This is a genomic window from Mesorhizobium sp. C399B (assembly GCF_030323185.1).
Taxonomy (GTDB): domain Bacteria; phylum Pseudomonadota; class Alphaproteobacteria; order Rhizobiales; family Rhizobiaceae; genus Mesorhizobium.
In genome coordinates this window covers 3,588,695-3,646,365 of record NZ_CP100472.1, presented here as the reverse complement: position 1 = coordinate 3,646,365, position 57,671 = coordinate 3,588,695, and the positions used below count along the sequence as shown (strand labels likewise).

The window sequence follows — 57,671 nt, the reverse complement described above, 5'->3', positions numbered from 1 at the left end:
ACATGGTCAAAACGTCAATTCAAGACGTGGCGCCGAGGCGCCGGCTGATGTCAGCCGACGAAAGCGCGCTCGACGACGAAGGTCGAGGGATGGCTGAGCGAGCCCTCATGGAAGCCGAGGCTTTCGGCCATTTCCTTGACGTCCTTCAGCATATGCATCGAGCCGCAGATCATGATGCGGTCCGTCTCCGGATTGAGCTTCTCGATGCCGAGGTCGGCGTAGAACTTGCCCGAGCCGATCAGCGCCGTGATGCGGCCCATGCGCGCCGATTCTTCGCGGGTCGTCGAATTGTAGAGGGTGACGCGGCCGCCGGTCAGTTCGCCGATCAGGGGATCGTTCTCGAGCGCGGCCACCAGTTCCTGGCCATAGGTCAGTTCGGCATTGTCGCGGCAGGTGTGGGTCAGGATGACCTGATCGAATTTTTCGTAGGTATCGGGGTCGCGCAGAAGGCTGGCGAAGGGCGCAATGCCGGTGCCGGTCGAGATCATGAACAGGCGCTTTGCCGGGGTCAGCGCGTCGACAACCAGCGTGCCGGTCGACTTCTGGCGCATGATGACGGTGTCGCCGACCTGGATCTTCTGCAGTTCGGAGGTCAGCGGACCATCCGGCACCTTGATCGAGAAGAATTCCAGCTCCTCGTCCCAGGCCGGGCTGGCGACCGAATAGGCGCGGTACACCGGCTTTTCGGCATTGGGCAGACCGATCATGACGAACTCGCCGGAGCGGAAGCGCAACGACTGCGGGCGGGTGATGCGGAACGAGAACAGGCGGTCGGTGTAATGCTTCACCGAGACGACGGTTTCGGCATAGACATTGGCCGGAATCGGGAACTGCAGCGGACGGGCGCCGGCGGTGTTGAGTGCGGATGTGGTGTTCATCGATCCAACTCTGTCTTGCCCAAGCCACTACGCGGGCGCCAAACCGTTTCCTGCGCGCCCAGACCCTTCAGGTCCCGGCGTGCCGTTCACACACTCCAAAGCAGTGAGCTCTTGTGTCCCAAATTTATTAGTATACAAACGATATTTGTGTCAAGATACCACGCTAAAACAGCTTTCCAAACTGCGGCATATTCGTAGTTCCGCCATTTCGGATTTCGACAATGAAAGAGAATTTTTCGGTGCAACAACCGGATTCCCTGGGTCACGTCGTTGCCGGCATCGATGTCGGCGGAACCTTCACCGACCTCATTTTGATCGACGGCAAAGATGGCGGAAAGGTGCATATCGCCAAGACGCCCACCACCGTCGACAACCAGGCTTTCGGCGTGGTTTCAGCGCTCGGCGCCACCGGCTTTGCCATAGACGGCATCGACCTCATCGTGCATGGCACGACCACCACCACCAATGCGGTTCTGGAACGCCGGCTGGCGAAAACCGGCATGATCACCACGCGCGGTTTTCGCGACGTGATCGAGCTTGGACGGCGCACACGGCCGCAGCCCTATGGCATGACCGGCACCTTCGTTCCGATCATCCCGCGCGATCTCCGGCTCGAAGTCTCGGAGCGCGTCGAAGCATCCGGCGCGGTGCGCACCCCGCTCGATGAGACCGAGATGCGCGACGCCGTGAAGACGCTGATCGTGGCCGGCTGCGAGTCCCTGGTCATCCATTTCCTGCATTCCTACGCCAACCCTTCGCATGAGCGGCGCGCGGCCGAAATCGCCGCCGAGCTTTGGCCGAACGGCTACATCACGACTGGCCATGCGCTGCTGTCGGAAGCCCGCGAATTCGAGCGCGGCGTGACCGCCGCGGTCAACGCCTCGGTGCAGCCGATCCTCGAGCGCTATGTCGAGCGGCTGCGCAAGGAATTGGCCGCCAAAGGTTACGCCCGCGACTTCCTGATCGTGAACGGCAATGGCGGCATGATCTCGGCCCGTTTCGTCACCAGGGAATCGGCCAAGACCGTGATGTCCGGACCAGCCTCGGGTGTCATCGCCGCCGCCTATACGGGCAAGCGCGCCGGCTTTGAAAACCTCGTCACCTACGACATGGGCGGCACCTCGACCGATGTGGCGCTGATCCGCAACGCCGAGCCGGCGGTCTCCAACGAGATCGAGATCGAATATGCGATGCCGATCCACGTGCCGATGGTGGCGGTGCATACGGTCGGTGCCGGCGGCGGCTCGATCGCCCGCGTCGATGCGGCCGGCCTGATCCAGATCGGCCCGGAAAGTGCTGGCGCCAATCCCGGCCCGATCTGCTACGGTCGTGGTGGAGCCGAGCCGACCATCACCGACGCCAATCTGGTGCTGGGCCGGCTGGCGCCGAAAAAGCTGCTGGCGGTCGAGAATCCGGTCACCGTCGAGCGCGTCACCGGCATCTTCGAAGACAGAATAGGCAAGGCCACCGGCCTCTCCGGCGTCGAGGCGGCGGGTGCAATCCTGCGGCTCGGCAACATGAAAATGGCCGGCGCCATCCGCATGGTCTCGGTGTCGCGCGGCCATGATCCGCGCGATTTCGCGCTGTTCGCCTTCGGTGGCGCCGGGCCGCTGCATGCCTCCGCCCTGGCGCGCGAACTCGGCCTGCCCCGTGTGCTGGTGCCGGCGCGTCCGGGCATCACCAATGCGCTCGGCTGCGTCGTGGCCGATCTGCGCCATGACTTCGTCAACACCATCAACCAGCCGGTCGCCGTGCTCGATGAAGCCAGGCTTCGCGAGGTGCTGGAACGTCACCGCGGGGAAGGCGAGGAACTGATCGGCAAGGAAGCGGTGAAGCCGGAAACGATCCGCGTCACGCGCTCTGCCGACATGCAGTTCGTCGGCCAAACCCACATCATCAACGTGGCGCTGCCGTCTTCATCGGTGACAAGGCAAGAGTTGCAGGCGCTGTTCGAAAAAGCCTATTTCGCCCGCTTCAAGGTCGAGTTGCCGGAGATCCGCGCCAATCTGGTCAACCTCAACACGTCGGTGACGGGCGTGCGGCCGGCGATCGACCTGTCACGGCTGATCGACCCGGCCGGACGTACAAAGACGCTAGACGAGGCGCTGCGCGAAACAAGGCCTGTCTGGTACGCAGGGCGCTGGCACGATACGCCGATATACGCACGCGAAAAGTTGCCGCCCGATGCCGTCATCGAAGGGCCGGCGATCCTCGAACAGATGGACGCCACCACCGTGCTCGAACCCGGCGACCGCGCAAGATCGGACGCCGACGGCAACATCATCATCGATATCGGCGAGGCCTGAGATGCAAAAGCTCGACGCCATCACGCTTTCGGTCCTGCAGGCAGCCTTGCAGCAGGTCTGCGACGAGATGGATCTTACTTTCTCCCGCGCTGCCTTCTCGCCTGTCATCGCCGAAGCAAATGACCGCTCCGACGGCATCTACTCGGCCGTCGATGGTTCGTTGATCGCACAAGGCAGCCAGGGCCTGCCGGTGTTCGTCGGCGTCATGCAGTATTCGACCAGGACGGTGATCGAGATGATCGCCGACGGCCGCTGCCTGCCACCTGAGCCGGGCGACATCTATATCGTCAACGATCCTTATCTCGGCGGCACACATCTCATGGACGTGCGCTTTGCCATGCCGGCCTACCGCGACGGCAAGATATTTTGCTGGCTATCGAATACCGGCCACTGGCCCGATATCGGTGGCTCGGTGCCGGGCGGCTTCTCCGCCTCCGCCACAGCCGTCGAGCAGGAAGGCCTGCGGCTGCCGCCGGTCAAGCTGTTCAAGAAGGGCGTGCTCGACACCGAAATCTACGCCATCATCTGCTCCAACATCCGCGTCGCCGACCAGCGCATCGGCGATATAAGAGCGCAGGCCGCAGCACTGCTGATCGGTCAGGACCGGCTCAATGGAATCCTCGATCGTTACGGCGACGAAACTGTCGTCGGGGCGATCGCCGAACTGCGTCGCCGCGCCGCCGAGCAGATGCGCGCCAACATCTCCGCCATTCCCGACGGCACATACAGTTCGAAGGCCTTTGTCGACTCGGACGGCGTGGTCAACGAACCGCTGACCATCGCGCTCGCCGTCGAGAAGCAGGGCGACACGCTGACCTTCGATTTTACCGGCTCGTCAAAACCATGCGCGGGGCCGATGAACAGCGTGCTGGCGACGACATTGTCGTCGGTCTATCTCGCCATGCGCCATATTTTCCCTGATGTGCCGATCAGCGCCGGCGCTTTCGAGCCGCTGATCGTCAAGCGGCCGGAAGGCACGTTCCTCGACGCCAAATACCCGCGTCCCGTCTCCGGCTGTGCGGCTGAAGTCTCGCAGCGCATCGCCGAGGCGGTGTTCGCGGCGATGGTGCAGGCGCTGCCGGAAAAGGTAACGGCCGCGCCCGCCGGCTCCAGCGGCAATTTCGCGCTGGGCGGCAACGATCCGGCGCGCGGCCGCGACTATGTGATGTATCAGATCTCCGGCGGCGGCTATGGCGGCAATTCCGGCCATGACGGCCTGACCAATGGCTGCTCGACCATCGGCATTTCCAAATCACCGCCGGTCGAGATCATGGAGCAGGCGTTTCCTGTGCTCTACCGCCACTATGCCTTGCGCGAAGGCTCGGGCGGCGCCGGCAAGCAGCGCGGCGGCTTCGGCCTCGCCTATGAGGTCGAGATCTTGCGAGGCGAAGCGCGCGCGTCCTTCGTCATGGACCATGGCCGTTTCGGCCCGCAAGGCGCGCTCGGCGGCAAGGACGGCGCGGTGAACACGGTGACCGTGTTCCGCGACGGCGAGGCACATGTGCCGCCGCATCTATCCAAGGAGCAGGACATCGCGCTCAAGGCCGGCGACCGCGTGCGCGTCGGCACACCGGGCGGTGGCGGCTATGGCGATCCGCGTGAGCGCGACCCGAAACTGGTCGCCGAAGACATCAGGCTTGGTTACTACACCGATGAACAAGCCAAAGAGCTGTTCGGAACCTGACAGCCGACAGGCCCGAGCCGCGTCAGCTCTGCAGCTTGGCCTTCAGCGCATCGGCGAATTTCTGCGCGATCTTCTTGAAGCCGGCGGGATCGGGATGCAGTTCGTTGGCCCAGTCGGCCACCTTCAACGTTCCCTGCGTGTCGACCAGATGGAAATTGTTGTTGGGATCGTCAGCCAGGCGCTTCACCACATCGCGGAACGCCGCCAGCGCGTCGTGAACGATGACCGTGCCCTTGGCGACCGTCCAGTTGCAGAAATCGAGCGACGGTTTCAGCCACGGGCCGACACAGGACGGATGCGCTCCGTTCGGGATCGGAAAATCATAGCAATGGCCAAAGATCGGCACGCCTGGCGCGACGCGGTCGCGCAGCGCGAACAAATCGAGATAGCAGGCCTCGACCATGCCGAGCGCCTTGGTGAAGCGGTTCTTGTTCAGCCCGGGGGCGTGGCCGTCATTGAAGTCGAGGAAGATGCAGAACTGGTCGCCGGCAATGTCGTTGCCACCGGCAGAGAACAGGATGGCATCGGGCTTGCCGTCCAGCCAGTTGGCCTTGTTGCGCAGGGCGGCGATCATGCGCTGCTGCTTGGGCAGCGACATCTCGTCGGTCGCCGCATCGCCATGATGGGCAAGGTTGAGGATGGTCGGCGGCATCGAGCCGATGCGTCGCAGCTGCGCGATCACGTCGGTGTCGACGAACGGAAAGCCGTTACCGGTGAGCGGATAGTCGAACCAGGAATCGCCCTGCGCCAGCATCACCAGCGGCCGGTTGGCGACGGCCGCCTCGAGATTGCCGGCGCTTTCCCTTGCGGTTTCGAGCCGCTCGATGTTGGCTTGGTGAACCCTGATGCGCTTGGCGATGTCGTCGTCGATGCGCCGTTGCGCGGCTTCCTGCACGAATTCCTGCTGGTCCATCCCCAGGTCCCTCCCATGACCGCCTATGTCCGGCTGAGCATGCGCCGATGTCCATGATCGGTCTGTAATTTAGATCACAGTAAGATTCCTGGGGAAGGACGGCTTGCCGCGCCGTGATCGCCGCAGAGCATGTCGTTTCCGTCTCCGTGGAGTCTGCAAAAGACCATAGACTTCTATCCTTGTTTTCGCGCAATTCCGGACGGGAAACCGCCAACACCTTCCCTGGAATTGCTTAGTCAACGGAGATCAGGAACATGCGTCTTTTCGGTCGTTTCGTGCTTGCCGCTTCCGCCGCCCTGCTGCTTGGGACCGGTGCTGCCTCCGCCGAGAAACTCAGGATCGGGACCGAGGGCGCCTATCCGCCCTTCAACTATGCCAATTCGGACGGCACGCTGGGCGGCTTCGACATCGACCTCGGCAAGGCGCTGTGTGCCGAGATGAAGGCCGAGTGCGAATTCTCCGTACAGGATTTCGATGGTTCCATTCCGGCGCTGCAGGCCGGCAAGTTCGACGCCATCATCAACATCACCATCACGCCGGAACGGGCCGAGAAGGTCGAGTTCACCCACAAATATTACCAGACGCCGCCGGCCATCGCCGTGCCGAAGGATTCGACCATCGCCGGCACATCGCCGGACGATCTGAAGGGCAAGGTGCTGGGCGTGCAGAGCGCAACCATCCACCAGAATTTCGCCGAGCAGAAATACTCCGGCTCGACCGTGAAAGCCTATCCGACGGGCGACGACGCCCGCACCGACATGGCCAATGGCCGGCTCGACGCGATGATGGACGGCTCGATCATCCTGACCGAATGGCTGAAGAAGCCCGATGGCGCCTGCTGCAAATTGCTCGGCACGCTGACCGCCGATCCGGCCATTCACGGCCCCGGCGTCGGCATCGCCCTGCAAAAGGGCAACAAGGAACTGGCCGACAAGTTCAATGCCGCAATCGAGGCGCTGCGCGCCAACGGCAAGTACAAGGAAATCAACGACAAGTACTTCGCCTTCGACGTCTACGGGGGTTAATCCCTCAGCCAACCCGACCTCGGCAGCGCCACCCGGCGCTGCCGTTTTCATGAGATGACGGAGAAGTTTCTTGGTTGAGCGGCGCTCCCCTTTCTACACCAGCATCGTTGGCCTCGGCGCCACGATGGGCCGGGTCGGCGGCGACTTCGTCTCGGCCAAAACTTATTCCGGCATCGCCGACGAGCATCTGAACACGCGCAAGAATGTCGGCGTGCAGGATCTCAGCACCATGGGCAAGATGGACATCAAGGGGCCGGAAGCGGAGGCGCTGGTCAACCACGTTATCGTCAACGATGCGGCCGCGATGAGCCCCGGCCAGGTGCGCTATTCCACCGTCTGCCGCGACGATGGCGGCATCATGGACGACCTCACCGTGTTCCGGCTGGCGCCTGAGCATTTCATGCTGGTGACCGGCTCGGTCAACCGGCTGAAGATGCTGCCCTGGCTGCAGCATCATGCTGAAGCGCGAAAGGCCTATGTCACCGACATCACCGCGGCCGTCGCCTTCCCGACCATACAGGGGCCGCGCTCCCGCGAGCTGCTGAAAGCACTGGTTTCGGATGCCGATCTCGATGAGTTGAAACGCTGGGCGTTCACTTCAGGGCGCGTCGGCGAGACCAAAGTCCTGATCTCACGCACCGGGGTGACCGGCGAGCTCGGCTTCGAACTGTTCGTGCCGGCGGACGAGGCGACTTCCGTCTGGGACGCGCTGGTGCGGACCGGCGGCGATTTCGGCTTGAAGCCATACGGCGTGCTGGCCATGTTCACGCTCGGGCTGGAAAAGGCCTATCCGGCGCATGGCATCGACATGGACGAGAGCCGTACGCCCTTCCATGTCGGGCTCGATCGCTGGATCAAGTTCGACAAGGGCGAGTTCATCGGCCGCGAGGCATTGCTCAAAATTCGCGACAAGGGGCTCGACGAACGCTGGACCGGGCTGATTCTCGACGGTGACAAGCCGGCCGCGACGGATGCCAGGGTTTTCGCCGACGGCGAGGATGCCGGCGTCGTCACCTACAGCGATCACGGCTATTCCTTAGGCAAAGTTCTGGCGACGGCGCATTTGCGGCTGCCGTTCACCGCCATCGGGACCGAACTCAGCATCGACATTGACGGCAAGCCGACCCGCGCGGTGGTGGCGCCGATGCCATTCTTCGATCCTGAAGGCGCTCGGCTGCGGGCCTAAATCAGGCTAACTTCGCTAGCAGCCGCATAAACGTGGCCGCTTCCTTGACCGTCAGCGGCGCCAGTGTCTCCTGGGTGATGGCGCGGGCCAACGGGATCAGCCGTTCGATCGCCTCGCGTCCCTCTGGCGTGAGGTTGACCAGCAGCCGCCTCTTGTCGACCTCGTGTTTGGTCAGATCGACCAGGCCACGCGCCTTCAGCCGGTCGATGACGCCCTTGACCGTCGCCGCATCCATGGCGATCAGCGTGCCCAACTGGTTCTGCGAGGTCTCGCCGACATCGTGCAGCTTGGCAAGTGCAGCGAATTGCGGCGGCGTCAGGTCGCTGATCTGGGCGGCAAAGATCGAGACATGGCGCTGATGCGCCTTGCGCAGGATGAAGCCGACCTGCTCCTGCAGGCGGTAGTCATGTTCGTCGGGCTCTTCGGCCTCGACGAGCTTGAGAAGATTGTCCCCGCCGCTCATCGCAAGCCGTCCCAGGCCTTGATGTCGCCGACCGCCAGGCCGCCCATGCGGTCGTGCACGCGCGGACCGCAGCTCATGGCCAAGCAGAAGAGGATCTCGTCGGGGCGCGGCCCGTCGCTGAGGCCGACCTCAATGGCGTCGAAATGGCTGCGCACATAGGCAGCGTTGGTGTGGCCGAGCGGCACGTCGAGCCGCGAGCCGAACGCCCCGACCTTGGTTGCCGACGGCACGATCGCCTTGGCGTCGCCCAGCCGCTCGCGCATGGCATAGCCGCCCGGCACATGCCAGAGCGCGCCGTGCTCCAGCTCCCCTGACGAACCCACAATGGTGCCCTTGCCGTAGGCGTCGATTTGCTTGATGTCGCCGCCCAATGCGGCAATGAGCTTGTCGGTGAGCAGCAGGCCAAGCGGCTTCAGATCGTCCATGGCGCTCTGCAGTTCTTCGACGTAGCGGCCGGCGAACGGGTTCTTCACCAGCGCCACGGCCGCCGCGCGGCGGCGCGGCGCAGCTGCGACCGGGCCGCCATCGTGAAAAATCTCTTCGGTCAGAACCGCAATCTTGCGGATCGGAAACTCAGGCATGGGCAACTTCCTTCCCTGGATTTTTGTTGGGCGCGGCAAGCGCCATGGAACCACTGATGCGGGCTTCCCCACCTAGAAACAGCGCCGATGCGGCAATCAGGCCGCGCCGGCGAAAATCTTCGGCGACGGCAAGGCCATTGTCCAGCGCCCGCTCCACATCGCCACGCGCGAGCATGCCGACGGCTTGTGTCACCAGCCGCGCGCCGAGATCGCTGTCGGGCACCAAGTCCTGCGCGGGAATGCGCTTGATGGCGGGATTGCCGGGCAGGTCGACGGCGTTGGCAATGAGTGTCGCGGCCGCATCGGCCTCGGCGCCGGTGCGCGCGAGCACGGTGACGGCGTCGGCAATGCCAAGCGAGAACGAACGGCCGCGCCAGCCGCTCGTGGCGACGCCGCGCACGCCGTCCGCCGAGCGAATGGTGAGGCGGTCGGCCATGCCGTTGCCGGTGCCGGCGATCGCCAGGTTCATCGACTGGCCCTTGCCGATATGGAGGGCGCTGTCGCCGCCATTGTTGACATAGGCCCGGTCGAGTCTGCGACCGGCAAGCAATGCCGAGAGCATTTCGTCGGCTACCGATCCGGCGACGGCGGCCATCGGCGTGATAAAGCTTTCCGCCAAGGGCATGACGGCTGCTTCCATGCGGCGGGCCGTCGGACCGGCAAAGGTGCGTGGCGCCAGGAAAAATGCCGGGAGGCGCAGTTCCGGAAGCTCCTTGACCAACTCGACCAGGATCGTCTGGAAGCGCTCGATCGACTGGGCGTAGGCGGCACGACACTCATCCGCCTCGCCAAAGGCCTGGACGATCAGGTCGATCGGCCCGTGGTTGAGATGCAGCCGCTTGCCGTCCTGCAGCCAGTGGACTTGCGGGCCTTGCATCAAGAGGCCCCGTTCGAGCCGACGCGGCGCAACTGCGCCAGCGGCGGCCATGGATTGTGGGCCTCGGCACCTGTGCCGCGGCGCGGATTGAGGTATTCGCCGCCTTTGGCAACGATGTCATCGACGCTTCGTATCTCGGCCTCGTAGCCGCCCAGCCGGACATAGTCGTCGCGACGCAGCGTGAATTCGATCGGCGCCACCAGTGCCGGGGTCGGGACATAACCGAACGCGCCTTCCGGCACGCGCATGACGTCGACCATCAGCGTGATGCCGCCGCCCGGCCAGACATAGACCGGCGCGCCGCCAACGGTAACATAGGTATTCAAGCCCTGCACCGAGCGGGTGAGATTGACCGGGTTTTCGGTGACGCCGGCGCGCAGCGAACCGCCGGCGCCGCCAATGAACAGCACGGTGCAGAGCGCCGGCTCGCAATTGTCCTCGATCAGGCCGACCGACTTCTGCAGCCGTTCCGGGAACGGTTTTTCCACCGGCTTCAACTCGTCGTCGAGCTCGTAATAGGCGAACTGCTCGCCGGTGGTCGACACCATCAGCAGCGACAGGCCGGGGCGGGCGCCCTTCTTGGCGTTCCATTCGCCGAGGATCGACAGCGGGTCGGAAATCGAGGTGCCGCCCCAGCCGAGGCCGGGCTCGGAAACCTTGAAATAGCGGCCCGGCGTCGAACGGCGGCCGATGATCTTGATGCCGGTATCCTGCCAGCCCAGCACCTTGCCGGCCTGATGCTCGGAGACGACGCCGGTGATATGGTCGTCGACCACCACCACCTCGTCGACAAGGCCGCGCCATTGCGTGGCGAACATGCCGATGGTGGCCGAGCCGCAGCCGACCCGCATGCGGTGTTCCTGCTTGCCGTCGATGACAGGTGGTTTGCCGGCTTCGACGATGATGGTGGCGCCACCGTCGATGGTCAGTTCGACAGGCTTGCGGTTGCACAGATTGAGCATCGCGTCACAGGTTGCGCGGCCTTCCGCCTTGGAGCCGCCGGTCAGATGATGCACGCCGCCCAGCGACAGCATCTGCGAACCGTATTCGCCTGTCGTGACGTGGCCGATCGGCTCGCCTTGCGCGCGCACGATTGCCGTTTCGGGACCGAGATGGCGGTCGGTATCGATCTTCACCTTGACGCCGCAGTACGAAAAAATGCCTTCGGTGACCACGGTCACCAGATCGACCCCCTCGACCTCCTGGCTGACGATGAAGGGGGCCGGCTTGTAGTCGGGATATGTGGTGCCGGCGCCGATTGCAGTGACGAAGCGGCGGCCGGTGTTGACCAGTTCGCCGTCCCATTGCTCGCCCTCGGCGGTGAAGGGCACGACCGCGGCGCCGCTCTCTGCCGCATGGTCGAGGATGGTCAGCGGGTCCATACGCACGATGCGGCCACCGACATTGCCGTAGCGGTCGCAGGCGCCGGTGCGGCCATCGGCGATGTAGCACATCACCGGACAGGCATCGCAGCGGATCTTTTCCGCCACCAGCTTTTCGCCGGGATCGTGGGTTTCGAAGCGTTCGGCAAGCTCGCTCATCGGCGTGCCTCCTGGTCGTGGATGCCATCTTTTTCGCGGATAGCAGCGCGGATGCGCGCCGGCGTCGCCGGAACCTTGGTGATGAGCACGCCGGTGGCGTGGCGGATGGCGTTGAGGATGGCGGGTGCGGTCGGGATCAGCACATGCTCGCCCAGGCCCTTGGCGCCGAACGGCCCCTCGGGATCGGGAACCTCGATCAATATGTGCTCGATCTCAGGCACGTCGCCGATGGTCGGGATGAGATAGTCGTGCAAATTCTCGGTGCGGCCGGGGATGTATTCCTCCATCAGCGCCATGCCGATGCCTTGCGCGATGCCGCCCTCGATCTGGCCTTCGACCAGCAGCGGATTGATCGCCTTGCCGACATCGTGCGCGGCGGTGATTTTCAAGAGCTTCACCGTGCCGAGCTTGAGGTCGACCTCCAGTTCGGCGATCTGCGCGCCATAGCCATAGACGGCGTAAGGCTTGCCTTGGCCCTTGGCGTCGAGCGGCAGCGTCGGCGGGTCGTAGGTTTCCTCGGCGCGGAAGACGTAGCCGTCCGCATCGACATCGAGCGCGGCGAGATCGATACGCCGAGTGGCTTCGCCCTCACGAATGACGATCGCCGGGCCGTCCAATTGCAGGGCCGCGTTCTCCGAGACATTGGCAAAGCGCAGGATCTTTTCGCGCAAGGCGCGGCCGGCTTTTTCGGCCGCCTTGCCGGTGACAAAAGTCTGGCGCGACGCCGATGTTTTGCCGGCGTCGGGGCTGATCGCGGTGTCGGCGCTCTTCAGCTTGAATTTTTCCAGCGGCAGGCCGAGTGCGTCGGCGCAGATCTGGGCGATGACGGTGTTGGAGCCCTGGCCGATATCGACGGCGCCCTGGTGCAGGATGACGTCGCCGTCTGGCGAGATACCGACCCTTATGGTCGACGGATTGGGCAGCGAGGTGTTGCCGCAGCCATACCAGCAGGACGCGATGCCGACGCCGCGCTTTTTGCTCGTATTGGCATTGTTGAATGTATCTGCGTCGGCCTTCGCGCGAGCCCAATGCGGTCGCAAGGAGTCGAGGCACTCGAAAATGCCGACGCCCGACTCCAGTCGCTGTCCGGTAACCGTTTCGGATCCGTTCCGAAGGCAGTTCTTCAGCCGAAAATCGAGCCGGTCCATGCCAAGCTTGCCGGCGAGCTCATCATAGAGCGTCTCCTGCATGATCGTCGCCTGCGGCACGCCGAAGCCACGGAAGGCGCCGGAAATCGGCCCGTGGGTGTGGATGGCGCGGCCTTCGGCGCGGTAGTTCGGCGTCGCATAGGGACCGGAGGCATGCACCGGCACGCGGTTGGCGACGGTCGGGCCCCAGCTGGCATAAGCGCCGGTGTTGAAATCGCCTGTGAAGACCATGCCGGTGACATGGCCCTCGGCATCTACGCCGATGGTCGCCTTCATCTCGGCGGGATGTCGCTTGGTGGTCGACATCATCGATTCGGTGCGGGTGTAGGCAAGCGCCGCCGGCCGGCCGGTCTTCAGCGCCACAAGGCCGATGAGCGGCTGCAGTGAAACGTCCAGTTTCGAGCCGAAGCCGCCGCCGGTCGCGGTCGGCACGATGCGCACCTTGTCGACGGCAAGACCGAGCACCTTCGCCGTTTCGTCGCGGTCCATGTAGGGGGCCTGGGTGCAGGCGACGACGACCAGCGTGTCGCCGTCCATGTAGGCATGGCCGGCTTCCGGCTCGATGTAGGCGTGCTCGACATAGGAGGTGTCGATGGCACCGGACACTGTGAAGGCAGCCTCGCCAAGCGCCGCCTCGGGGTCGCCGCGCTCTACGAAGCCCTTGGTCAACAAATTGGCCGGGCGGTTCGCGTGGATGAGCGCCGCCCCTTCTGCCTGCGCGTCGCCGGGCTGCAGAAAATGCGGCAGCTCGGTCCAGCGGACCGGGAAATCCTGGAGGTCGAGATCGAGCATGGCCTCGCGCTCGCCGGCGACCAGCGCCACTGCCTCGCCGCGCAGCCGCGCAAAGCCTTCGGCCAGCGCCGGCTGGTCGGCAAACGGACCGATGACGCCGAAACAGTTTTTTCCCGGAATGTCGGCGGCGGTGAAGACGCCGACGATGCCGGGATGCGACTTCACCCAGCCCTCCAGGTCGCCGAAGGCGAAGCCGGCATGATAATGCGGCGAGCGGACCACCAGCACGGCCAGCGCATCGGCGGGAAAGGCATCGGCGCCGAATTTTTCAGCGCCGGTGACTTTTGGCACGCCGTCGAGCCGGACCGGGGAGGCGCCTACAGCATTCCCTGTGGTTGGCATTCTACGTTCAAAGTTGAATTCCAACGAATGACGTTGGCGCTGCCCCTCACCCTTACCCTCTCCCCGTGAAGAACGGGGAGCGGGGAGCGTCGGCGCTGGAGCACTTCCCTTCTCCCCGTCACTATACGGGGTGAAGGTGCCGGCAGGCGGATGAGGGGCAGCGCCGTCGGTCGACGTCTCGAACCGTCCCGCATCCATCACTGCCGCGATGATCTTTCTGTAGCCGGTGCAACGGCAGAGGATGCCGCCCAGCGCATCCTGCACCTCGGTCTCGGTCGGATTCGGCGTGCCATCCAGCAGCGCCGTTGCCGCGACCAGCAGCGCCGGCGTGCAGATGCCGCATTGCGCGGCGCCATGCGCCAGGAAAGACGCCTGCAGCGCCGAGAGCCGGCCATCGGCGAGGCCTTCGACGGTCGTTACGGACGTCCCGGCTGCGGAGGCCGCCGGCATCAGGCAGGCGCAGACGGCGTCGCCGTCGACCAGCACCGTGCAGGCGCCGCAATCGCCGGCGTCGCAGCCGACTTTGGTGCCGGTCAGCTGCAATTCATCGCGCAACACCTGCGACAGCCGGCGCAACGGCGGCACATTGACCGAGACGGCGCCGCCATTGACCGCGAAGACGATGTCTACGCGCTCGGGGCCGAAACCCGGCACGAGATCAGGCAGGGCTTCAATCATCTCGGAGTGGCTCATGCCGCCACCATGCTGTTGTCGTTCGTCAGCCCGCAAGCCCCCAGCACGGCGCGAGCGACAAGCTCGCGCGCTGCGTCGAGCCGGTATTCGGCGCTGCCGCGCACGTCGGCAATCGGCGAGAGCTCGGCCATCGGCGCGGACAGGAGCGCATCGGCGAGTGCCGGGCCGACAGGCTTGCCCACCAGCACGGCTTCGACAGCGGCGAGCCGCTTGGCCACGGCCGAGCAGGACCCGACCGCGACAGCGGCTTCCATGACGATGCCAGCCTCGGCAACGAGGCGCGCCGCCACCATGGCGATGGAGATGACGAGGTATCGCCGCGCACCGAGCTTGACGAAGGCCGACGTGCCGGCGGCCCTGGGCTTCGGCACCCGGATGGCGGTGACCAGCTCGCCCGGTAGCAGCGCGGTGCGGCGGTTGCCGAGAATGAACTCCTGCAGCGGCAGATTACGCGTCGCGGCTGCAGAGCGCAGCTCGACCTCGGCGTCCAGCACCAGCAGTCCCGGAACGCCATCGGCGGCAGGCGAAGCATTGCAGAGATTGCCGGCGATCGAGGCGACATTCTGGATCTGCAGGGAGCCCACTTCGCGCGCGGCCTGCTTCAGCGCATCGAAAGCCGCCGGCAATGGATGGCGGACAAGGTCGGTCCAGGTGGTGCGGGCGCCCAAAACCCAATGGGTTTCGGTCTCGGCAATGCCGCGCAGCGAGTGCAGGCCGTTAATATCGAGAACATTGTCGCGGAACGGTTTGGCGCCCTGCGCTGGATAGAAATCGGTGCCGCCGGCAAGCACGCGCCAGGCGCCCTCGCCCAGCAGAGCGAGCGCCTCGTCGAGCGTGGTGGGTTTCGCGTAACGGATCACGCTTTGCCTTCCAAAAAAACGGCCTTCCCATTGGGACCTTCAAAAGGTGGGGACTTCCCGAACCCGCCAGTGTCTGATCAGGCCAAATTCATTCGTATGCAAATGATATCAAGCTGGCGGAAATTGTCAAAGCCGGAGTTTAAGGGAACCCGGCCGCCATGCATTTGTTACGTCCGCGCACGATCCCCAAAAATCGGAATCGATTTTCGGAAAGGATCCTGCGCAAAGTAAAGTGCTACAGCGTCCTTTGCGCGTCCGAAGGGGACGCGCGGCGCTGTAGGAGGTTGACGCAGGCGGCCATCCGGTCGAGTTTCTGCATCCGGTCGCATCAGCGGCGTATTTCACTCGATCCCCCGTTCGAGACGTAGAAGAGGAGAGGCGCCATGGCCGACGAAGCGCTTGTTGTCATCGACCTGCAAAACGACTTCTGCCCCGGCGGCGCACTGGCGGTTGCCGGCGGCGACGAAATCGTGCCGCTGGTCAACGATCTGATCCGGCATGCCGAGCATGTCGTGCTGACGCAGGACTGGCACCCGGCCGGACATTCGAGCTTTGCCTCCAGCCATCCGGGGGCGCAGCCCTTCAGCACAATCGAGATGCCCTATGGGCCGCAGACTCTGTGGCCCGACCATTGCATCCAGGGCAGCCTCGGTTCGGACTTTCACTCGGGGCTCGCCTGGACCAAGGCCGAGCTGGTGATCCGCAAGGGGTTCCGCCCCGATATCGACAGCTACTCCGCCTTCTTCGAGAACGACCACAAGACGCCGACCGGGCTCGCCGGCTACCTCAAGGAGCGCGGCATCGGCACCGTGACCCTGGTTGGCCTGGCGACCGACTTCTGCGTCGCCTTCTCGGCCCTCGACGCGGTCAAGCAAGGCTTCAAGACGACGGTGCGGCTCGACGCGTGCCGCGGCATCGATCTCAACGGTTCGGTCGAGGCGATGCTGAAGAGGATGCGCGATGCCGGGGTGAGGCTCGAAGACCCGATCTCGGAGTGACTGGATCGTGACGCATCGAGGGGGCTGCACACAGTTGGGGAAGGCTTTCGCGGCAGGTGTACTCGCTTCCGCTGTGTCTCCGCAAATGGCCTTCGCGGCCGAGGCCCGCGGTCTGCCCGATGCTGCCATGTCGCTGTCGTGGGCGCTGCCTTTCGCCGGCCTGCTGCTGTCGATCGCCACCGGACCGCTGCTGTTCCACCATGTCTGGGAGCATCATTACGGCAAGATCGCCGCCGGCTGGGCAGCGCTGGCGATCATCCCCCTGATGGTTGCATTCGGCGTTCCGGTAGCCGGCGAAGCCGTGCTGCACACGCTGCTCACCGAATACATGTCGTTCATTATCCTGCTGTTCGCGCTCTACACCATTTCGGGCGGCATCCTTGTGGCCGGCAACATCCATGGCACGCCGCTGGTCAATGCCGGGCTGCTGCTCGTCGGGGCAATGCTGGCCTCGGTGATCGGCACCACCGGCGCCTCGATGATCCTGATCCGGCCGATGCTGCGCGCCAACGACAACCGGCAGTTCAACGCCCATGTCGTCATCTTCTTCATCTTCCTGGTGTCCAACATCGGCGGCTCGCTGACGCCCTTGGGCGACCCGCCATTGTTCGTCGGCTTCCTGCGCGGCGTCGACTTCTTCTGGACGACGGCGAACCTCTGGCGCGAGACGCTGTTCACCGGCGGCTTGGTGCTGCTTGTCTTCCTGGCCATCGACATCATGCTGCATCGCCGTGAAGGCGGCGCGCCGAAGATCAAGGATCCGACGCCGGATACGAAGGTGCGCCTTCGCGGCCTGGCCAATCTGCCGTTGCTGGCCGGCGTCATTGCCGCGATCCTGCTTTCAGCTGCCTGGAAGCCGGGCGTGACTTTCTCCATCCTCGGCGTCAGCCTCGAACTGCAGAACCTGGCGCGCGACGCCATTATCCTGGGGCTCGCCGGACTGTCGCTTGTCGTGTCACTCAAGAGCCATCGCGAGGCCAACGGCTTCACCTGGGGCCCGATCGCGGAGGTGGCGAAACTGTTTGCCGGCATCTTCATCTGCATCGTGCCGGTAATTGCCATCCTTCGCGCCGGCCATGACGGCGCGCTGGCGCCGCTGGTGGCGCTGGTGACGTCACCCACCGGCCAGCCCAATGATCTCGCCTATTTCTGGCTGACCGGCGGGCTGTCGTCCTTCCTCGACAATGCGCCGACCTATCTGGTGTTTTTCGAACTCGCAGGCGGCGACGCGCGGCACCTGATGACGGAGGCGGCCTCGACGCTGGCTGCGATCTCGGCCGGCGCGGTGTTCATGGGCGCCAACACCTATATCGGCAATGCCCCCAACTTCATGGTCTACGCCATCGCCCGGCATCGCGGCGTGAAAATGCCGGGCTTCTTCGGCTACATGGCGTGGTCGGGCGTGGTGCTGATCCCGATATTTCTGATTACAGGTTTTGTCTTCTTTGCGTGATGCGAAGGGCGCTGGGCCCTTACCTACCCCGTGTGGGGAGGTCGGACCGAAGGTCCGGGTGGGGGTCGGTGCCGCCCCCACCCGGCTGCTTCGCAGCCACTTGTCGGGGCGAGCCACGGGTCTCGCCCGTCCTTCGGACCCCCACAAGGGGGAGGGTAATCTTAGCCGACGCCCACATATCGGCGCACCGCCGACGGATCGGCGCGAAGCTGTTCGACATCCACCGTCTCGCGGTTACGGCCGTTTTCGATGAAGCAGACGCGGTCGGCGACGGACAGCACGGCGTCGACGCGCTGTTCGACCAGAATGGTGGAGACACCTAGCTCACGCAGCTTCACCACCGTCTCGCGGATTTTGGCGATCATCGACGGCATCAGCCCCTCCGTCGGCTCGTCTAGCAACAGCACCTGCGGCTCCAGACAAAGCGCGCGGGCCATGGCCAACATCTGCTGTTCGCCACCGGACAAAGTGCCGGAGCGCTGCCGCAGCCGCTGGCGCAGCAACGGGAAGAGGTCGAGCACGCTCTCGCGCGTCGCTCTTCCCTTGCCGCGCGCCATCAGGCCGATCTCGATGTTTTCCGCCACCGTCATCTCGGCGAACAGCCGCCTGCCTTGCGGCACATAGGCGACGCCGGCCTTGGGCACCTCATGCGCCGGCAGGCCGGTCAACTCCTTGCCGGCGAGCCGGATCGAACCGGCGCTCGACCGAACCAGCCCCATGGTCGCTTTCAGCGTCGTCGTCTTGCCGGCGCCGTTGCGACCGAACAGGCACAGCACCTCGCCCTTGTTGAGCACGAGATCAAGACCGTAGAGCACCTGAACCTCGCCGTAGAAGCAGTCGAGCCCGGAGATGGTCAGCGCTTCAGTCGTGTGGGTATCAGTTTTGGGGGCTTCGCTCATGCCGCCGTTCCCAGATAGGCTTCCTGCACCTGTGTGTTGGCGCGGACCTGTTCGGGCGTGCCTTCGGCCAGGATCCTGCCGGCGTTGAAGACGGTGATGCGGTCGGCCAGTTGCATGACGACAGGCATGTTGTGCTCGATCAAAAGCACGGTGGCGCTCTTGGCGATCTCGCGCACCAGGTCGATGAAATTGTCGATCTCGCTGTCGGCCAGCCCTTGCGTCGGCTCGTCGAGGATCAAAAGCCGCGGCTTCAGCGCCAGGCCCATTGCCACTTCCAGCAGGCGCTGATGGCCGTAGGAAAGCTGGCCGGCCGGCATATGGGCGCGGCCGGCCAGTCCGGTGCGTTCCAGCGCGGCCATGACGCCGGTGCGCACCGCACCTTTCGAGCGGGCATCGGTCAGCGTGCGCTGCACCGGCAGCGCGACATTATCGTAGGCAGAGAGGTTGGCGAAGACGCTGGTGATCTGGAAGGTGTAGGCGATGCCCCGGCGCACCCTGAGATAGGCCGGCTGGCTGGTGATGTCGGCGCCGTCGAAGACGATCATGCCGGACGATGGCTGAATGCGGCCGCTGACCAGGCTGACGAAGGTGGTTTTGCCGGCGCCATTGGGGCCGATGACGGCGCGGATCTCGCCCGGCATCAGCTGAAAATCGACACCGTCGACGGCGCGCAGGCCGCCGAAACTGCGCGCCAGGCCTTTGGTGGTCAGCAACGGCATCATGGGAGCCACCCGAGCCAGCGCTGGCGGATGGTGCCCAGAATGCCTTTGGGGAAAAACAGCACCAGCAGGATGAGCGCAATACCGACGATCAGGAGATAGGCGGAGGTGTAGCCGCTGGCGGTGTCGATGACATAGTACATGAACACCGTGCCGAGCAGCGCGCCCAGCGTCGTGGCGGCGCCGCCGAGCAGCACCCAGAGCAGCGGCAGGATGGAATACTGCACCGAGGCAAAGCTCGAGCCGACATAGCCGAACAGCAGCGCATAGGCCGCACCCGAGGCGGCGCAGATGGTGCCGGAGACGACGACGGCGATCAGCTTGTTGGAGAAGGTGTCGTAGCCCAGCATTTTCGTGCGCTCCTCGTTCTCGCGCACCGCGACCAGCACGCGGCCATAGCGGGAGCGGACGATGGCGAGGGTGATCAGCAGCACGACCGAGAACAGCGCCAGCGCGCTCATGTAGCGCACGGTCGGGTTGGTTAGGTCGAGCGATGTCGCGCCGAAGGCCAGAACCCGCGCCGGCTGCGGCACGACCAGACCCTGGTCGCCGCCGGTCCAGGCGGCGAAATAGAGGATGACGAGGTAAAACACCTGCGCGAACATCATGGTGACGATCATGAAGGCGACGCCGGTGGTGCGCAGCGCCAGCAGGCCGATCACCAGTGCCAGCAGCGCGCCGCAGGCGATGCCGGCGAGGAAAGCCAAAGGCACGCTCCAGCCGAGATGGATGACCGCGAGACCAGCGCCATAGAGCCCGGCGGCGAAGAACATGGCGTGGCCGAGGCTGAGCAGGCCGACATAGCCGAACAGCATGTTGTAGCCCATGGCGAACACCGCCAGCACCATGATGCGGGCCAGCAGGCCATGATGGTAGTCGGGCAGGACGAAGCTCAGCGCAAACAGCAGCGCGATGACGCCGAGATGCAATGCATAGGCTTTTGCCGGCGAAGCTTCGCTCATCGCGACGCCTGCCCGAACAGGCCCTGCGGCCGGAATACCAGCACCATGGCCACCAGCAGCGTGGCGATGATCTTGGCCAAAGTCGGCGAAAAGAACACCGAGATGATGCCGTCGGACAGGCCGATCAGCACGGCGGCGACGACGGTGCCGCGCAGCGAGCCGAGGCCGCCGATGATGACGACGATGAAGGACAACAGCAGCGGGTCCTGTCCCATCAGATAATGCGCCTGACTGATCGGCACGATCAGCACGGCGGCGATGGCCGCCAGCATGGCGCCGAGCCCGAAGACGCCGGCATAGACGCGGTCGACCGGAATGCCGAAGGCCTGCGCCGTCTCGCTGTCATATTGGGTGGCGCGCATGATGAGGCCGATCTTGGTGCGCGTCAGCACCAGCCAGGTGGCGATGAGCAGAAGGGCCGAAGCGGCAATGATCGACAGCTTGTAGCCGGAATAGCCGAACCAGGGCAAAAGGATGCGGTAGCTGAAGGGCGGCTCCACCGGGCGGGCTTCCGGGCCATAGAAGCTCAACGCCAGCTGCTGGATGATGTAGAGCATGCCGATCGTGGCGACGATGGTGGCTTCCGGATTGTAATTGAGCCGGCGCAGCACAAGCCGCTCGGCGACCAGCGCAATGGCGCCGACAATCAGCGGCGCAATCACCAGCGCCGCCAGGAAGCCGAGCGTGGGATGGCCGGGTATCGCCGTCGAGATCGCCCAGGCCAGCACCGCGCCCAGCATGAAGAACTCGCCATGGGCGACGTTGACGACGCGCATGACGCCGAACACCAGCGACAGCCCAAGCGCCGTCAGCGCCAACACGGCGGAGGTGACAAGGCCTTCGAGGGCGGCGAGGAGGAGATGGGGTCCGAAATGCATTCAGGGCGCCCTTACCCTCCCCTTGTGGGGAGGGTGACCGCGCAGCGGTCGGGTGGGGGTTGGGCACGGGCCGTCGCGACCCCCACCCCGTCTCGCAAGCTTCGCAAAAGTGCGAAGCTTGCGTGCCGACCCTCCCCACAAGGGGGAGGGTAAGGCGCCTCACAGCGCCTGCGTCGTATAATCCCCTTCGGCCTCGTAAAGCCCGTCCTCGATCTTGGTCTTGTGGACGACATTCAGCTTGCCACCTTCGACCTTGGAGATGTTCTGGATGCCAAAACACTGGTGGATCTTGCCGTTGAAGGTCTTCGGCCCCTGCGGATGCTCCGGCCCTTCGGCGAATTCGGTCAGCGCCTCGGTCGCCTCGACCAGCTTGGCGCGGTCTTCCGGGCCCTTGTAGCCGGCATCTTCCATCGCCTTCTTAACGACATAGAGCGTCTCCCAGCAGCCGAACATGTGGGCGGCGGTGGAGACGTCCTTGGGGTCGCCGACGGCAGCCCCATTGTCGTCGATGCCGACAGCGGCGCGGTAGGCTTTCTGGGCGGCCGAGTCATTGGCCTGCGCATAGCGCGGCGAACCTTCCCAGAAATGGCTGCCGTCCAAAAATTCGAGGCCGGGGCTGTTGATGTCGGTGGCTTCGAGCGAATCGATGAAGCCGAACAGTTGCGGCCGGTTGGAGCCGTAGAACTCGCCGAGTTCCTTGACGAAGGTGAGCACGGCCGGGCCGACCATCACGTGGTAGATGACTTCGGTCTCGGCCGGGATCTGCGGGAAGTATTTCGTGAAAGATGACTCTGTCGGCGGGATGGCGATCTGGGCGATGACCTCGGCGCCTTGCGCCTTCAGCGCCGGCGGCAGGTAGTCGCGATGGTCGTAGCCGAAGGCGAAATCGGGGAAGATCTGCGTCACCTTCTTGCCGGCATTGGCCGCGATCCATGGCGCCATCGACTGGATCTGGCTCTTCACATCGGTGATGCCAGGCTGGAAGACATAGCGGTTGAGCTTGGTCGAAGCGACGTGGTGGCCTTCGCTGACGACGAAATAAGGGATCTTGTTTTCGCCGGCGGCCGGCGCCGAGCCGATCACCACATGCGAGAACAGCGTGCCGAAGACGATGTCGGTCTTGTGCTGGGTGGCGAACTTGCCGACCACCTCGGCGCCACGGCCGGGATCGGTGCCGTCATCCTCGATCACCAGTTCGACAGGTCGGCCATTGATGCCGCCGGCGTCGTTGATCGCCTTGACCGCGGCGGCACTGGTCTTTTCATACCAGCGGCCATAGGCGGCGCCGATGCCGGTGCGGTGCGACTGGAAGCCGATCTTGATTGGCGCCGAACTCTGCGCCTGGCTGTAGCGGACGAAGCCGGGCGCGAGCGTCAGCCCGGCGCCGGCGGCGAGACCTTTCAGCGCGGTGCGGCGGCTAAGGGTGGATTTGGAGAGATCGAAAAACCCATTCTTGTCAGTCACGGCAGTTCCCCTGTTTTTGAGTTTTGACTGTCTGTAACGAGGCAAGGCCACTCCCTTGCAGGAGGGGCAGAAATTGCATGTGTACAAACTAAATCACCAAAGCACAGAGCTTGCAAGCGGGCTTTCCGCAAAGGCATGTGGATCAGCTTGTCTCATCCGGCCGTCGGCGTGGCAAGCAACCACAGGCCGAAGATCGTGTAGGCAATCATCAGCATGGTGAGCGGCAACTGGCTGAGGGCGGCGCGCGATGGCGCCTGGTGCAGTCGCCAGGCCAGTCCATGGGCAACGAGCACCGCCAGCATGTGCCCGACGATGATGATGCCGGCCTGCAGGTTCCACAGCCACCAGGCGGAGTGGGCCCCGGCGACGAGGCCGGCCTCGATCTGCATGTCGGCGGCGCCGAACAGGTTCCATCCCAGCGCGAACGGGTCGGACAAAGCGGCAATCGCATACTGGCCGTCGACCAGCAGCGCCGTCAGATAGTGCGCGACATGATAGGCGAGCGCGATCGGTACGATCGACCAGACCAGCAGCCCGGCGGCCTCGCCGTGGGAATGTCGGCTGCCGGCAAGGCGCTGGCCGAGTATGACGGCCAGCAGGAATGCCGCCGCGAGCAGGACGAAGGTCAGCACGAGGCCAAAGCTGCTTATGCCGATGAGCGCCGTGCGGCCGGGATATTCCAGCGGGTTGATGCCGAACAGGCCGAGCCAGAAGAAGGTTTTCGACAGGCCGTCGAAGGACACCGATGACAGGCTGAGCAGCAGGACGGCCATACCGCTTGCCGGCAGGGGCGCTGCGCCGAGCAGTTTTGAGCCCGGCCAGCAGAGAGCGAGGCGACCGTGTTCATCGCGCTCGACGATGGCGAAACGAGCCACCATGGCGAAAAAGATCGTCAGGAATTCGCCGCGCCGGCTCCAATCGCGGTAGCCGAAGGCGAGCATGGCGATGAAGGTAAGCAACCAGTAGAGGCCGGCGGCATAGGCCAGCCGCGCCGGGTCGTCGGGCGCCGGATAGATCAGTTCGAACCAGGCGAAGGCGAAGAACAGGATAACGGCCGGCCAGCGGCCGAGCCATGAAGGCAAACGCGATTTCTGTCCCTCACCGCCACGAAGCTTGAACAGGCGGCTTTCGATCCGCCGCGGGCCATACCATGGATTCAGCCACGACCAGAGATCGCCGAACAGGCCTTGCGCGATGGCAAGGCCGACCCAGAGCAGCGTCCAGATGGTTAGCGACAGCGGATTGGAGAGCGGGTCGCTGCTGCCGAACAGGCCGGCGGCGATGAGCGTTGCGAAGCCGGCAAAGGAGATGAGGCTGATGATTGTGCGGGCGGTGTCGCTGAAGGTGAAAAGTTGTAAGCGGCGGCGCCAGAAGCGGTCGAGGGTTGCGGGTGGCAGCAGGGCGAGGACGAGGAAGCTGACCGCGACGGCAAGCGCGCCGCCGGCGATGTAGTAGCCGGTGGGAAGCAGGAGGACGTGGCCGCGGTCGGAGGCGTGGGCGAAGGCAGGGGTGGGGAGGAGTGTGAGGGTGGTGGTGATAAGGGTTGGCCGGTGACAGCCGCGCTCTACGACGCCCCCCTCTGTCCTGCCGGACATCTCCCCCTCAAGGGGGGAGATTGGCAGTTGCCCTGCCGGCGCTTCCTTTGCAACGTCGGAGATTAGCGAAGGCGGAGATGACGGGGTAATCTCCCCCCTTGCGGGGGAGATGTCCGGCAGGACAGAGGGGGTGGGCGGGAACTCACGCTATCGCGATTTCCATTTCGTCCAGCAAGGCACCCGCCGACCCTCAAACCTTGACCAGCTGCTCCACGCGGTCCTTCGCCCCGAAAATCCGGAGATAGCGCTCGATCTCCTTCTTGTCGCCCGTCGCTTTCGCCGGATTGTCCGACAGCTTCACCGCCGGCCGGCCATTGGCCTCCGTTACCTTGCAGACCAGCGATATCGCATCCAGGCTGTTGGTTTCGGTCGGCGCGCAGCCTTCGAAATCGTTGGTGAGGTTGGTGCCCCAGCCGAAGGACATGCGCACCTTGCCCTTGAAGTGCCTGTAGGTCTCCTCAATGGTTTCGACCTCGAGACCGTCGGAGAAGATCAGCAGCTTCTGCCTGGGGTCCTTGCCCTTCTCGCGCCACCAGTCGATGATTTTTTCGCCGCCTTCGATCGGCGGCGCGCTGTCGGGGCGGAAGCCGGTCCAGTCGGCGACCCAGTCCGGGGCGTCGCGCAGGAAGGATGCGGTGCCGAAAGCGTCGGGCAGCACGATCAGCAGGTTGCCGCCGTAATAGCGCTGCCAGTCCTGCAGCACCTTGTAGGGTGATTCCTTCAATTCCTTTTCCGACTTGGCAAGGGCGGCAAAAACCATCGGCAGCTCATGCGCGTTGGTGCCGAGCGCTTCGAGGTCGTTGTCCATGGCCAGCAGCACGTTCGAGGTGCCGGTGAAGGCTTCGCCAATGCCTTCCTTGAGCGCCTCGACGCACCAGCGCTGCCACAGGAAGGAATGGCGGCGGCGGGTGCCGAAATCGGAGATGCGGATGCCGGGCAGCGCCTTCAAGCGTTCGGTCTTGGCCCACATCTTCCCCTTGGCGCGTGCATAGAGCACGTCAAGCGCGAAGGGACCGAAGGCGCGCATGGCGGCGCGGGAACGAAGCTCATTGATGATCGCCAGCGCCGGGATTTCCCACAGCGTAGTGTACATCCAGGGGCCACTGAAGGAGAGCTCGTACTGTCCGTCGCGCTTGGAGAGCTCGTAGTCGGGCAGCCGAAAACCTTCCAGCCAGGCGAGGAATTCCGGCTCGAAGATCTGCTTGCGGCCATAGAAATTGTTACCGCCAAGCCAGATCATCTCCTTCTTGGAGAAGCGCAGCGTGCGGGCATGGTCGAGCTGGTCGCGCAATTCGCCTTCGTCGATGTCGTCGGCAAGCCGCACCGAGGTAGTGCGGTTGATCAGCGAAAAGGTGGCGTCGACCTTGGGGTACATGCCCCAGATCATCTGCAGCATCAGAAGCTTGTAGAAATCGGTGTCGAGCAGGCTGCGGACGATCGGGTCCAGCTTCCAGGTGTGGTTATAGACGCGCCGCGCTATATCGGTTCTTGCCATGTCCTGCCGTCGCCTTCGCTGCTCACGTCTTTCTTACGCAATTCCGGACGGGAAACCGCCGCACAGTTTTCCTGGAATTGCCCGGCAAGAGCTTATTAGCATCGAATTTTTGAAAGCGCCTCCCGCTTTCCGGGCTGGCCCGACAAAAAGCAGTCGCTCCGGTCCAGCCTCAACTCTTGGCGCCCACCACCCGCAGCGCCGGACGCTTCCGGCGGCTGCCGATGCGGCCGGCCACCGGCGCGTCGGCGCGGCTGTCGGCCTGTTCCTTTTCGGCGAACAGCCAGTCGACGAACAGCTGTACGATCGGCGCTGAACGCATCTCGTTGCGGCAGACCACATAGAAATCGTCGACCGCCGGCACCGACAGGCTGAACGGCGCCACCAGCAGGCCCCTGGCGAGCAGCATGCTGGCGGTGACGGAATCGCCGAGCGCGACGCCGTGGCCATGCACCGCGGCTTCGATCGCCGTGCGGGCGTCGCCGAGATGGTGACGGCGGCCACGTTCGAGGTCGAGCCCATCGGCGGCGGCCAGCCAGGTGTGCCATTCGCGGCCATCATCGCCATGCAGGATGACATGGCCAGCAAGATCCCGGCAGATGCGGAGCGGCCGGTTGTTGATCAGCGTCGGACTGACCACCGGGAACAGTTCGAGGCCCGACCATTTGCGCATCCAGCAATCGGTCCAGCTGCCGTCGCCATAGAGCACGCAGACATCGACCTGTGGGGCGCGGATGTCCTTGGGGTCGTTGGACGGGATCAGCGTCAACCTGATGTCAGGATATTGCGCCATGAAGCTGCCGAGCCGCGGCGTCATCCACAGAAGCAGCAGCGCCGGCACGCAGGAGACCGACAGCGTACCGGCGCTGGCTGGCCTGGTCATGCGCTGGGTGGCGGCGGCGATGCCGTCGAAGGCGGTCGAGACGGCCGGCAGCAATTCGGCGCCGTGCGGGGTGAGCTTTACCCGCTGTCCGGTGCGTTCGAACAGTTTTACGCCGAGTGATTGCTCGAGCGCCTTGATCTGGTGGCTGATCGCGCCATGGGTGACGTTGAGCTCACTCGCCGCCTTGGTCAGCGAGGCATGCCGCGCCGTCGCCTCGAAGGCGCGCAGGGGATTCAAGGGGGGCAGACGCTTGGCCATGAGCAACCGGATACTCTGTGAGATTTTCTCACAATCAGCACCGTAACAATATCAATTGATTTTTCAATGCCGCTGCCGGACACTTTGGCAGGTCAACAGCATCAATGACGTGAAATCTACAGGCAGCCAGCGGGACAGCGGCCCCGCCGGATGATGGTCAGTTCGCAGGTGTCGCCACGGCCGCATGCATCAGCCCGCAGGAGGAGACCGACATGGGTTATGACAGAGGCAAGCTCGACGCGCTGCGCCGCAAATATGGCGAGAGCCATGGCGGCGAGATGTTCGACCCGAAGTTCCGCAAGGTCGCCGACAAGATCTTCTCCAAGAGCGGCACCCGACTCGCGCCCTATGCCGGCATCCCGACCTTCCTCGCCGCGCCCTATCGCGAAATCGCAGCCGACAATCCCGATTTCGGCGATTTGCAGGTGGCGATCATCGGCGTGCCGATGGATCTCGGCGTCACCAACCGGCCCGGCTCGCGCTTTGGACCCAGGGCGCTGCGCGCCATCGAGCGCATAGGCCCCTACAATCATGTGCTGGAATGCGCGCCGACGCATGAGCTTCGCGTCGCCGACATCGGCGATACGCCGTTCCGCAGCCGTTACCGGCTGGAGATCAGCCACGAGGATATCGAGCGCCGCACCAACCAGATCGTCGATGCCGGCGTGCTGCCGCTCTCGGTCGGAGGCGACCACTCGATCAGCCATCCGATCCTGAAGGCGGTCGGCAAAAAGGCGCCGGTCGGCATGATCCACATCGACGCTCATTGCGACACAAGCGGGCTGTTCGACATGACCAAGTTCCATCATGGCGGACCGTTCCGCAACGCGGTGCTGGACGGCGTGCTCGACCCCACCCGCACCATCCAGATCGGCATCCGCGGCTCGGCGGAGTATCTGTGGGAGTTCACCTATGAATCCGGCATGACGGTCGTGCATGCCGAAGAGGTGACGGGTCTCGGCATTCCGGCCATCATCGAGAAGGCGCGCAGAATAGTCGGCGACGGCCCGACCTACATTTCCTTCGACGTCGACAGTGTCGATCCGGCCTTCGCGCCGGGTACCGGCACGCCGGAAATAGGCGGCCTGACGACGCGCGAGGTGCTCGAACTGCTGCGCGGCTTGAAAGGCCTCAACATTGTCGGCGGCGATGTCGTCGAGGTGGCGCCGCAATATGACGCGACCACCAACACCGCCCATGTCGGCGCCCAGGTCCTGTTCGAGATCCTGAGCCTGATGGTGTTCAGCCCGGCGATCACCGGCAAGGGGGCCTGACGGATTTCACATGCAAAGGCGGCCGCCGCGCTGGAGCCGGCGGCCGTTTCCAAAACAAACAAGCTTCCAGAAGGGGAATACCAATGACAATCCATATGAAATCAATTATCGCCGCTGCGCTGATGCTCGCCGGCCTCGGCTTCGCCTCCCAGGCCAATGCCGACGCCGTCGACGACATCACCAAGGCCGGCGCCATCAATGTCGGCATCTTCTCCGACTTTCCGCCCTTCTCCTCGGCCAGCGCCGATATGAGCATCAAGGGTTACGACGTCGACGTCGCGCAGGCGATCGCCGATTCACTTAAGGTGAAGCTCAATCTGGTCAGCGTCACCGGCCAGAACCGCATCCCGTATCTCACCGACAAGCGCGTCGATATCCTGATGAGCGTCGGCTATTCCAAGGAGCGCGAGGAGGTCATCGATTTCGCCGCCGCCTATGCGCCCTATTACATCGCCGTCATCGGTCCGGCAGCGCTTTCGATCAAAGGCAAGGAAGATCTCGCCGACAAGTCGATCGCCGTCAATCGCGGCACGCTGGAGGATACGTCGCTGACCGAAGCGGCGCCGGCATCGGCCGACATCAAGCGCTTCGACAACTACAATTCCGTCATCCAGGCCTTCATCTCGGGCCAGACCCAGCTGATGGTGGTCGGCAATGATGTCGGCGCCCAGGTGCTGGCCAAGCAGGACGCGCTGAAGCCGGAGCAGAAGTTCCAGCTTTTGACCTCGCCTTCGCATATCGGCCTCAACAAGAAAGAGGACCGGCTGAAGACGGCGGTCAATGATGCGGTTGCCAAGATGCTGGCCGACGGCAAGCTCGATGAGAGCTCGAAGGCCTGGCTGAAGACGCCGCTCAATCCCGACAACCTCAAGGATTGAGTTCTCGTGGCCTTTGCCTGGCTCCCAGGTGCTGTGGGCGACATCGCGCGCGGCGCGGCCACGACGATCCTGTTGATCGTCGTGACCACGCTCGTGGGCACGCTGCTCAGCATCCTGGGCGCTGCCGGCCGGCGCAACGGCCCGGTATTCGTGAAGCGCGCCATCGCGGTCTATGTCGAGGTGATGCGCAACACGCCGTTCCTGGTGCAGCTGTTCTTCATCTTCTTCGGCCTGCCCAGCCTCGGCATAAGGCTCGATCCGATCCTGGCCGCCATGCTGGCAATGACGCTCAACATGGCGGCCTACACGATTGAAATCGTCGGCGCCGGCCTCGATGCCGTGCCCGGCGGACAGACGGAAGCCGCCTTGGCACTCGGGCTTCGGCCACGCCAGGTGTTTGTCAAGATCGTGCTGCCGCAGGCGCTCAAGGTGATCTACCCGGCGCTGACCAGCCAGATCGTCATCATGATGCTGGAATCGGCCGTGGTGTCGCAGATCGCCGTGCGCGAGCTGACCTATGAGGCCGACATGCTGCAAGCCCGCACCTTCCGGTCCTTCGAAACCTATTTCGTCGTGACCTTGGTCTACCTCGTCCTGTCCATGGCCTTGCGCCGGCTGCTGGTCACAGGCGGGCGCCGCGTGTTGGGGGCAGGTGTCACATGATCGAATTCACCTTCTGGGACATCGTTCGCAATCTGCTGCTCGCCGCCCGCTGGACGGTGCTGTTGTCGCTGGCGGCCTTTGTCGGCGGGGCGGTGGTAGGGCTGATCGTGCTGTTCTTCCGCATCGCCGAAAATAAATGGAGCCGGCGCATCGCTTCCGGCTACATCGCCCTGTTCCAGGGAACGCCGCTGTTGATGCAGCTGTTCCTGATGTTCTTCGGCCTGCCGATGCTCGGCCTGCGCATCGAGCCATGGACGGCAGCGGTGCTCGGCCTGACCTTCTTCGCCAGCGCCTATCTGGCCGAGATCTGGCGCAGCGGCGTCGATGCGCTGCCGCGCGGGCAGTGGGACGCTGGCGCCAGCCTTGGGCTGCACCGTCTGCAGGAGCTCAGGCTGATCATCCTGCCGCAGGCGTTCTCGATCACAAGGGCGCCGATCGTCGGCTTCCTGGTGCAGTTGATCAAATCGACGGCGCTGACCTCGATCATCGGCTTCGAGGAGCTGGTCAGAACCTCCAACGCCATCAACAACGCCACCTTCGAACCGTTCAAGGTCTACGGGCTGGTGGCGCTGATCTTCTTCGTCATGTGCTTTCCACTGACGCAATACGCCCGTACGCTCGAACAACGAGCGGCGGCCCACTGACGCCAGGCGGCGACAGTGCGTGAAGGGAACCTGCCGGAATAGAACGGCATCAACTGAGGAGAAACCAGATGAACAGACTGATTGGAAAATCCCTGACACGGCGCGGCGTGCTTGGTGCGGGCCTCGCTACAGCCGGCGTGCTCGCCATGCCGTCGATCCTGCGCGCGCAGGACAAGTCGCTGAAGGTCGGCGTCTATGGCGGCTATTTCAAGAAATCCTTCGACGAGCACGTCTTCCCCGATTTCACCAAGGCCACCGGCATTGCAGTGGAATCGGTCGCCGAGCCGACCGGCGAAGCCTGGCTGGTGCAGCTCGAACAAGCGTCCAAGGCCGGCCAGGCGCCGGCCGACCTTTCGATGATGTCGCAGACCTCGACGCTGAAGGGCCAGTCGACCGAATTGTGGACGCCGCTCGATACGTCGAAGTTCAAGCACTACAACGACCTCTTGCCGCGCTTCGTCAACAAATATCCGGATGGCCGGGTCGCCGGCATCGGCGCCGTCGCCTGGTGGATCACGCTGGTCTCCAACACCGATGTCTACAAGGATGCGCCGACCTCATGGGAGACGCTGTGGGACAAGGCCAATGAGGACAAGCTTGGCCTCCTGGCGCTTGCCTCGAACTCGTTCCTGCTCGAAGTGACAGCCAAGACCTTCATGGGCGGCACCAATGCGCTCGACACCGAGGACGGACTGAACAAGGCGTTCGAAAAGCTCGCCGAGCTCAAGCCGAATGTCCGGCTGTGGTATCGCGACGAGGCGCAGTTCGAGCAGGCGCTGAAGTCGGGCGAGATCCCGATGGGCCAGTATTATCACGACGTCACCGGCCTCGCGGTCGCCGACGGCTTCCATGTCCGCTCGACCTTCCCGAAGGAAGGCGGCATCCAGGATTCCGGCAATTGGGTGCTGTCGCGCGCCTCGACCAAGGTCGACGAGGCGCATGCCTTCATCGACTATATGAGCCAGCCGTCGATGCAGGGCCTGATGTCGCGCAAGGTCGGCACCACGCCGACGCTGAAGAAAGAGGTGCTCGACCTCAAGCCGGAAGAGTTCGCCGCGGTGTCGTCGGATATCGATCCGATCATCCCGCGCTATGACCTCTATACGTCGAAGGCCGACTGGATCAACCAGAAGTGGACCGAGCTGATCGTCGGCTGAGCCGCCCGTTCCGCTTGAAAACTGATCGGCCGCCGGATTTCCTCCGGCGGCCATTTCCTGGAATTGCTCCAGCGCACAGCCTGAGAGGGATGAGCATGTCCGGACTAGATATCAACGCCGTCACCAAAAAATTCGGCAACTTCGCCGCCGTCGACAATGTCCAGCTCAACGTGCCGCATGGCACGTTCGTGTGTCTGCTCGGCCCATCGGGCTGCGGAAAGACCACGCTGCTGCGCATGATTGCCGGACTGGAGGAGCCGACCAGCGGCGCCATCGTGCTCGACGGCGAGGACATCACGCCTTTGCCGACGCACAAGCGCAATCTCGGCATGGTGTTCCAGTCGCTGGCCCTGTTTCCGCATCTCTCTGTTGGCGACAACATCGCCTATGCGCTGCGCATTCGCGGCGCCTCGAAGGAGGAGCAGAAGAAGCGCGTCGACGAGTTGCTGGGCCTCATCCATCTGACCGGCTTTGCCGACCGCCCGGTGGCCAAACTGTCGGGCGGTCAGCGCCAGCGCGTGGCAATTGCACGGGCCTTGGCGCTGTCGCCGAAACTGTTCCTGCTCGACGAGCCGCTGTCGGCGCTCGACGCCAAACTGCGCGAGGCCATGCAGGTGGAACTGCGCCAGTTGCAGCAGCGGTTGGGCATCACCACCATCGTCGTCACCCACGACCAGCGCGAAGCCATGACCATGGCCGACCTGGTCGTCGTCATGGGCCACGGCAGAATCCTGCAGGCGGCGCCGCCGATCGAGATCTACCGCAAGCCGGCCGACGCCTTCGTCGCCGACTTCATCGGCATCACCAATCTGCTGCCGGCCGAGATCGACAGCACCGGGCGTACCACCATTCTGGGCACAGCCATTCCAGGTCTTGCCATGCCGGCGGGTCAGACCAAAGCGTCTGTTTCGGTCCGCCCGGAGGACGTGCATCTGGGCAGCCCCGGCGGCTCGGCCATTACCGGCGAGGTGAGTTTCGTTCGCGATCTCGGCGGCACCATCGAGACCTTCGTCGACGTCGGCGGTACCAGCATCATTGCGGTAACGACGCCGCGCGAGCGGCATGACGTGCCGGTCGGCGCCAAGGTCGGCGTAACATTGCCACCGGCAAGCTGCGTGGTGCTCGGCGCATGAGACGCGAACCCCCGAAGTCGATAGCCGACTACACGCCGCTGTTCTTTCCGGCGCTGATGCTGGTCGTCTTCTTCGTCGTGCCGTTCTCGACGATGATCGCGGTCAGCTTCTTCAAACGCAACCCGTCCGGTTTCTACACGCCGGACTTCGTGTTCGACAATTACGCCCGCTTCCTGTCGGTGTTCTTCGGCGGCGTGCTCGGCTTTTCGCTGATGCTGGCGGTGCTGGTCGCCGTCTGCTGCGTCGCCATCGCCTTCCCCTTCACCTACCTTTTGACCCGTCGGCCGCGCCGCGTGCAGACGCTGTGGCTGGTCGGTCTGTTATCGGTGCTATCGCTGTCTGAGGTCATCATCGGCTTTGCCTGGTCGACGCTGTTTTCGCGCACCGCCGGCATCACCAATTTGTTCGTGGCGATCGGGCTGATGGACAAGCCGGTGGCGCTGCTGCCGACCTTTGGCGCGGTGCTGACCGGCATGGTCTACCAGGCGCTGCCCTATACGATCCTGGTACTGTACCCCGCCCTCGTGCGCCTCGACCCGACATTGCTCGAGGCAGCGCGCACGCTCGGCGCCTCGCCGATCCGCGCCTTCTTCAACGTCGTCGCGCCGGCGCTCCGCAACACCATCGTGGCGACGCTGATCATGGTCTTCGTGTTCGCCCTCGGCTCCTATCTGCTGCCGCAGATTCTGGGACGGCCTCAACACTGGACGCTGTCGGTGTTGATCACCGACCAGGCGATCTACCAGTCCAACATGCCGTTCGCGGCCGCAATGGCGGTGTTCCTGGTGCTGATCTCGCTGGCGCTGGTCGGATTGACACTGCTCGTCGGACGAAGGGAGAACGCCCTATGACCGCGACCTTGCTGCGCCGTGTCTATTTCACCATCGTCGCGCTGTTCCTGGCGGCGCCGCTGATCGTCGTCGCCGGCGTGTCGGTCAATTCGCGCCAGGAGCTCTCCTTCCCGCCGGTCGGTTTCTCGCTCGCCTGGTACGCCCAGATCTTCACCGATCCGGAATGGCGGCTGGCGCTGATCCATTCGGTGACGCTGGCCGTCTGCTCGGCGGCCATTGCCGTGGCGGTCGCGCTGCCGCTGGCTTGGTTCCTGTGGCGGCGCATCGCGCCATGGGCGAACATTTTTCAGGTGCTGGGCCTCGCGCCCTTCATCCTGCCGCCGGTCATCACCGCGCTCGGCTTCCTCTCCTTCTGGGCGACGGTCGGGCTGTTCGGCCAGTTCTTCACCGCCATAATCAGCCACGCCATCTTCTTCGTGACGCTGCCGCTGGTGACGCTGTCGCTCGGCTTTGCCTCGATCGACCGCTCGCTGGTCGAGGCTGCGGCGACCATGGGCGCCGATGACCGCACAGTGCTGAAAACCGTGGTGCTGCCGTTGATCCTGCCCTACCTCGTCTCGGGCTACGCCTTCGCCTTCGTCTTGTCGCTCAACGAATACATCGTCGCCTACATGACGATCGGCTTCACCACCGAGACGCTGCCCATCAAGATCTTCAACGCGCTGCGCTACGGCTACACACCGACCATGGCTTCGGTGTCGGTGTTCTTCGTCGCGGTGGCGGCACTGGTGTTCGGCTCGATCGCGCGATTTGGCGATATACGCAGGCTGCTCGGCGCGATGTCGTCGGACGGGAGCTGAGCGCAATCATTTGTAACAGCACCCCTTGATCGCGTCGCCTGTACGGGCCGTCCCGGCCAGGCCTGCTTGATCTTCAGCGATATGGCTGGTGCGGCGAAGCCGGTGTGCACCAGCCATTTCGCAAGTCTAGCACATGGTGCGGCGCCGCCGTCACGCTGCCCCTTTCCAGCGCAGGAGGCGCATGGCATTGGCCGTCACCAGCACGGTCGCGCCGGTATCGGCCATGATCGCCGGCCACAGGCCGGTGATTCCCAAGACCGTGGTCACGAGGAAGACGGCCTTGAGGCCGAGCGCCATGGTTATGTTCTGTTTGATGTTGGCCATGGTCGCCTTCGACAGCGCAATCATCGCGGCAACGTCGCCGACACGGCCATGCAGCACCGCTGCATCAGCGGTTTCGAGAGCCACGTCAGTGCCGCCGCCCATCGCAATACCAACATCGGCGGCCGCAAGGGCTGGCGCGTCATTAATGCCATCGCCGACCTTGGCCACAATGAGGCCCTCTCCCTTCAGCTCTCCGACAATACGCTGCTTGTCTTCTGGCAGTAGCGCGGCGCGGACCTCGATGCCGAGTTGCTTGCCGATCGCGGCAGCTGTCCGCTTGTTGTCGCCCGTCAGCATGATGGTCTTAATGCCGGAATCCGTCAGCGCCTTGAGACCAGCGAAAGCGTCCGGGCGCGGTTCATCACGCATTGCAATGGCGCCCGCCACCTTGTTGTCGACGAGGACGACCGAAACGGTTTTGCCTTCGTCATTGAGCGCGGCGATTTGAGACTTTTGAAGCTCAGTGAGCTTCGCCGTATCCTCGGCCGCCTGTGGCGATGCTAGGAAAACTTCGGTGCCTTCCACGTTCGCCTTGACCCCCTTGCCACCTAGAGCCTGCGCTTTGGACGCGGCCGGAGCCTGAACCTTGTCTGCAGACGCCTTTGCGAGGATGGCGATGGCAAGCGGATGGTTTGAGCCGGTCTCTAAGGCGGCAGCAAGACGCAGCACTTCGGCCTCTGATTTTCCGAAAGAAACCACGTCGGTGACCTGGGGCTTGCCGAGCGTGAGCGTGCCGGTCTTGTCAAGCGCCACGGCGGTGACCTTGCCGAGAGCCTCGAGGACCGCCCCGCCCTTCATCAGTAGGCCGCGCTTGGCGCCAGCCGAGAGCGACGCGGCGATTGCCGCCGGGACCGAGATGACCAGGGCACAGGGGCAGCCGATGAGCAACAGGGCGAGGCCTTTGTAGATCCATTCGTTCCAGTTGCCGCCGAAAACGAGAGGTGGAACCACGGCCACCATCGCGGCCACGCCGACCACAGCAGGCGTGTACCAGCGCGAGAAGCGGTCGACGAACCGCTCAGTTGGCGCCTTGCTCTCCTGGACTTCCTCGACCAGCTTGACGACGCGCGCGATGGTGTTATCGGAGGCAACGGCGGTGACCTTGATGCGCAAAACAGCGTCGCCATTGATGGTGCCGGCGAAAACCTTGTCGCCGACGCATTTGCGCACCGGCACGCTCTCGCCTGACACCGGGGATTCGTCGATCGCGCTCTCACCCTCGGTGATCTCGCCATCGGCGGGAATCCGGTCACCCGGCCGCACCATGATCATGGCGCCTACTTCAAGGCTTTCGGCCGGCACCTCGCGCGTCTTGCCGCCCTTTTCAATGAAGGCCGTTTTCGGGACCAGCGTGGTCAGCGCTTGAATGCTCGAGCGCGCCTTTCCGGCGGCAACGCCCTCGAGAAGCTCACCGACAAGGAACAGGAAGACCACAGTGGCAGCTTCCTGGCCGGCGCCGATAATGACCGCACCGACGGCCGCTATGGTCATGAGCATTTCGATGGTGAAGGGAATGCCTGCGACGGCGGCCATGACGGCCCGTTTGGCGATAGGCACCAGGCCAACCAGCATGGCCGCGATAAAGACCCACACCCCGGACGCCGGCCACACATAGTGAATGGCAAACGCAAGGACCAGCGCCGCGCCGCTGGCGATCGTCAGGCGACCCTTGGGACTCTTCCACCACGGCCCCGAGGTTGGCGCGCGGTCGTGCCCGTGAAGGCCCTCTATTCCCTCCTCGCGGTCATCTTGACTTTCGCTGACCTGATCGTGGCTGGCGTGAGCATGGCCCGCATGGTAGTCGCCCGCATCGTCGTGGTCATTGTGATGGTGCTCTGCCCCGTCCAGCCCGACCTTTCCCTTTACCTTGAGTTCGGCAACCGTGTAGCCGAGGCCAGTCACCTTCTTTTCAAGTTCGGCGAGGTCACTCTCGGGCGTGTGCCTGACCGTCATGGTGCCGGCGGTGACGGACACGCTGACATCTTCGACGCCAGGGATGCGACGTACCGCCTTATCGATTTTGGTGGCGCAACCGGCACAATCCATGCCTGCGACGCGATAACGGGTTTGTGCTTGAAGCGCGGTCATAACATTCCTCTTGTATCGTTTGACTGCGACGCTACATCCTCTAGCGACTAGAGGAGCAAGCGAAATATGCTGAATGGAGTGACCATTGGCGAAGCCGCCCGCCAAAGCGGCGTGAAAGTACCGACCATTCGCTATTACGAGCAGATAGGGTTGCTTGCCGCGCCAGCGCGAAGTGACGGCAACCGCCGTCAATATGAAGGTGGCGACTTGCGCCGGTTAGCGTTTATTCGCCATTCCCGCGAACTGGGCTTCGATATCGAAGCGATCCGCACTCTACTTGATTTGCAGGATAACCCTTTACAGCCTTGTGCAACGGCTGACGCCATTGCCCAAGCACGGCTCGCCGACGTTGCGCAGCGTATCCGCAGCCTGAAAGCCTTGCAGGCCGAGCTCGAGCTGATGGTTGAAGGCTGCCGCCATGGTAGAGTCGGCGAATGCCGGGTGATCGAGGTTTTGGCCGACCATGATCAATGTCGACACGAGCACAAATGTTTGCGTATTTAAGTGCTCCATGTGGCCACCTTGGTCTCCATTTCCAACAATGGGAAGACCTCGATTGAGACTGACGCAATTTCAGGAGTTCCGCCGTTGAAGTACTCTGCCAGGGGCGTTTTCGCATGGTCCGCTATTTAACCTGCGCGTCGCAAGCCGACCGGCAGCTTTCGGCCCAAAGCGATACCAGACATCTGCTCTGCAGTGACTGCTTCGGGCAGTTGGCGGACCGCTTGGTTCGCCGTCAATGCCCAAAGACAAGCGGCGGTGCTATGCGGTCGCGCCGCAGCCAGCGCGCGAGGAGCAGCACCGCCACCACGGCCAGACCTGACGCCAGGCCGATCCAGATGCCGACGCCGTGCAGGCCGAAATGGAAGGCGAGCAGCACGCCGAGCGGCAGGCCGATGCCCCAATAGCCGATCGCGGCATAGATCATCGGCACCTTGGTGTCGTGCAGGCCGCGCAGCATGCCGGCGGCAACGGCCTGCGCGCCGTCGAAGATCTGGAACAGCGCCGCAAAGGCAAGGAACGACACGGCCAGCGCGATCACCCTGGCATTGGCCGGATCGGTCATGTCGATGAAGGCGCCGATCAACAGATGCGGCCACAGCACCATCACCAGCGCCATCAGCGCCATGGACGAGACGCCGATGACGAAGGCGGTCCAGCCAGCGCGCGAAACGCCTGCCGGATTGCCGGCGCCATGCGCCAGCCCGACACGCACGGTGACCGCCTGGTTGAGGCCGAGCGGCACCATGAAGGAGATCGAGGCGATCTGGATGGCGATGGCGTGCGCGGCGAGCGAATCCGCATCGATCAGGCCCATCAGCAGGGCTGCGGCGTTGAAGATCGTCACCTCGAAGGCGAGGATGCCGGCGATCGGCATGCCGAGCCGCACCAGACCCTTGAAGCGCGGCCAGTCGGAGCGCCAGAAGCGGCCGAACAGGCGGTAGCGGCGGAACTTCTTCTCCAGCATCACCACGGCTGCCAGGCCGCAGAACATCAGCGTGCTCGACAGCGTGGTCGCCAGCCCCGAACCGGCAATGCCCATCGAGGTGACGCCGAGATTGCCGAACATGAACACCCAGTTGAAAAAGGCGTTGCAGGCGACGGCGACGAAAACGATGACCAACGCCCAGCCTGGCCGCTCCAGCGCCGAGATGAACGAGCGCAGCACGATATAGCCGTAGAACGGCAGCACCGCCCATTCCAGCCAGCGCAGATAGATGCCGGCCTGGTGGGCGAGCGCCGGCTCCTGGCCCATGGCCAGCAGAATGGCCTCGCCATGCCACAGCACGATCCAGATCGGGATCGAGATCAGGATCGCCAGCCACAGCCCTTGCCGCACGGTACGGCGCAAATCGCGCACCGAATAGCGCCGGCGGCCAAGCTCGGTGGCGATCATCGGCGAGGTCGCCAGCATCAGGCCGAGGCCGAAGATCAGCGGCATGAAATAGAGATTGGCGCCAAGCGCGCCGCTGGCCAGCGTGTCCGCGCCCAGACGCCCCATCATCATGACGTCGGTGGCGGTCATCGCGGTCTGGCCGAGATTGGTCAGCACCATCGGCCAGGCCAGCGCCAGCGTCGCCCTGATTTCCTGACGCCAAAGATTTTCCGGCGCACGAGCGCCGGCTTCGATCGCAGACATTGTCCTGCTCTTTCCGATTGCGGCGCGTCGGCAACGAGGCCGGAAGCCGCACTTCCAAACGGCAAAACCTTCGGTTTCGCAGCGTTTGCGTCGTTCTATTGGACGAAATGCGGCATGAAGGCAAGGGAGGACGGGCAGCCGGCGATTGAGCCAGAAGCGGGAACCCTCCTATCCGGCTGCCCTTATTTGTTTTACGCAATTCCGGACGGAAAACCGTTACACACTTTTCCTGGAATTGCTCTAGATCAGCCGATGCTTTCGCCGCCGTCGATCACCAGTGCCTGGCCGGTCATGAAGGATGAGCGGTCGGAGACGAGGAACAGGATCGCTTCTGCGATCTCTTCGGCGCTCGCCCAGCGGCCCATCGGAATCCTGGTGCGGACATAGGTTTCGATCGCCTCGCGTCCGCCCATCTGGGCGATGAACGGTTCGTTGAAGGGGGTGTCGACCCAGCCGGGGCAGAGCGCGTTGACGCGCACATTGTGCCGGGCATAGTCGAGCGACATCTGCCTGGTCATCGCCACCACGGCATGTTTGGACGTGGCATAGGCGATCATCTCGCGGTCGTAGAAGACGCCCGAATTCGAAGCCGTGTTGAGGATGACGCCGCCGCCTTGCGCGACCATTGCCGGCATGACCAGCCGCGCGGCCAGAAACTGCGCCCGTACATTGATGCGCCAGGACGCATCCATACCATCGACCTCGACCTCGGTCAGCGTGCCGCCGACCTGGATGCCGGCGTGATTGTGCAGAATGTCGATGCGGCCATACTTGCCGAGAGTGCCTGTGATGAGCTGCCCTACCGCCGCGTCGTCAGAGACGTCGGTGACAATGGCCTCGGCCTGCCCGCCAGCCGCGCGGATACTCGCCGCTGTCGCCTCGCCGCTGGTCTTATCCCGGTCGGCGATGACCACCAGCGCGCCTTCCCTGGCCATGATCATGGCGCCGGCGCGGCCGATGCCGGAACCGGCGCCCGTCACCACGGCGATGCGGTCTTTGAGGAGCATGAATTTGTCTTTCAGCTGGATGGCTTGTTCAGTTTGACGGCTGGCGCTGGCGCAGCTGCCATTGGGCAAGCACCACCAGAAGAACCGAGGCGACGAGCACGATGGTGGCGATGGCGTTGATTTCCGGCGTCACGCCGCGCCGGATCGAGGCGAAGACATAGATCGGCAGCGTCGTCTGCGCGCCGGCGACGAAGAAGGCGACGATGAAATCGTCGAAGGAGAAGGTGAAGGCGAGCAGGAAGCCGGCGATCACCGCCGGCATGATCTGCGGCAGCACGATCGAGCGAAACGTCGTCAGCGGCGTGGCGTAGAGATCGCTCGAGGCCTCGACCAGGTTGCGGTCGAGGCTGGCGAGACGCGTGCCGACGATTATCGTCACCAACGCCATCGAAAACAGGCCGTGGGCGGCGATGATCGATCCATAGCCGAGCGACAGGCGCGGCGGCTGGTCGTTTGGCCAGATCGAGGCGAGGAACGGGTTGAGCACGCCAAACAACTGGACCAGCGCGACGAGCGTCGAGATGCCGATGACGACGCCGGGAACGACGATCGCGGCACCCATCAGCGCGTCGAAGACGGCGCGGGTTCTGAGCCCGACCCGCGCCAGGCCGAGTGCGGCTGCCGTGCCGCACACCGCCGCCAGAAGCGCGCTGGTGGTGGCGATGAACAGGCTGTTCTTCAATGCCTCGACCAGGAACGGGGTCGACAGCGCCGTGCCGTACCACTGCACCGAAAAGCCGGTGAACTCGCTGGCATGGCGGCCGGCGTTGAAGGAAAACAGCACGACCAACGCAATCGGCAGATAGAGGAAGGCGAAGACGGCTGTGACGAAGGCGCGCATCAGATCAGATCCACCCTGCGGGCGCCCGACACCCGCGTCGAGATGCGGTTGGCGGCAATCAGCACCACCACCGAAACCGCCACCAAGGTGATGGCGATGGCCGATCCGAACGGCCAGTTGCGCGACTGCAGGAACAGGTCGACCAGCGCGTTGCCGATGAAGAACACCTTGCCACCGCCAAGCAGCGTCGGGATCAGGTATTCGCCAAGCAGCAGGATCATGACCAGCGAGAAGCCGGTCATGACGCCCGGCAGCGACAGCTTCAGCGTCACGCCTAGGAAGGTCGAGAGCGGCGTCGCGCCGAGATCGGCAGAGGCTTCCAGCAGCCTTCGGTCGAGCCGCTCAAGACTGACATAGATCGGCAGGATCATGAGCGGCAAATAGCCATAGACGATGCCGAGCAGCACGGCGCCCGGCGTGTTGATCAGCCTGACATCCTCGGTGCCGACAAACGCCAGCAGTGCGGGAATGCCGCGTCCGCCCAGAATGTACATCCAGGCATAGGTGCGCATCAAAAGGCTGGTCCAAAAGGGAATGACGACGAGCGCAAGCAGGATCAGTCGCCAGCGTTGCGGCGCCTTCAGGGCGAGGTAGTAGGCAACCGGGTAGGCGACGAGCAGGCAGGCAAGCGCGCCCACCGGCGCCAGCATCATCGTGTTCCAGAAAGCAGTCGCCCGCGCCGGAAGATTGGCATACTGCGCCAGCGTGAAGGCGGCCTGATAGCCGCCCTCCGGCGCCCGCTCGCCGACGCTAAACACGGCAATGGCGATGAACGGCAACACCAGGAACACCACCAGCCACGCCGTGGCCGGTGCGAGCAGCAGCGCTGTCAGAAAATTGTGCCGAAATCTGTTGCCGTGCATTAAACCGCCCCGATGCCGGCGGACCTAGGCCCGCCGGTTTTCCGTTTGCGTCAGGCCAGCCTCAAGCCGACTTGAAGCGCGCCATCAGTTCGGCGCGGCCGGGGTCGGTCAGCGTCGCCGCCGCACCAAACTCCAGCGGTGTCAACAGGTCGGCCGCCGGGTAAAGGATCGGATTGTCGAGCACTTCCTTGGGCAGCAGTTTGTTGACCCGCGCGTCGGTCGAGGGCGCGCCGTTGGCGAGATGCTCCTTCACAGCAATCTCCGGGGTCATCAGATAATTGAGCAAGGCATAGCCGGCCGGCTTGTTCGGCGCGTCCTTCGGGATGGCGTAGAAATCGGTCCAGATTTCCCCGCCCTCCTTGCCCAGCACGTAGGCGATCTCCGGGATATCGCGATGCAACTGCGCGCCGTCATTCGTCCAGCACATGGTCATCCAGGCGTCGCCCGCCCGCATTCCCGGCTGGTAGTCGGACGAGACCGCGAACAGATGCGGCTTGACCTTGAGCAGCAGCTCCTCGGCCTTGGCGAGCTCGTCCTGCTTCAGCGAGTTGAAGGAATGGCCGTAATATTTCAGCGCGTTGCCGATGGTGGTCAGCTGGTAGTCGTGGACCATGGTGCGGCCATCGCCCTCGGCCATGGCGACGTCCCAGAATTCCTTCCAGCTGGTCATCGGCTTGGCCAGCTTCTTGGTGTTGACGGCAAAGCCCGTGGTGCCCCAGTTCTTCGGCACCGCGTAGGTCGTGCCGTCGATCGTGCCTTCCGAGGTGAAGCGCGGGTCCTCCTGGGAGCTGTCGAAATTCGGCAGCTTGGCCATGTCGAGCGGATCGATGATGCCGAGTTTCTTGTAGGTCGAGATCGTGTAGTTGGTCGGCACGAACAGGCTCCAGCCCGAGGCGCCGGCCTGCAGCTTGGCCAGCATCTCCTCATTGGAGCCGAACACGTTGACCTCGACGGCGACGCCGGTGTCCTTCTTGAAATTCTCGAAGGTCTGCGGGTCGTGATAGTTCGGCCAGGTGGCGATCGACATGCGGTCGCCGAGGTTTTCGGCGGCGAAGGCCGGCGTCGGCATGATGCCGAGCTCGCGCGCCATCACCGCGGTTGCGATGCCAAGGCCGGTGAGGCCGAGGAAGTCGCGGCGGCCGATCGAGCCGCGCTTCAGGCGCATCAGCTGGTCGACGAAGTTCTCAGGGCTAATCGGCAGTCCGTCACGATATGATTTCGACATTTCTTGCTACCCTCTGGTTGGTCCCGTTGTTCTTGGTCTCCGGAAACGCCAGCGGCGTCCCGGAGGCAAAGCCGATGGCGACGGGTTCACCCGGCTTGAAGAGGTTGCCATGGCCGATCACATGGTCGGCCTTGGCCAGCAGCGTTCCGATGCCCTGCACCTCGATGGCGTATTCCGCCGTCGAGCCCAGGAAGATCCGGTTGCGCACGATGCCCTTGAAAGGGCTGCCTTTGGTGGCGCCGAGGCTTAGCGATTCAGGACGCAGGCTGACAGAAACGGTCTCGCCCTGCTGCAAGGCGGTTCGTTTGCGCGCGGCAATGACGGTTCCGTCCGCCAGCGCCACATTGACAAGATCGCCTGTATGCCCGGCAACCTTGCCGCTCAACAGATTGGTCTTTCCGACGAAGTCGGCGACGAACAGGTCGGCAGGCTCGTCATAGATCTCGCTCGGCTGGCCGAGTTGTACGATGCGGCCGCCATTCATGACGCAGACGAAGTCGCTCATCGACAGCGCTTCCTCCTGGTCGTGGGTGACCAGCACGAAGGTGATGCCGATCTCGCGCTGCAGGTTCTGCAACTCGATCTGCATATCGGTGCGCAGTTTCTTGTCGAGCGCCGCCAGCGGCTCGTCGAGCAACAGCACCGCCGGCTTGTTGACCAGTGCGCGCGCCAGCGCGACGCGCTGCTGCTGGCCGCCGGAGAGTTCGTGGATCTTGCGGCGGCCATAGCCGGCGAGCCGCACCATTTCGAGCGCCTCGCCGGCGCGACGGCCGATTTCCTGCGACGACAGGCGTGGCCGTGCCTGGCGCAGCCCGTAGGATACATTGGCTTCGACATCGAGGTGCGGAAACAGCGCATATTGCTGGAACACCATGTTGACCGGGCGGCGATAGGGCGGTGTGCCGGCCATGTCTTGGCCGCGGATGAACACCTGGCCTTCGCTCGGCTGCTCGAAGCCGCCGATCATGCGCAGGCATGTGGTCTTGCCGCAGCCGGACGGTCCGAGAAGGGCGACAAAGGCGGAGGGCGGCACAGCCAGATCGATGCCGCTGACAGCGGTCACGGCGCCATAGCGCTTGGTGACGCCGCGAAACTCGATGTCGGGCACTGCGGTCAAAGTGCTGGCTCCAGCAACAGGGCTATTTCAGGACGCTACCAGAGCCGATGGCGGCTAGTATATACCTCGCAGGTGGTATATCTGATCTATTTTCTCGTTTGAGGGGGTATAGGTTGAGTGCGTCCCGCAGCGACGAATACAGCCGGCTCGCAGCCCTTGTCGCGGCAACGCGAGAGACCAGCGGCGAAATGTTCGGCCAGGCAATGGTCGATTGGCTGAGCCAGCATGTCAGCTTCGACCACTGCGTTATCTTCGGCTATCGCGGCGCATCGCGACCGCCGCTGCTGTTCGAAACCTTCTCGCCGGCCGAGAGCCATGTCTTCGTCACGCTCTATCAGGAAGGACCTTATCTGCTCGACCCATTTCATCACGCGGCGGTGGAGCGCAAGGAGGGGTTCTGGCGCATGCGCGAGCTGGCGCCCGACCGCTTCTATGCCAGCGAGTATTTTCGCACCTACTATAGCCAGACAAGGCTGGCCGAGGAGGTCGGCTTCTTCGTGCCGCTGCCCGGCAAGGATGCGCTGGTGCTGTCGCTGATGCGATTGCACGCCTCGGGTCCCTTCGGCACCGCCGATGCCAGGCTGCTGGGCGACATGGCGCCGGCGGTCATCAACTTCGCCCGGTTGCGCTGGCCCGCACTTTCGGCCGAGGAGCAGGACGAAGCGGAGCAGGGCGAGACGATCGCCGCCGTCAACGAGTTCGACCGCGCCCACATTTGGGAAAGCCTGTCGCTGACCCCGCGCGAAAAGCATGTCGTCGATCTGGTGCTGCAGGGGCATTCCACCGAGTCGATCGCGAGAGCCATGCGCATCGTGCCGGGAACGGTGAAGGTTCATCGCCGCAACATCCATCGCAAACTCGGCGTCAAATCCCAGGCCGGGCTGTTCGCCCGCTTCATTGAGATCATCGAGAGCCGGCGTTGAAATCGCTGAGGCAGACATCGTTCACTTGCGGGCGACAGACTGCTACGGATTACCCGAAACCAGTCGCTTCCTCATACGCCCCGGAGAGCAGACGATGGCATTCAGGCGCAGAAAGAACACGGCCGCGATCCCTCGCACGGTGCCGGCTTTCGAGCACATCGTCACCGAGGCGAGCGACAGTTTCCTGTGGCGGCTCGACGACTATCCCTGGGAGCGCAATGTCTGGAATTTTCATCCGGAATACGAGATCCATCTCCTGAGGAAGTCTTCCGGGGTCGCGCTGGTCGGCGATCACATCGGCGAATTCGGGCCGGGCTACCTGAGCATCGTCGGCGGCGGGCTGCCGCATGACTGGGTGACATCGGTGCAACCCGGCGAGCTGATCGAAGGACGCGACATCGTGCTGCAATTCGATCCGCAGCGGCTGCGCGGCTCGGCGGGACTCCTGCCGGAGCTGCGCGAACTGGAACCGTTCCTGGAGCGATCGCTGCGCGGCATGGTCTTCCATGGCCGCGCCGCGCTCGAAGGCGCCGCGCTGATGGAACGGATGGGCACGGTGCACGGGCTCGCCCGGTTTTGCCTCTTCCTCGAACTGGTCGATTTGCTTGCCAGGACAGACGAATACGAGCTTTTGTCCTCGCCGGATTTCTCACCCGCGCTCGACGCAACCTCGCTGGACATCATCCAGCGCACGCTGACCTATCTCTTCCAGCACTTCGCCGAGGACCTGAAGCTGCCGGAGGCGGCGGAGCTGGCCGGGATGAGCGAAAGCACGTTTTCGCGCTTCTTCCAGAAAAACACCGGCAACAGTTTCAGCGACCACATCGCCAAGCTCCGGCTCTGGCAAGCCTGCAAGCTGCTGGCGGACACCGATATTCCGATCACCGACATCTGCTTCCAGGTCGGCTACATGAACATCTCCAACTTCAACCGCGCCTTCCTGCGCAAGCACCGGATGACGCCGTCATCCTACCGCAAGCTGTCGAAGCAGCGGATGACGATGCGCGCCTGAAAACCGGCCTTCCTCACTCCATCGGTACTCATGTGACAGAGGCCGTGCAGGCGGGCCGGATTTTGCAGCGCACAATGCATAAAAGTACAGGTCTGCTGCAACGGGGCTTCTAGCGCGGCCTTTAGCAACTCCTCATTTTGGCGATGGGTGGCTTGTCGCTCGGGCGATGGCGAGGATCGCGCAACCGAAGACTTCCGCTTCCTGCGACTGTTCCTGGAGGAGAAAACCAATGAAACCAATTCGGCTCGCTGCGAGCATAAGCGCAGCTTTCATGCTTACCACGACCCTCTCGACCATGGCGCTGGCCGCGCCGGTCTGCTCGGCGCCGGTCAAGGTGCTGGCGCAACCGCGTGACGGGCTGACGCTGCTGGAGGCGTCCAAGGACGAGTTCCAGAAACTGGCCGGCGCCAACTTCCAGATCGACTATCTCAACGAGAACGACCGCCGGGCAAAGTCGCGCGCCGATGCGTCCACGGTCGGCAACTACAACGTCTACTATGTCGACGAAGCCAATGTCGCGCTGTTCGCCTCGTCGAAATGGATCGTGCCGCTCACCGACTATTACCCGGCTGACTACGACTACGCCGATTTCGACCCGGGCCGGCAGAAGGTCGCCACCTATGACGGCAAGGTGTGGTTCGCGCCGCTGACCGGCGGCGGCGACCTGATGGTCTACCGCAAGGACATTCTGGAAGCCGCCGGCATCCAGCCGCCGAAGACGCTGGACGAGTTGATCGCCGACGTGCCGAAGCTGACCGATCCCGACAAGGGCATGTACGGCATCGCGCTGCGCGGCGCGCGTGGCTCGGGCGCCAATGTCTGGCGCTGGATGCCGTTCTTCAAGGCCTATGGCGGAAAATGGTTTGACGGTGACAAGCCGGCTTTCAACTCCGCGGCCGCGGTCAAAGCGACCGAGACCTATCTTAAACTGTTCAAGGATTCAGCGCCCGGCACGCAGACCGGCAGCTGGGATGAATCGACCGGCGCCTTCCTGTCGGGCCAAGTTGCCATCTTGGTCGAATCGACGCCGCTGTCGGGCATGGCGGTCGACCCGAAGACCTCGCAAGTGGTCGGCAAGATCGGCTTCCTGCCGCCGCCCTCGCCACTGACCGGCGGCGGCTACGGCCACGGCCTCGCCATCGCCGCCAAGGCCAATGCCGATGACGCCGCGAAGCAATGCGCCGGCCTGTTCATCGCCTGGGCGACGTCGAAGGAGAACGAGAAGCGCCGGCTCGACGCGCACCAATTCGGCGAGCTCAACCGCACCAGCGTGCTGTCCAGCAAGGAGTTCGCCGACATTTACGGCGCCGATCTCGGCCAGGCGCTTGCCGATACCGGCAAAGTGACGGCGGTGAACTTCTGGCAGGATCCGCGCTGGCCGGATCTCGGCGACCGCTGGGGCATCATCCTGGAAGAGCTGGTCACCGGCACGCGCACCGACGTCAAGGGCGGCCTCGACGAACTCGAGGCCTACGCCAACGAGCTGGTGAAGAAGAAGTAATCCTCCCGCCCGCGGCGCGCGGTCCACGGCATTCGACCGGATGCCGGGACCTGTGCGCCGCGGGTTCTCCCCAAAAGGCACAGCCCGAGGATAGGCAATGCGCCGACGCTCTTCCCTGCCCGTGACGTTTCTGGTTCCGACGCTCGCCATTCTTCTGGTGCTGTCGATGGTGCCGACGCTGTACGCCATCGTCATTGCGCTGCAGAACCGCGAGCTGAGCTCGTCGGACTATTCCTGGGTCTGGCTGTCGAACTTCATCGACCTGTTCGCCGACCGGCGTTTCCTCAACGCGGTCTGGGTTTCGGTGAAGTGGGAAATCGTCACCGTGGTGGCGACGATGATGGTGGCGATCGGGCTCGGCGTGCTGATGTTCGAAGTAGCGTCGCCGCGGCTGCGCAACATCTACTGCCTGCTGTTCATCATCCCGGTGCTGTTGCCGCGTGTCTCGGCGGCCTTCGTGTGGAAGTTTGCCTATCATCCGCTCTACGGCATCGCCACCTATCCCTACAGGCTGATCACCGGCGGGCTGATCTTCGACCCGCTGTCGAAGCCGTCGACGGCCCTGTTTGCCGTCGCCTCGGTCGATGTCTGGCAGTGGGGACTGTTCTTCGCGGTCATCGTGCTGAAGCTTCTGGAGACCTTGCCGCCGCAGCCGATCGAAGCGGCGCGGCTCGACCACGCCAAACGCTGGCAGATCCATGCCTATGTGACCTTGCCTATGCTGAAGGCGCCGCTGATCAGCCTGATGTTCGTCAAGATGATCGAATCGCTGCGCTCCTTCGACCTCATTTATGTGATGACGCGCGGCGGGCCGGGCGTGGCGACCGAGACGCTCGACATGTACGCCTTCTCGCAAGGCTTCATCGAATCCGGCAAGGTGTCCTATGCCTCGGCCATGGCGGTGCTGATGATGATCGCGACTGTCATCACCTTCACCATGCTGTGGAAGCGGGTGCAGGCATGAGGCCGTATCGCATGAGACCGGGCCGCCTCATCGGCAAGATCATCCTGGCCTTCGCCGGCTTCATGGCGGTGTTTCCGCTCGCCTGGACGGCGGTCAATTCGCTGAAGAACAATGTCGACATCATCACCCGCGTGCCGCGCCTGGTGTTTACCCCGACCTTCGACAATATCAGCTACATCATCGGCCGCGACAGCGTCATGGCCGGTCTCTATAACTCGGTCATTTCCTGCGGCGTCGCCGTGCTGATCGGCGTCATGCTCGGCCTTCCGGCAGCCTATGCGGTGGCGCGCTATCCCAATCGCTTCGCTGGCGACATCCAGTTCTTCGTGTTGTCGCTGCGCTTCCTGCCCCCGGTGGCAGTCGCCATTCCGCTGATGGTGATCTGGCTGCAGATCGGGCTCTACGACACCTTGCCGGCGCTGATCGTCACCTATTCGCTGCTCACCATCTCGGTGATCATGTGGCTCGCCATTCCCGCCTTCCAGGCCGTGCCGAAGGAAATCGAGGAAGCCGCTTTCGTCGACGGCTACGGCGCTTACTCGGTGTTCTGGCGCATTGCGCTGCCGGTAGCGGCGCGCTCGCTGATCGGCGCCGTCGCCTTCAGCTTCGTGCTGGTGTGGAACGAATTCCTGATCGCGCTGATGCTGTCCAGTTCCAACGCCAAGACATTGCCGATCGTCGCTTCCGAACTTTCACAGCAAGGCATGAACGTGCCGTGGGGAATCCTCAACGCCTCGGTCGTGCTGTTGTCGCTACCGCCGCTGCTGTTCCTGGGCGTGCTCAGCGGCTTCCTGAATTCCGTTTTCCGGCAAAAAAAGACTTGATGCGAGGACTTACCGATGCGGGCACTGGTGCTTGAGAAAAAAGGCGAACTGTCGTTGCGCGAGATCGCGCTGCCGCTCGACGTCGGACCGGGCGATGTCAAGATAGCCATCCACACGGTCGGCGTCTGCGGCAGCGACGTGCACTATTACACGCATGGCGCGATCGGCAGCTATGTGGTGCGGGCTCCGATGGTGCTTGGCCACGAAGCCGCGGGAACGATCGTCGAGGTCGGCGCCAATGTCGGCACGCTGAAGGTCGGCGACCGCGTCTGCATGGAGCCGGGCGTGCCGAACCTGTCGTCGCGCGCGACGAGGCTCGGCATCTATAATGTCGATCCCGATGTCAGCTTCTGGGCGACACCGCCGGTGCATGGCGTGCTGGCGCCCTATGCGGTGCACCCGGCCGCCTTCACCTACAGACTGCCGGACAATGTCACCTTCGCCGAAGGCGCGATGGTCGAACCCTTTGCCATCGGCATGCAGGCGGCGAGCCGCGCCCGCATCGTGCCTGGCGACGTCGCCGTCGTCGTCGGCTGCGGCCCGATCGGCATCATGATCGCGCTGGCGGCGCTGGCCGGCGGCTGCTCGAAGGTGCTGATCTCCGATTTTTCCGCACCCAAGCTCGAGATTGCCGCACAATATCCCGGCATCGTGCCGGTCAATATCAGCGAGCAATCGCTGGTCGACGCAGTCTCCGCCGCGACCGACAATTGGGGCGCGGATATCGTGTTCGAGGCGAGCGGCAGCCCGAAGGCATTCGCCGACCTGTTCGATGTCGTGCGGCCGGGCGGCGCGGTGGTGCTGGTCGGACTGCCGGTCGAACCGGTCAGCCTCAACGTTCCGGCGGCGATCTCCAAGGAAGTGCGCATCGAGACGGTGTTCCGTTACGCCAACATCTTCGACCGGGCGCTGCAGCTGATCGCCTCGGGGAAGGTCGACCTCAAGCCGCTGATCACCGGCACTTATGATTTCTCCGACAGCATCAAGGCCTTCGAGCGGGCGGCGCAAGGCAAGCCGCAAGACGTCAAGCTGCAAATCCTGCTTACCGGCGAGAAGGGCTGACCATGTCCGCGATCGTTTGCTCCCATGTCGACAAGGCGTATGGGGCTACCACCGTCATCCGCGATCTCAATCTCTCGATCGAGGAGCATGAGTTCGTCGTGTTCCTAGGCCCATCCGGCTGCGGCAAGTCGACCTTGCTCAGGATGCTGGCCGGGCTGGAGGATATCAGCGGCGGCGAAGTGTCGATCGGCGGCAGAGTGGTCAACGATCTCGAGCCCGGCGAGCGCGGCATCGCCATGGTGTTCCAGAACTATGCGCTCTACCCGCATATGACGATCTTCGACAACATCGCCTTCGGACTCAAGCGGCAGAAGGTTTCGGCGGCCGAGATAAAGAAGCGGGTCCAAGCGGTGGCAGAGACGCTGGGCCTCGAGCCTTATCTCGCCCGCAAACCGACCGAGCTTTCCGGCGGACAGCAGCAGCGCGTGGCGATTGCGCGCGCCATGATCAAGACGCCGAAAGTGTTCCTGTTCGACGAGCCGCTGTCGAATCTCGACGCCAAACTTCGCAACCATATGCGGGTCGAAATCGCCCGCCTGCACCAGTTGCTGAAGACCACTACCGTCTATGTCACCCACGACCAGCTCGAAGCGATGACGCTGGCCGACCGGATAGTGCTGCTCAGGGATGGCGTTATCGAACAGATCGGCTCGCCTGCGGAGATCTATCGCCAGCCGGGCAATCTGTTCGTCGCCGGCTTCATCGGTACGCCGAACATGAATTTCATCGACGTGGCCGTCGGGCGGAAGGACGAACGCTGGACGCTGACAGGCGGCGGCTCGAGCTTCTCCATAGAAGGCTCGGGCTTCGATCTACGCGGCGTCCGGCGCGCCGTGCTTGGAATCCGACCGCCGGACCTGAAGACCGCCGGCGCTCAGAGCATCAATCTTCTGCAAGGCACCGCCGACCTCATCGAGTTCCATGGCAATGACGCGCTGGTGACGTTCGCCTGCGGCGGCAAGGAGGCCGGCGCATTGGTATCGGCCCGCGAATGCCCGGCGTTGCGCGCGCCTGTGCGCTACACATTCGAGGAGGAGAGCGTGCATCTGTTCGACGCGGCGACCGGCGCATCCTTGCGCCGGCGAGAGGAGGCCTAGATTTGGTACGCAATTCCGGACGGAAAACCGTTTCACGCTTTTCCTGGAATTGCTCTAGCTGATGGCGTCGAGCTCCTGCCGCTGGCGGTGCATTTCGAGGAAGACCTTGTAGTCGCGGTCAAAGCGGCCTGAAGCGGCCGGGTTCGAAGCGCGGGTTCTGCCGCCTTGCTGCATGGCGACGCAAGCGGCATTCAGGTCCGGGAACAGACCGGCCGCGGTGGCGGCGACCATGCCGGTGCCGAGCAGAACGGCTTCGTCGGCCAGCGGCTCGATCACCGCGCAGCCGGTGGCGTCGGCATAGAGCTCCATCAGCAACGGGTTCTTGGTGTGGCCGCCGGTGACATGCAGCGTGTCTATGAGATAGCCGTTCTCGTTCAGCGCCTCCAGCACATGGCGCACGCCGAGCGCGATGCCGACGGCGGTGCGCCAATACAGCTTGCACAGGCTGTCGAAGGAGGAATCCAGCGTCAGCCCGCTGACCACGCCGACCGCATGCGGATCGGCAAGCGGCGAGCGGTTGCCATGGAAATCCGGCAGCACATGCAGCCTTGCCGCCAGCTTGTCACCTTCGGTGCTGCGCAGTTCGGCGACGCGCCTGGCGATTTTTGCATGCATGGCCGCGTCCGGCTCGCCGCCGGCGCCGTGCCAGCGGATGATATGGTCGAGCAGCGCACCGGTCGCCGACTGGCCGCCTTCCGACAGCCAGAGTTTTGGCAGTGCGGCGCCATAGTATGGACCCCAGACGCCGGCGAAAGGCTGCGGGTCGGGCGACATCGCCATGACGCAGGACGAGGTTCCGGCGATCAATGCCAGATGGCGGCCGATATTCTGCTCGTCGCCAGCAAAGCCGCCGAGCACGCCAAGCGCGCCGGCATAGGCATCGATGACGCCGGCGCCGACCCGACAGTTTTCGCTCAAGCCCAACTCCGCCGCCGCTTCAGGGGTGAGCGTGCCGATGTCTGCGCCGACAGCACTTGCCTTCTCCGGCAGGCTGCCGTGTTCGAACAGATCGCCAAGCCCGACCCTGTCGAAGAAGTCACGGCGCCAGCCGGTTTCCTCATGCGCCAGATAGGTCCATTTGGCGGTCAGCGTGCATTGCGAGCGCGCCAGCGACCCGGTCGCCTTCCAGGTCAGGAAATCGGTGAGGTCGAATAGGTAGCCGGCTTCATGCCAAGTTCCCGGCAGATTGCGCTTCAGCCACATCAGCTTCGGCGTCGCCATTTCCGGCGACATGACGCCACCGATATAGTCGAGTACGGCGTGGCCGCTATCGGTGCATTCATCTGCCTCGGCGATGGCGCGATGGTCGAGCCAGACGATGGTGTCCCAGCGCCGTTCGCCCGTCACCGAGACGCTGAGCTGGCCGGCATTCCTGTCCAGCACCACCAGCGAGCAGGTGGCGTCGAACGACATGCCGACAATATCGTCGGCTGACACACCGGCCTTTTCGCGCGCGGCACGCACCGCGATGCACACAGCCGACCAGATATCCTGCGAATTGTGCTCGGCGTGATCGGCCTGCGGCTGGTTCATGACGATCGGATGCTCGGCGCGGCCGAGCAAGGTGCCTGACGTGTCGAGAATGCCCGCGCGGGCGCTCCCGGTGCCGACATCGACCGCGCAAACGAAGCTTTTCGTCAAGATGCTTTTACTCTCGCTCCCTAGAGCCGGATGATTTCAGGTCTGTTCGACCTGAAATCTGAATCCGTCTCTAAATCAAAGAAGTAGAGCATGATGTCGTCCGAAAACCGCTTCACACTTTTCGGCATCATGCTCTAGCCTGCAATCAGATCGGGCAATTGCAGCATGTCCGCGAATATAAAGTCCGGTTCACTCGACGCAAGCCGCGCTTTCAAGGCCGGGTTGCCGGCGTGCGAACCGCCGGTGAAAGCAAAGACGCGCATGCCGGCCGCACGCGCCGCTGATATGCCAGCCGGGCTGTCCTCGATTACGATGCAATTACCGGGATGCGCGCCCATGGCGGCGGCGGCATGGAGAAAAAGATCCGGCGCCGGCTTGCCGCGCGCGACCATGGCGGCGCTGAACAGATGCGGCTCGAGCAGGCCGAGCAGACCGGTGACGTCGAGCGCGTAGCGTATCCGGTCGAGCGTGCCGGAGGACGCGACGCAGCAGGGCACGCCCAGCCTCGGCAGGATGTCGCCGATGCCGGGAATCGGCTTCAGCTCCTCGCGGAATTTGCGCATCAGTTCGACCCGCATGTCGGTAAGATGCACGTCGGTGATGTCGATGGTGAAATCGCGAAGAAGTATCTCGCGCACGCTCTTCATGCTCTTGCCGAGGAAATGCTCGTAGGCGGTATCTTCGCTGACCGAGCCCCCGGCGGCAGAGATCATGCCGAGCAGAGCCGAAACCGACAGCGCCTCGCTGTCGACCAGCACGCCGTCACAGTCGAAGATGACCAGTTCGGGCGTCATTGCGGCTGGCGTCAGAGCTTGCCGGAGATGTAGCGCGTCAGCGTCGCGCGCGTGCCATTCGCCCACAAGACGTTGAGCGCATGGGCAAAGGCCTCGGCGAACGGCGCCGAGCGGCCGACACCGCCATAGATATCCTCCATCGCAAGCCAGGCACCGGGCCTGTCCTTCGCCGCCTTCGCGCTTGCCTGCAGCCGGTCCCAGCTCGGGTCGTTGGCCTCGATGACCGCGCCGCTGTCGGTGGTGCCGAAACAGTAGCGGCACCACAGCGCCGACTCGAGCGCCAGACCCGCGACGCCTTTGCTGGCCTTCAGCCGGTCGGCAATGGTCGGGATGATGAATTTCGGCTGCCGGTTGGAACCGTCGAGGCAAAGCCGACGGATGGTGTCGCCGATCTTCGGGTTGGAAAAGCGGTGCTCGATGAGTTGGTAATAATCCTCCAGCACGGTGTCCGGCACCGGCGGCACGGTCGGGATGATCTCGTCATGCTCGAGCTTGGCGAGGAAGCCGCGCACCAGCGGCTCCTGCATCGCCTCATGGACGAAATGGATGTCCATCAACCCTGCGGGATAAGCGATCGTGGCATGACCGCCATTGAGGATGCGGATCTTCATCAGCTCATAGGGCGCGACATCCCTCACGAATTGCACACCGACCTTTTCCAGCGGCGGGCGGCCGTCGGTGAAATGATCCTCCAGCACCCATTGCCTGAACGGCTCGCAGAACACCGGCCAGTTGTCCTCAAGGCCGAACTCGGTGGCGAGAATGCCGCGCTCGCGGTCGGAGGTGGCGGGGGTGATGCGGTCGACCATGCCGTTGGGAAAGGCGACATTGTCGCTGACCCAGTTTGCCAGATCCTCATCGATCAGCCGGGCGAGGCCGATGACGCCATCCGAGGTGACATGGCCATTGTGAGGGATGTTGTCGCAGGACATGACGGTGAACGGCACGATGCCGTCGGCCCGGCGGCGTATCAGGCCCGCAAGGATGAGGCCGAACACCGTCTTCGGCGTCGTGCCTGCCTGTGCGTCGGCGACGATGTCGGGGTGGGTCGGGTTGAACTTGCCGGAGGCCGGATCGATGAAATAACCGCCTTCCGTGATGGTCAGCGAGACGATCTTGATCGCCGGATCGGCGAGCTGGTCGATGATGGCATCGGCATCGCCGGGCGTCAGGAAGTCGATCATAACGCCGGTGACGCGGGCGCTCATATGGTCGGAATCCTGCTCGACCACGGTGGTCAGCCAGTCCTGCTCCTGCAGCTTGGAACGGCCGATTTTTTCGCCCTCGAAGACCCCGGCGCCGACCAGCGCCCAGTCATGGCCGATGCCTGAATTGAAGAGATCGTCGAGGTAGACCGCCTGATGCGAGCGATGGAAATTGCCGACGCCGAAATGGACGATACCGGGTTTGAGCCTGGAGCGATCATATCTGGGACCGGCGACCTTGGCGGGGAGTTCCGAGAGGATCGAGGAGGAGAGTTTCACGGTCATTTTTTTACCCTTTTGGCCGGGCTGCGGCCTTCGTGATCCCGGCCCATCAACTCATCCATTGGCCGCCATCGACATTGTAGGTCTGGGCGACGATGTATTCGGCGTCGTCGCTGGCCAGGAAGACCGCCATGCCGGTCAGGTCCTCCGGCTTGCCCATGCGGCCATAGGGCACGCCCTCGCCGACCAGCCGCTTCTTCTCGCCCTTCGGCCGGTTCTCATATTTGGCAAACAGCGCATCGACCTCATCCCACATATCGCTGTCGACGACGCCGGGCGCGATGCCATTGACGTTGATGCGGTGCTTGATCAGGTCGAGCCCGGCGGACTGGGTCAGCGAAATCACCGCGGCCTTGGTGGCGCAATAGACGGCGACCAGCGGCTCGCCGCGGCGTCCTGCCTGGCTGGCGATGTTGATGATCTTGCCGCCCTTGCCCCTTGCGATCATCGAACGCGCCGCTGCCTGCAGCATGAACAAGGTGCCGGCGACGTTGACGGAGAACAATTTGTCGTAGCTCGCTTTGGTGATCTCGACGATCGGCGCCAGGTCGAACAAGGCAGCATTGTTGATCAGTATGTCGAGGCCGCCGGTCTTTTCGACCGCCTTGACCGCCGCCTGGATCGAAGCAAGGTCGCTGACGTCGAGCCTGACCGGATAGGCGTTGGCGCCAATCTCGGCGGCCGTCTTTTCGGCAGCCGCCAGATTGATGTCGGCAATGGCCACCGTGGCACCCTCGCGCGTATAGGCTTCGGCAAAAGCCCTGCCGATGCCGCGCGCGGATCCGGTGATCAGCGCCGATTTGCCCGTCAGTCTCACTGCGTCAGCGCCTTTCCATCGGGGCCGAAGCGATGCATCCGGACCTTGTCGGGCGTCAGGTAGATGGTGTCGCCGTGGCGTACGGCCAGTTCGCCATCGGCGCGTACCGTCAGCGGACCGACGCCGTCGGCCTGGACATGCAGGAAGGTGTCGGAGCCCAGATGCTCGGCGACGCCGACAAGGGCTTTCCAGTCGCCCGCCGTGGTCGATATCCCCATATGCTCGGGACGAATGCCGATGGTCTTGGCATTGTATTTGGCGGCCGGCGCACCTTCGATCAGGTTCATTTTCGGCGAACCGATGAAGCCCGCCACGAACAGGTTCTTCGGCGACTTGTAGAGTTCCATCGGCGAGCCGACCTGTTCGATGTTGCCGGCGTTGAGCACGACGATCTTGTCGGCCATGGTCATGGCTTCGATCTGGTCGTGGGTGACGTAGACCATCGTCGTCTTGAGCTGATGGTGGAGCTCGCTGATTTCGAGCCGCATGGTGCCGCGCAGTGCGGCATCGAGGTTGGACAGCGGCTCGTCGAACAGGAAGGCCGAGGGCTGGCGCACGATGGCGCGGCCGATGGCGACGCGTTGCCGCTGGCCGCCGGAGAGCTGGCCGGGCCGGCGTTCGAGATAGTTGGTGAGGTTGAGGACCCGGGCTGCGTCCTTCACCTTCTTGTCGATCGTCGCCACATCCTCGCCCGCCATCTTCAGCGGGAAGCCGATGTTCTTGGCCACCGTCATATGCGGATAGAGCGCATAGGACTGGAATACCATGGCCAGCTTGCGCTTGGCCGGCGCCTCGCCGGTGACGTCACGGCCATCGATGTTGATGGTGCCCCCGCTGGTGTCCTCGAGCCCGGCAATGAGGCGCAGCAACGTGGACTTGCCGCAACCCGACGGCCCGACGAAGACGACGAACTCGCCATTCTCGATGACGAGGTCGAGGCCTGGAATGATGACCGTCGATCCGAAATGCTTGGAGACGTTCTTGAGCGTGATGTTTCCCATGGTTTCCTCCCCGAGGGGTTATTTGGCCGGATTGCTTCAGGCAACGTCCGTTATTTTACCGCGCCGAATGTCAGGCCGCGCACCAGCTGCTTCTGGCTGAACCAGCCCATGATCAGGATGGGGGCGATGGCCAGCGTCGAGGCCGCCGAAAGCTTGGCCCAGAACAGGCCTTGCGGGCTCGAGAACGAACTGATGAAGGCCGTCAGCGGCGCCGCCTCGGTGGTGGTCAGGCGGATGGTCCAGAACGCTTCGTTCCACGCCAGGATGATGTTGAGCAGCATGGTCGATGCGATGCCCGGCACGGCCATGGGGGTCAGCACATAGACGATCTCGCCCCACAAGGTGGCGCCGTCCATGCGTGCCGCTTCCAGGATCTCGCCGGGGATTTCGCGGAAGTAGGTGTAGAGCATCCAGATCACGATGGGCAGGTTGATCAGCATCAGCATGATCATCAGGCCGATGCGGCTGTCGAGCAGTCCGGCATCGCGGAAGATGAGGTAGATCGGGAACAGCACGGCAACCGCCGGCATCATCTTGGTCGAGAGCATCCACATCAGGATGTCCTTGGTCCACTTGCCCGGCGAGAAGGCCATCGACCAGGCGGCCGGAACCGCGACTATCAGGGCCAGGATGGTCGAGCCGACCGAGAGCAG

The 57,671-nt window shown here is 63.8% G+C and carries 51 protein-coding genes (1 of these 51 cut by a window edge); 22 read left to right on the top strand and 29 right to left on the bottom strand.

Going from position 1 to position 57,671, the window contains the following annotated elements; genetic code table 11:
* Positions 1-50: 50 nt before the first annotated feature.
* Entirely contained in the window at positions 51-878 is an 828-nt protein-coding gene (locus NLY36_RS17605; protein WP_023683551.1) for a ferredoxin--NADP reductase, read from the bottom strand.
* A gap of 221 nt (positions 879-1,099) precedes the next feature.
* Between NLY36_RS17605 and NLY36_RS17600 the strand changes: the two genes are divergently transcribed.
* Positions 1,100-3,184 carry a hydantoinase/oxoprolinase family protein gene (locus NLY36_RS17600; RefSeq protein WP_286461273.1) on the top strand — a complete coding sequence of 695 codons (2,085 nt, stop codon included), beginning with the start codon at positions 1,100-1,102 and terminating at the stop codon, positions 3,182-3,184.
* A gap of 1 nt (position 3,185) precedes the next feature.
* Entirely contained in the window at positions 3,186-4,868 is a 1,683-nt protein-coding gene (locus NLY36_RS17595) for a hydantoinase B/oxoprolinase family protein (protein ID WP_023736890.1), read from the top strand.
* 22 nt (positions 4,869-4,890) lie between these two features.
* Here the strand turns inward: NLY36_RS17595 and NLY36_RS17590 are convergent, their stop codons facing one another.
* Positions 4,891-5,781 (bottom strand): SGNH/GDSL hydrolase family protein, encoded by an 891-nt coding sequence (locus NLY36_RS17590; protein ID WP_023736891.1) that lies wholly within the window; start codon positions 5,779-5,781, stop codon positions 4,891-4,893.
* A 254-nt stretch (positions 5,782-6,035) separates the two neighbouring features.
* Between NLY36_RS17590 and NLY36_RS17585 the strand changes: the two genes are divergently transcribed.
* Positions 6,036-6,806, top strand: a complete 771-nt coding sequence (locus tag NLY36_RS17585) for an ABC transporter substrate-binding protein (protein ID WP_023671296.1) — start codon at positions 6,036-6,038, stop codon at positions 6,804-6,806.
* Positions 6,807-6,876: 70 nt separating this feature from the next.
* Positions 6,877-7,992 carry an aminomethyl transferase family protein gene (locus NLY36_RS17580; RefSeq protein WP_023736892.1) on the top strand — a complete coding sequence of 372 codons (1,116 nt, stop codon included), beginning with the start codon at positions 6,877-6,879 and terminating at the stop codon, positions 7,990-7,992.
* A gap of 1 nt (position 7,993) precedes the next feature.
* Here NLY36_RS17580 and NLY36_RS17575 read toward each other — a convergent pair whose 3' ends face one another.
* Genes NLY36_RS17575 through NLY36_RS17550 form a run of 6 tightly spaced genes read right to left on the bottom strand, consistent with a single transcriptional unit; the run spans position 7,994 to position 15,289 of the window.
* Positions 7,994-8,455: a MarR family winged helix-turn-helix transcriptional regulator gene (locus NLY36_RS17575; RefSeq protein WP_023736893.1), complete on the bottom strand. Its 462-nt coding sequence runs from the start codon at positions 8,453-8,455 to the stop codon at positions 7,994-7,996.
* A complete protein-coding gene (locus tag NLY36_RS17570; RefSeq protein ID WP_023736894.1) occupies positions 8,452-9,036 on the bottom strand; it encodes an amino acid synthesis family protein in 585 nt (194 codons plus the stop codon). Before NLY36_RS17570 ends, NLY36_RS17575 begins: the two co-directional genes overlap by 4 nt.
* On the bottom strand, positions 9,029-9,913 hold the full coding sequence (locus NLY36_RS17565; protein ID WP_023736895.1) for a UPF0280 family protein: 885 nt from the start codon (positions 9,911-9,913) through the stop codon (positions 9,029-9,031). Before NLY36_RS17565 ends, NLY36_RS17570 begins: the two co-directional genes overlap by 8 nt.
* Positions 9,913-11,454, bottom strand: a complete 1,542-nt coding sequence (locus NLY36_RS17560; protein WP_023736896.1) for a hypothetical protein — start codon at positions 11,452-11,454, stop codon at positions 9,913-9,915. Before NLY36_RS17560 ends, NLY36_RS17565 begins: the two co-directional genes overlap by 1 nt.
* The gene (locus NLY36_RS17555; RefSeq protein ID WP_031249404.1) at positions 11,451-14,414 is read right to left on the bottom strand and encodes a molybdopterin-dependent oxidoreductase; all 2,964 of its coding nucleotides are present in this window, start codon (positions 14,412-14,414) and stop codon (positions 11,451-11,453) included. Before NLY36_RS17555 ends, NLY36_RS17560 begins: the two co-directional genes overlap by 4 nt.
* An 11-nt stretch (positions 14,415-14,425) precedes the next feature.
* Positions 14,426-15,289 (bottom strand): FAD binding domain-containing protein, encoded by an 864-nt coding sequence (locus tag NLY36_RS17550; RefSeq protein WP_023736898.1) that lies wholly within the window; start codon positions 15,287-15,289, stop codon positions 14,426-14,428.
* Between the two features lie 383 nt (positions 15,290-15,672).
* On the opposite strand from NLY36_RS17550, the gene pncA reads away from it, so the two are divergent.
* Positions 15,673-16,287, top strand: a complete 615-nt coding sequence (pncA, locus tag NLY36_RS17545; protein WP_023736899.1) for a bifunctional nicotinamidase/pyrazinamidase — start codon at positions 15,673-15,675, stop codon at positions 16,285-16,287.
* Positions 16,288-16,372: 85 nt separating this feature from the next.
* Entirely contained in the window at positions 16,373-17,740 is a 1,368-nt protein-coding gene (locus NLY36_RS17540) for a sodium:proton antiporter (protein ID WP_050591552.1), read from the top strand.
* Positions 17,741-17,901: 161 nt separating this feature from the next.
* Here NLY36_RS17540 and NLY36_RS17535 read toward each other — a convergent pair whose 3' ends face one another.
* The 8 genes from NLY36_RS17535 to gcvA form a co-directional block, all read right to left on the bottom strand.
* Complete coding sequence (locus NLY36_RS17535) at positions 17,902-18,639, bottom strand: ABC transporter ATP-binding protein (RefSeq protein ID WP_023736901.1); 738 nt, start codon at positions 18,637-18,639, stop codon at positions 17,902-17,904.
* The gene (locus NLY36_RS17530) at positions 18,636-19,361 is read right to left on the bottom strand and encodes an ABC transporter ATP-binding protein (RefSeq protein ID WP_023695898.1); all 726 of its coding nucleotides are present in this window, start codon (positions 19,359-19,361) and stop codon (positions 18,636-18,638) included. The genes NLY36_RS17535 and NLY36_RS17530 overlap by 4 nt, the downstream gene beginning before the upstream one ends.
* Entirely contained in the window at positions 19,358-20,320 is a 963-nt protein-coding gene (locus tag NLY36_RS17525) for a branched-chain amino acid ABC transporter permease (protein WP_023689192.1), read from the bottom strand. The genes NLY36_RS17530 and NLY36_RS17525 overlap by 4 nt, the downstream gene beginning before the upstream one ends.
* Complete coding sequence (locus NLY36_RS17520) at positions 20,317-21,198, bottom strand: branched-chain amino acid ABC transporter permease (RefSeq protein WP_023671284.1); 882 nt, start codon at positions 21,196-21,198, stop codon at positions 20,317-20,319. Before NLY36_RS17520 ends, NLY36_RS17525 begins: the two co-directional genes overlap by 4 nt.
* Before the next feature lie 159 nt (positions 21,199-21,357).
* Complete coding sequence (locus NLY36_RS17515; protein ID WP_023732666.1) at positions 21,358-22,662, bottom strand: ABC transporter substrate-binding protein; 1,305 nt, start codon at positions 22,660-22,662, stop codon at positions 21,358-21,360.
* Positions 22,663-22,814: 152 nt separating this feature from the next.
* Positions 22,815-24,257 (bottom strand): hypothetical protein, encoded by a 1,443-nt coding sequence (locus NLY36_RS17510; protein ID WP_023736902.1) that lies wholly within the window; start codon positions 24,255-24,257, stop codon positions 22,815-22,817.
* Between the two features lie 190 nt (positions 24,258-24,447).
* On the bottom strand, positions 24,448-25,752 hold the full coding sequence (gene pncB, locus NLY36_RS17505; RefSeq protein ID WP_023683568.1) for a nicotinate phosphoribosyltransferase: 1,305 nt from the start codon (positions 25,750-25,752) through the stop codon (positions 24,448-24,450).
* Between the two features lie 169 nt (positions 25,753-25,921).
* Positions 25,922-26,890: a transcriptional regulator GcvA gene (gcvA, locus tag NLY36_RS17500; protein ID WP_023671280.1), complete on the bottom strand. Its 969-nt coding sequence runs from the start codon at positions 26,888-26,890 to the stop codon at positions 25,922-25,924.
* Positions 26,891-27,102: 212 nt separating this feature from the next.
* Here gcvA and speB point away from each other — a divergent pair, with 212 nt between their 5' ends.
* The 8 genes from speB (at position 27,103) to NLY36_RS17460 (ending at position 34,290) form a co-directional block, all read left to right on the top strand.
* Positions 27,103-28,164: an agmatinase gene (gene speB / locus NLY36_RS17495; RefSeq protein WP_023736903.1), complete on the top strand. Its 1,062-nt coding sequence runs from the start codon at positions 27,103-27,105 to the stop codon at positions 28,162-28,164.
* 83 nt (positions 28,165-28,247) lie between these two features.
* Positions 28,248-29,042 carry a transporter substrate-binding domain-containing protein gene (locus tag NLY36_RS17490; protein ID WP_023736904.1) on the top strand — a complete coding sequence of 265 codons (795 nt, stop codon included), beginning with the start codon at positions 28,248-28,250 and terminating at the stop codon, positions 29,040-29,042.
* Between the two features lie 6 nt (positions 29,043-29,048).
* Positions 29,049-29,705 (top strand): amino acid ABC transporter permease, encoded by a 657-nt coding sequence (locus NLY36_RS17485; protein ID WP_023683571.1) that lies wholly within the window; start codon positions 29,049-29,051, stop codon positions 29,703-29,705.
* Positions 29,702-30,349 (top strand): amino acid ABC transporter permease, encoded by a 648-nt coding sequence (locus NLY36_RS17480; RefSeq protein ID WP_023671276.1) that lies wholly within the window; start codon positions 29,702-29,704, stop codon positions 30,347-30,349. Before NLY36_RS17485 ends, NLY36_RS17480 begins: the two co-directional genes overlap by 4 nt.
* A 68-nt stretch (positions 30,350-30,417) precedes the next feature.
* Complete coding sequence (locus NLY36_RS17475) at positions 30,418-31,506, top strand: ABC transporter substrate-binding protein (RefSeq protein WP_023671275.1); 1,089 nt, start codon at positions 30,418-30,420, stop codon at positions 31,504-31,506.
* A gap of 95 nt (positions 31,507-31,601) precedes the next feature.
* Entirely contained in the window at positions 31,602-32,639 is a 1,038-nt protein-coding gene (locus NLY36_RS17470; RefSeq protein WP_023671274.1) for an ABC transporter ATP-binding protein, read from the top strand.
* Positions 32,636-33,490 carry an ABC transporter permease gene (locus NLY36_RS17465; protein ID WP_023736905.1) on the top strand — a complete coding sequence of 285 codons (855 nt, stop codon included), beginning with the start codon at positions 32,636-32,638 and terminating at the stop codon, positions 33,488-33,490. Before NLY36_RS17470 ends, NLY36_RS17465 begins: the two co-directional genes overlap by 4 nt.
* Entirely contained in the window at positions 33,487-34,290 is an 804-nt protein-coding gene (locus NLY36_RS17460) for an ABC transporter permease (protein ID WP_023671272.1), read from the top strand. The genes NLY36_RS17465 and NLY36_RS17460 overlap by 4 nt, the downstream gene beginning before the upstream one ends.
* Positions 34,291-34,440: 150 nt before the next feature.
* Here the strand turns inward: NLY36_RS17460 and NLY36_RS17455 are convergent, their stop codons facing one another.
* Complete coding sequence (locus tag NLY36_RS17455) at positions 34,441-36,702, bottom strand: heavy metal translocating P-type ATPase (protein WP_023736906.1); 2,262 nt, start codon at positions 36,700-36,702, stop codon at positions 34,441-34,443.
* Between the two features lie 69 nt (positions 36,703-36,771).
* On the opposite strand from NLY36_RS17455, the gene NLY36_RS17450 reads away from it, so the two are divergent.
* The gene (locus NLY36_RS17450) at positions 36,772-37,206 is read left to right on the top strand and encodes a MerR family transcriptional regulator (protein ID WP_155921645.1); all 435 of its coding nucleotides are present in this window, start codon (positions 36,772-36,774) and stop codon (positions 37,204-37,206) included.
* Between the two features lie 232 nt (positions 37,207-37,438).
* Here the strand turns inward: NLY36_RS17450 and NLY36_RS17445 are convergent, their stop codons facing one another.
* The 6 genes from NLY36_RS17445 to NLY36_RS17420 form a co-directional block, all read right to left on the bottom strand.
* Positions 37,439-38,842: an MATE family efflux transporter gene (locus tag NLY36_RS17445; protein ID WP_023736908.1), complete on the bottom strand. Its 1,404-nt coding sequence runs from the start codon at positions 38,840-38,842 to the stop codon at positions 37,439-37,441.
* Positions 38,843-39,087: 245 nt separating this feature from the next.
* A complete protein-coding gene (locus NLY36_RS17440) occupies positions 39,088-39,849 on the bottom strand; it encodes an SDR family NAD(P)-dependent oxidoreductase (RefSeq protein ID WP_023736909.1) in 762 nt (253 codons plus the stop codon).
* A 28-nt stretch (positions 39,850-39,877) separates the two neighbouring features.
* On the bottom strand, positions 39,878-40,690 hold the full coding sequence (locus NLY36_RS17435) for an ABC transporter permease (RefSeq protein ID WP_023736910.1): 813 nt from the start codon (positions 40,688-40,690) through the stop codon (positions 39,878-39,880).
* Complete coding sequence (locus NLY36_RS17430; RefSeq protein WP_023689180.1) at positions 40,690-41,553, bottom strand: ABC transporter permease; 864 nt, start codon at positions 41,551-41,553, stop codon at positions 40,690-40,692. Before NLY36_RS17430 ends, NLY36_RS17435 begins: the two co-directional genes overlap by 1 nt.
* Before the next feature lie 61 nt (positions 41,554-41,614).
* Complete coding sequence (locus NLY36_RS17425; protein ID WP_023736911.1) at positions 41,615-42,778, bottom strand: ABC transporter substrate-binding protein; 1,164 nt, start codon at positions 42,776-42,778, stop codon at positions 41,615-41,617.
* Entirely contained in the window at positions 42,759-43,895 is a 1,137-nt protein-coding gene (locus NLY36_RS17420) for an ABC transporter ATP-binding protein (RefSeq protein WP_023736912.1), read from the bottom strand. The genes NLY36_RS17425 and NLY36_RS17420 overlap by 20 nt, the downstream gene beginning before the upstream one ends.
* A 113-nt stretch (positions 43,896-44,008) precedes the next feature.
* On the opposite strand from NLY36_RS17420, the gene NLY36_RS17415 reads away from it, so the two are divergent.
* The 7 genes from NLY36_RS17415 (at position 44,009) to NLY36_RS17385 (ending at position 51,278) form a co-directional block, all read left to right on the top strand.
* Positions 44,009-44,818 carry a helix-turn-helix transcriptional regulator gene (locus tag NLY36_RS17415; RefSeq protein WP_023736913.1) on the top strand — a complete coding sequence of 270 codons (810 nt, stop codon included), beginning with the start codon at positions 44,009-44,011 and terminating at the stop codon, positions 44,816-44,818.
* A gap of 94 nt (positions 44,819-44,912) precedes the next feature.
* Positions 44,913-45,830, top strand: a complete 918-nt coding sequence (locus tag NLY36_RS17410) for an AraC family transcriptional regulator (RefSeq protein WP_023736914.1) — start codon at positions 44,913-44,915, stop codon at positions 45,828-45,830.
* 229 nt (positions 45,831-46,059) lie between these two features.
* Positions 46,060-47,331, top strand: coding sequence for an ABC transporter substrate-binding protein (locus NLY36_RS17405; RefSeq protein WP_023736915.1), 1,272 nt, complete (start codon positions 46,060-46,062; stop codon positions 47,329-47,331).
* A 97-nt stretch (positions 47,332-47,428) separates the two neighbouring features.
* A complete protein-coding gene (locus NLY36_RS17400; RefSeq protein ID WP_023683583.1) occupies positions 47,429-48,295 on the top strand; it encodes a carbohydrate ABC transporter permease in 867 nt (288 codons plus the stop codon).
* 11 nt (positions 48,296-48,306) lie between these two features.
* Entirely contained in the window at positions 48,307-49,119 is an 813-nt protein-coding gene (locus NLY36_RS17395; protein WP_023693094.1) for a carbohydrate ABC transporter permease, read from the top strand.
* Positions 49,120-49,134: 15 nt separating this feature from the next.
* The gene (locus NLY36_RS17390) at positions 49,135-50,181 is read left to right on the top strand and encodes an NAD(P)-dependent alcohol dehydrogenase (RefSeq protein ID WP_023736916.1); all 1,047 of its coding nucleotides are present in this window, start codon (positions 49,135-49,137) and stop codon (positions 50,179-50,181) included.
* A 2-nt stretch (positions 50,182-50,183) separates the two neighbouring features.
* Positions 50,184-51,278: an ABC transporter ATP-binding protein gene (locus NLY36_RS17385; protein WP_023736917.1), complete on the top strand. Its 1,095-nt coding sequence runs from the start codon at positions 50,184-50,186 to the stop codon at positions 51,276-51,278.
* 54 nt (positions 51,279-51,332) lie between these two features.
* Here the strand turns inward: NLY36_RS17385 and NLY36_RS17380 are convergent, their stop codons facing one another.
* From NLY36_RS17380 to NLY36_RS17355, 6 genes are all read right to left on the bottom strand, one after another.
* Positions 51,333-52,919, bottom strand: a complete 1,587-nt coding sequence (locus NLY36_RS17380; protein ID WP_023736918.1) for an FGGY-family carbohydrate kinase — start codon at positions 52,917-52,919, stop codon at positions 51,333-51,335.
* 134 nt (positions 52,920-53,053) lie between these two features.
* Positions 53,054-53,713 (bottom strand): HAD family hydrolase, encoded by a 660-nt coding sequence (locus NLY36_RS17375; RefSeq protein WP_023736919.1) that lies wholly within the window; start codon positions 53,711-53,713, stop codon positions 53,054-53,056.
* Between the two features lie 11 nt (positions 53,714-53,724).
* The gene (locus tag NLY36_RS17370; protein WP_023736920.1) at positions 53,725-55,203 is read right to left on the bottom strand and encodes a mannitol dehydrogenase family protein; all 1,479 of its coding nucleotides are present in this window, start codon (positions 55,201-55,203) and stop codon (positions 53,725-53,727) included.
* Positions 55,204-55,249: 46 nt separating this feature from the next.
* On the bottom strand, positions 55,250-56,017 hold the full coding sequence (locus NLY36_RS17365) for an L-iditol 2-dehydrogenase (protein WP_023736921.1): 768 nt from the start codon (positions 56,015-56,017) through the stop codon (positions 55,250-55,252).
* Positions 56,014-57,018: an ABC transporter ATP-binding protein gene (locus NLY36_RS17360; RefSeq protein WP_023689168.1), complete on the bottom strand. Its 1,005-nt coding sequence runs from the start codon at positions 57,016-57,018 to the stop codon at positions 56,014-56,016. The genes NLY36_RS17365 and NLY36_RS17360 overlap by 4 nt, the downstream gene beginning before the upstream one ends.
* A 50-nt stretch (positions 57,019-57,068) precedes the next feature.
* Positions 57,069-57,671, bottom strand: the 3' portion of a protein-coding gene (locus NLY36_RS17355) for a carbohydrate ABC transporter permease (RefSeq protein WP_023671250.1). Its footprint extends 222 nt past the window's final position; 603 of the gene's 825 nt are visible here — the last part of the coding sequence; the start codon falls outside the window, past its right edge; the stop codon is at positions 57,069-57,071.

Coding starts and splice junctions, on each gene's coding strand:
- NLY36_RS17605 (WP_023683551.1), bottom strand. CDS start 878: ATGAACACCACATCCGCACTCAACACCGCCGGCGCCCGTCCGCTGCAG.
- NLY36_RS17600 (WP_286461273.1), top strand. CDS start 1,100: ATGAAAGAGAATTTTTCGGTGCAACAACCGGATTCCCTGGGTCACGTC.
- NLY36_RS17595 (WP_023736890.1), top strand. CDS start 3,186: ATGCAAAAGCTCGACGCCATCACGCTTTCGGTCCTGCAGGCAGCCTTG.
- NLY36_RS17590 (WP_023736891.1), bottom strand. CDS start 5,781: ATGGACCAGCAGGAATTCGTGCAGGAAGCCGCGCAACGGCGCATCGAC.
- NLY36_RS17585 (WP_023671296.1), top strand. CDS start 6,036: ATGCGTCTTTTCGGTCGTTTCGTGCTTGCCGCTTCCGCCGCCCTGCTG.
- NLY36_RS17575 (WP_023736893.1), bottom strand. CDS start 8,455: ATGAGCGGCGGGGACAATCTTCTCAAGCTCGTCGAGGCCGAAGAGCCC.
- NLY36_RS17570 (WP_023736894.1), bottom strand. CDS start 9,036: ATGCCTGAGTTTCCGATCCGCAAGATTGCGGTTCTGACCGAAGAGATT.
- NLY36_RS17565 (WP_023736895.1), bottom strand. CDS start 9,913: ATGCAAGGCCCGCAAGTCCACTGGCTGCAGGACGGCAAGCGGCTGCAT.
- NLY36_RS17560 (WP_023736896.1), bottom strand. CDS start 11,454: ATGAGCGAGCTTGCCGAACGCTTCGAAACCCACGATCCCGGCGAAAAG.
- NLY36_RS17555 (WP_031249404.1), bottom strand. CDS start 14,414: ATGATTGAAGCCCTGCCTGATCTCGTGCCGGGTTTCGGCCCCGAGCGC.
- pncA (WP_023736899.1), top strand. CDS start 15,673: ATGGCCGACGAAGCGCTTGTTGTCATCGACCTGCAAAACGACTTCTGC.
- NLY36_RS17540 (WP_050591552.1), top strand. CDS start 16,373: ATGGCCTTCGCGGCCGAGGCCCGCGGTCTGCCCGATGCTGCCATGTCG.
- NLY36_RS17535 (WP_023736901.1), bottom strand. CDS start 18,639: ATGAGCGAAGCCCCCAAAACTGATACCCACACGACTGAAGCGCTGACC.
- NLY36_RS17530 (WP_023695898.1), bottom strand. CDS start 19,361: ATGATGCCGTTGCTGACCACCAAAGGCCTGGCGCGCAGTTTCGGCGGC.
- NLY36_RS17525 (WP_023689192.1), bottom strand. CDS start 20,320: ATGAGCGAAGCTTCGCCGGCAAAAGCCTATGCATTGCATCTCGGCGTC.
- NLY36_RS17520 (WP_023671284.1), bottom strand. CDS start 21,198: ATGCATTTCGGACCCCATCTCCTCCTCGCCGCCCTCGAAGGCCTTGTC.
- NLY36_RS17510 (WP_023736902.1), bottom strand. CDS start 24,257: ATGTCCGGCAGGACAGAGGGGGGCGTCGTAGAGCGCGGCTGTCACCGG.
- pncB (WP_023683568.1), bottom strand. CDS start 25,752: ATGGCAAGAACCGATATAGCGCGGCGCGTCTATAACCACACCTGGAAG.
- gcvA (WP_023671280.1), bottom strand. CDS start 26,890: ATGGCCAAGCGTCTGCCCCCCTTGAATCCCCTGCGCGCCTTCGAGGCG.
- speB (WP_023736903.1), top strand. CDS start 27,103: ATGGGTTATGACAGAGGCAAGCTCGACGCGCTGCGCCGCAAATATGGC.
- NLY36_RS17490 (WP_023736904.1), top strand. CDS start 28,248: ATGACAATCCATATGAAATCAATTATCGCCGCTGCGCTGATGCTCGCC.
- NLY36_RS17480 (WP_023671276.1), top strand. CDS start 29,702: ATGATCGAATTCACCTTCTGGGACATCGTTCGCAATCTGCTGCTCGCC.
- NLY36_RS17475 (WP_023671275.1), top strand. CDS start 30,418: ATGAACAGACTGATTGGAAAATCCCTGACACGGCGCGGCGTGCTTGGT.
- NLY36_RS17470 (WP_023671274.1), top strand. CDS start 31,602: ATGTCCGGACTAGATATCAACGCCGTCACCAAAAAATTCGGCAACTTC.
- NLY36_RS17465 (WP_023736905.1), top strand. CDS start 32,636: ATGAGACGCGAACCCCCGAAGTCGATAGCCGACTACACGCCGCTGTTC.
- NLY36_RS17460 (WP_023671272.1), top strand. CDS start 33,487: ATGACCGCGACCTTGCTGCGCCGTGTCTATTTCACCATCGTCGCGCTG.
- NLY36_RS17455 (WP_023736906.1), bottom strand. CDS start 36,702: ATGACCGCGCTTCAAGCACAAACCCGTTATCGCGTCGCAGGCATGGAT.
- NLY36_RS17445 (WP_023736908.1), bottom strand. CDS start 38,842: ATGTCTGCGATCGAAGCCGGCGCTCGTGCGCCGGAAAATCTTTGGCGT.
- NLY36_RS17440 (WP_023736909.1), bottom strand. CDS start 39,849: ATGCTCCTCAAAGACCGCATCGCCGTGGTGACGGGCGCCGGTTCCGGC.
- NLY36_RS17435 (WP_023736910.1), bottom strand. CDS start 40,690: ATGCGCGCCTTCGTCACAGCCGTCTTCGCCTTCCTCTATCTGCCGATT.
- NLY36_RS17430 (WP_023689180.1), bottom strand. CDS start 41,553: ATGCACGGCAACAGATTTCGGCACAATTTTCTGACAGCGCTGCTGCTC.
- NLY36_RS17425 (WP_023736911.1), bottom strand. CDS start 42,778: ATGTCGAAATCATATCGTGACGGACTGCCGATTAGCCCTGAGAACTTC.
- NLY36_RS17410 (WP_023736914.1), top strand. CDS start 44,913: ATGGCATTCAGGCGCAGAAAGAACACGGCCGCGATCCCTCGCACGGTG.
- NLY36_RS17405 (WP_023736915.1), top strand. CDS start 46,060: ATGAAACCAATTCGGCTCGCTGCGAGCATAAGCGCAGCTTTCATGCTT.
- NLY36_RS17400 (WP_023683583.1), top strand. CDS start 47,429: ATGCGCCGACGCTCTTCCCTGCCCGTGACGTTTCTGGTTCCGACGCTC.
- NLY36_RS17395 (WP_023693094.1), top strand. CDS start 48,307: ATGAGACCGGGCCGCCTCATCGGCAAGATCATCCTGGCCTTCGCCGGC.
- NLY36_RS17390 (WP_023736916.1), top strand. CDS start 49,135: ATGCGGGCACTGGTGCTTGAGAAAAAAGGCGAACTGTCGTTGCGCGAG.
- NLY36_RS17385 (WP_023736917.1), top strand. CDS start 50,184: ATGTCCGCGATCGTTTGCTCCCATGTCGACAAGGCGTATGGGGCTACC.
- NLY36_RS17375 (WP_023736919.1), bottom strand. CDS start 53,713: ATGACGCCCGAACTGGTCATCTTCGACTGTGACGGCGTGCTGGTCGAC.
- NLY36_RS17370 (WP_023736920.1), bottom strand. CDS start 55,203: ATGACCGTGAAACTCTCCTCCTCGATCCTCTCGGAACTCCCCGCCAAG.
- NLY36_RS17360 (WP_023689168.1), bottom strand. CDS start 57,018: ATGGGAAACATCACGCTCAAGAACGTCTCCAAGCATTTCGGATCGACG.